Raw genomic sequence first — 56594 nt, 5'->3', positions numbered from 1 at the left:
CCGACGGCAGCGAGTCCGGGTACCAGTAGGAGGCGTACGGCTGAACTGGGTTACCTTGCCCAGGAGTTGATGCGAAAGCGGGGAGTGCTGGGGCGAGGGCGGCTGCCGCGCCGGCTAGGACCACGGCGCGTCTGGTGGGGTGCGGGTTCACGGGGTGCCTCCTGGCGGGAGCGTTACCGGACCTGGTCGGGGGTGACGACTTCGGTGATGCCGCGCGCGGCGAGGTGCGCCTCGTCGTCGGCCCGTGGTGCGAGGACGGTGGTGGGGCGGGCGCCGTCGGCGGTGAGCCGGAAGAACGCCTCGAAGACGGCGCCGCCGGGGGCGCACACGGAGCGGGCGGCCGGGTCATCGGGTACGGCGAGGGCGGTCGTGCGGGGTGCGGGGGCGTAGCCGCGTACGCCGTCACGGAATGCGGCGGCGGTGCGGGCGAGGACCTGGGCGGTGTCCTTGGGGCGCCGGTCGTTGGTCAACAGGCCGAGCCCGTATTCGAGTTCGGGAAAGTCGGCCAGGTCGCGCGAGACGTCGTGGGAGCACCACCAGGTGATGCCCCACAGGTCGGGGCAGTCCAGGGCGTTCTCGACCGTCGCCTCGGTGAAGGCGGCGGCGTGCACGGGCGGCACCAGCGGGGCGGGGGCGCCGACCTCCTGGAGCCAGACCGGGCGGTGCGGGTCGTCCGCCCATGCCTTGGACAGCTCGACGAGATAGGCGGCGTGGTGCTCGGTCGGTACGGAGATCCGGCCGTGCCGTTGCGCGGTGCCGTTGAAGACCCAGGAGTGCACGGCGGTCAGCGCGCCGCGCCGGGCCGCCTGGGCCGGGGTGAACGGCATGTCGTCCTGGTACCAGCACGCGTCGTACTCGGCATGCAGATGGAGCTTCCCGGGCGCGCCCTCCTCGCAGGTCGCCAGCATCCTCTCCAGCCAGGCGTCGACCTCGGCCTGGGTGGCCCGGTCGGGATCGGGGTGCGGGCCCGCCGAGAACTGATTGACCTCGTTGCCCAGCGTCATGCCGATGAAGTTGGGCCGGTCGGCGAGGGCGGCGGCCAGGGTGCGCAGGTAGGCGGCCTGCCCGTCGGCGACCTCGGGGTCGGTGAACAGGTTGCGGCGGTGCCAGGTGCGGGTCCAGGCGGGCAGGAAGTCGAAGCTCGACAGATGCCCTTGCAGTCCGTCGACGTTGACGTCCAGGCCGCGTTCGGCGGCGGCGTCCGCGAGGTCGACGAGGTGCTCGACCGCGCGGGCCCTGATCAGGGTGCGGTTGGGCTGGAAGTAGGGCCAGAGCGGGAAGACCCGTACGTGGTCGAGGCCGAGCGCGGCGATGGAGTCGAGGTCGGCCCGCACCGCGTCCGGGTCGTAGTCGAGCCAGTGGTGGAACCAGCCTTGGCTGGGCGTGTAGTTGACGCCGAAGCGCGGGGCTGCCATGAGGTGAGCTCCAAGTCGGTCGTGCGGTAGGGGAGTTGAGGTGGTCAGCCCTTGACCGCGCCCTCGCCGACGCCGCGGAAGAAGAACCGCTGGAGGCAGGCGAACATCACGATCAGCGGGGCGACGGCGATGATGGTGCCCGCCGCGACGACGCGCTGGTTGTTGGAGAACGTGCCCTGCAGGAAGTTCAGGCCGACGGTCAGCGTGAAGTGGTCGGAGTCGGAGAGCACGATCAGCGGCCACAGGAAGTCGTCCCAGGCGCCCATGAAGGAGAAGATCGCGACGACCGCGAGCGTTCCCTTCACGGCGGGCAGCGCGATCCGGGTGAAGCGCTGCCACACGTTGGCGCCGTCGACGATGGCCGCCTCTTCGATCTCGTACGGGATGTTGTCGAAGGCGTTGCGCATGAGCAGCACGTTCATCGCGCCGATGCAGCCGGGCAGCACCACGGCGACCAGGGTGTTGTTGAGTTCGAGCGAGCGCATGGTCGCGAACTGGGCCAGCATGATCGCTTCCATCGGCACCAGGAGTGCCAGGACGAAGACGATTCCGGCGGCGCCGCGGCCCTTGAAGCGCAGCCGGGAGAGCGCGTACCCGGCCATCGCGGCGCCGACCACGTTGGTCAGGACGTTGCTGAGCGCCACCTTCACGGAGTTCAGGATGAAGTCCCAGACCGGGATGATGTCCGCGACGCCCCGGTAGCTGGCGAAGGTGGGGTGCTCGGGCAGCAGCCGGGGCGGCGAGGTGTAGATGTCCTCGGTGGTGCCCTTGAGCGAGGTGGACAGCTGCCACAGGAACGGCCCGATCATGATCAGCAGCACGATGACGAGGGCCGCGTACCGCAGGGCCTTGCGCCAACGGGGGGCGCGGGTGCGGCGGGGTCCGGCGGGGATGCGGGAATCGGCGGACGCGGGGGCGTGGGCGGCGGCGGCCATCAGTGAGTGTCCTTCCGGTCGGCCATCAGTCCTTGTCCTTCCGGTCGGCCCGCAGTACGAGGAGCATCAGGACCAGGGTCAGCAGGAAGAGCACGATCGACATGGCGGAGGCATAGCCGGTGCGGCCCTGGAGTCCGGTGCCGGCCCGCTGGATGAGCATGACGAGGGTGGTGTCGGCGCCGCCGGGCCCGCCGGTCGGCCCCGCGATCATGAAGACCTCGGTGAAGACCTTGAAGGCGGAGACCGAGGAGAGGGCGCCGACCAGAACCATCGTGGAGCGCACGGACGGCATGGTGATGGAGAGGAAGCGGCGGATCGGCCCGGCCCCGTCGACCTCGGCGGCCTCGTGCAGCTCCTTTGGCACGTTCGCGAGCGCGGCCAAGTAAATGATCATGTAGTAGCCGAGACCCTTCCACACGGTCAGGGCCATGGAACTGAGCAGCAGCAGCCACTCGTTGGACAGGAACGGCACCGGGTCGACGCCGACCATGTGCAGGACGCCGTTGATGAAGCCGCGGTCGTCCAGCATCCACACCCACATCAGGGCGACGACCACGACGGACGCCACGACCGGCGTGTAGTACGCGGACCGGAAGAAGGCGATGCCGGGGATGTGCCGCTGCACGAGGAGTGCGAGCAGCAGCGGCAGGAAGACCAGGCAGGGCACGACCAGGACCACGTACAGCGCGCTGTTGCGCAGGGCGACCCAGAACTGGTCGTCGTGGACGAGCGCGGTGAAGTTGTCGAAGCCGACGAAGCTGCCGGTGGTCAGGGTGCGGGCGTCGGTGAATGACTTCCACACCGTGGCGAGGAACGGGTAGAGGTTGAAGGCGAGGGTGATCAGGAGTCCGGGCGCCAGGAACAGCCAGGGGCTGAAGGCCTTGTGCGTACGGGCCGTGGTGCGGCCCGTACGCCGGCCGGGGGCGGCGGTGCGCGGGCGGCCCGCGGCCCCCTGCGCGGCGACGGTGGTGGTCGAGGTGCTCATGGCTTGCACCGCCGGGTCGGTGTGGAGGTGCTCGTCGCCGGCACCGAGGAGTGGCTCATGTCTCGGTCCACCGGGTCACTTCTGCTGGATCAGCTTGGTCATCTGGTTCGCCGCGCTGTCCAGGGCCTCCTTCGGGGACTCCTTGCCCTGGAGGCACTTGGCGATCTCGTTGCGCAGGATCGTCTTCATCTCGTCGCTGAACAGCACCGGCGTGTAGTTGACGGCGGTCGGCAGCATCTTGGCCGAGGCGACCCGGATCTTGCCCTCCTCCGTACTGTCGGCCTTGGTCCAGTACTCCTTGTCGAGCGAGCCCTTGGTGCTGGGGAAGACGGCGACCTTGTGGCCGAAGTCCTCCTGGTTCTTCTGGTCGGTGACGAAGTGCGCGAAGGCGAGGGCGGTCGCGGCGTTCTTGCTCTGCGAGTTGACGGAGAGACCCTGCAGGTACATGTTCTGCTTGCCGGTGTTGGTCGGTACGTCGGTGATGCCGAGGCTGCCGTAGAGCGTCGGGGCGTTCTTCTTGAAGGTCTCCAGGTCGTGGGCGCTGCCCGGGTTCATGGCGATCTCCTGCTGGAGGAACTTCTGCCCGGCCGTCTCGGCGGTGAGCGTCAGGGCCTGCTTGTGCAGCCCGCCCTCCTTGAACATCTCCTGATACTTGGTCAGGAATTCGACGCCCTTGGCATCGTTGAAGGTGAACTTCGTCCCGTCCTTGCTCATGATGTCGACGCCGTACCGTCCGAAGTCCTCGACCGTCGGCGGCTGCGCGAGGGTGGCCTTGCCCTTCTTCGCCAACTGGGCTGCATCCGCAAAGAGTTCGTCAAAGGTCTTCGGCGCCTTGTCCGGGTCGAGGCCGGCGTCCTTGAACATGGTCTTGTTGTAGAAGAGCGGGCCGGTGTTGAGGTACCAGGGGAAGGCGTACGAGCCGTCGAGGCCGGGCATGTCGAAGCCCTGCCAGGCTCCGTCCAGGTATTCGGGCCTGAACTTGGCGGCGACCTTGTCCTTGTCCAGGTTGAGCAGGGTGCCTGCCTTGGCGAGCGGATAGGCGAGGTCCGGAGAGAGGTTCACGACATCGGGGAGGGTGCCGGCGGTGGCGTCGGCACTCAGCTTGTCGGCGTAGTTGTCGGCGGGCTGGTCCACCCACTTCACCTTGGTGCCGGGGTTCGCCTTCTCGAAGTCCTTGATGACGCCTTCGAAGTAGTCCTTGAAGTTGGCGCGGAGGTTCCAGGTCTGGAACTTGATCTCGCCCTCGACCTTCCCGTCGGTGGCCGAACCCTTGCCGCTCCCGCCGCCCCCGCATGCGGTGAGCACGGTGAGCGAGAGGGCCGCGCCGAGCCCGACGGCCGTCCGGATCGCGACACTGCGATGAATGGACATGAGTGGCTGACTCCTTCGCCTCGTCCCGATGACGTTGCCGCACACCATGCAGCGTGAATTAATTGGCCGTCAATGGCGAATAAGTGAGCCGAATTACTAAACATACAGGTCAGCGAGGCTAAAAAGGACTAAAGTCCCGAATATTTGACGCCTACTAACACGGTTTAGTGGCGATCAACTAAACCGTGTTACTTACGCGTTGCTGCGGCTACCATCGGCCCATGAGCGAGATCGAAAGCGATGCGCCGCCGCCCCGCCGTCCGACCATGAAAGACGTGGCCAGAGAGGCCGGTGTCTCCACCAGCGCGGTCTCGTTCGCGCTCAACAACCGGCCCGGGGTGTCCGATGCGACCCGCCGCCGGGTCATACGGGTCGCGGACCGGCTCGGCTGGCGGCCGAGCTCCGCCGCGCGTGCGCTCTCCGGCGAGAACGCGGGCGCGATCGGGCTGGTCCTGGCCCGCCCGGCGGACAGCCTGGGCGGGGAGTCGTTCTTCCTCCAGCTCGTCTCGGGCATCCAGGCGAGCCTCGCCCCGCGCGACCAGCCGCTGGTGTTCCAGATGGTGGAGGACGTCCAGGCGGAGTGCGAGCTGTACCGGCGCTGGTGGGCGGAGGGGCGGGTCGACGGGGTGATCGTGGTCGACCCCCGGGTGTCGGATCCCCGCCCCGAGACCCTGGCGGTCCTCGGCCTGCCCGCCGTGGTCATCGGCGGCATGGAGGCCCCCGGCAACCCGGACGCGCCCCAACTCCCGCGCCGGGCAAGGCTTTCCAACATCTGGGCCGACGACTCGGGCGCGATGGACCTGATCGTCCGCCACCTGTACGCACTGGGCCACCGCCGCATCGGCCACATCGCGGGTACGCCGGGCTTCGCCCATACGGCACGCAGGATCGCGTCGCTGCGGGCGGCCGGGCGACGGCTCGGCCTGGAGCAGGCGGTGTCGGTGACGACGGACTTCACGGACCGTCAAGGGGCGAAGGCGGCGCGGCGGCTGTTCTCGGCCCCAGCCCCACCCACCGCGCTCATCTGCGACAACGAGGTGATGGCGGTGGCGGCGGTCAGCGTCGCGGCCGAGCGGGGCCTGCACATCCCGCGGGACGTGTCGGTGGTGTCCTGGGAGGACTCGGTGATCTGCCACACGCTGCATCCCCAACTCACGGCGCTGGTCCGCAAGGCGGACGAGTTCGGACACCGCGCGGCGGGGGAACTGCTGGCCCTGCTGGACGGGGGAGCCCCCCGCCAGCTTCAGGATCCGTTGCCGCGGTTGCAGCCACGGGAGAGTACGGGCGCGCCTCCCGCGTAGGGGTTGGAGCCGGCCCCGATGGCCCCCGCTCGGCACGGGCGCCGAGGCCGTGGGGCTCCGCCCCTCAGTCCCGCACCAGACGCCGGTCCCACGGATGCCCCAACTCCGCATGCTGGTAGGCCAGTTCGATCCAGCGCGCGGCCAGCTCCCGGCTGTCCGCCGCGACGACCTCCACGGCCAGCAGCTTGATCAGCGCGCACTCGGCGCACGCCCGGGGATCGACCGCCCCCGGTCGCGGCCGCGTGAACTCCGCGAGCTCCCCGGCGTCCAGATTCAGCCCGGCGCCCGCGCCGTGCGGGTGGCCGCGGATGATGCGGGTCGCCTGGCGCACGGCGACAGGATTCCCCGTCATGTGCGCACCGGCCCGCGCGCCGCTGGCCGCCTGGCAGATGTCACACCCGGGCACGGGCAGCTCCCCGGGCTCCAACCGCCGTTGCAGTCCGCCCAGTACGGCCCTGAGCACGTCTGGACTGGGCACCTCGTGCGCACCCCGGTTCCCGAACATCAACGACTCCCCTCCGTAGCGCAACGACTACCGACAGGAGCGAGCGTGGCCTAGAGTGAAGCAGTCTTCAACTTGCGTGGCTTGCTCGGAGAGTTGGGAGCACCGATGGTGAATCGCAGGGAGTTGGACCCCGATCAGTCACCCGGCGCCCGCTTCGGCCAGCGCCTACGCGCCTTGCGGGACGCACGCGGCTGGACCCAGGACGAGCTGGGCGAGCACATGGGGTTCTCCGGGACGCACATTTCCGCAGTCGAAACTAATCGGCGTCCGCCAACTCCCCGCTTCGCGGCAAGTGCTGACAAGGCGCTGGGCACCGGTGATCAGCTCGAACGGCAGGGCCGGGCCGTGTGGCACACCGCGATTTTGGAAGGGTTTCCGGAGTACGTCGCCCAAGAGGTGCGCGCGGCGGAAATGCGCCTCTTCGAGCTGGGAATCATCCCGGGGCTGCTCCAGACACCCGAGTACGCAGCCGCCATCACCACGGGTGCCGTGCGGCGCGGGGCGATCACAGAACATCAGGCCGAGGAACGGCTGTCGCTCCTGGCTCGGCGGCAGGCGTCCCTGAATCGGACTCCCGCTCCCCTGGTGTACGTGGTGCTCGACGAAAGCTGCGTACGGCGCACGGTGGGTGGACCTCGCATCATGAAGGCTCAGCTGGACAGGCTCATCGACTTCGCCGAACTGCCCTCGACGGTATTGCAGGTGGCCCCTTACGACCTTGGCGAACGGCGCGCCTTCGACCTGCCCGTAACGCTGCTGACCCTTCCGGACCGTGCCCATATCGCGTACGCGGAGTCCGCTCAACAGGGCCGTCTGGAACGCGATATGCGGTTCGTGCAGCCCCTGTTGACGGCCTACCATCAGCTACAGGCCGAAGCACTGTCGCAGGCGGCATCCGTGGCCGTAATCGAAGAGGCACGAAAGGGCACACCGTGACGACGACCGACACCCCTCACTGGTTCACATCCTCTTACAGCAGCAACGGCGGCCAGTGCGTCGAGGTCGCCGCCAACCTCGCCGGCTCGCACGGCGTGGTCCCCGTCCGGGACAGCAAGAACCCGGACGGCCCGATACTCACCCTCTCCGCGGCGGCCTTCACCGCGCTCATAGAGTTCGCCAGGCGCGCCAACGCCTAGCCGCGCCTGCTCGCGCCGAAGCCCCGCCTCTCCGGTCCTTCGGAGTGGCGGGGCCTTTTTGCGGCTAGGACGCCAACCCGCCGAGGGCGTGTGGGAGTTCGCCCGTGTGCAGCACCCCCAGCCGCTGCGTAGCCCGCGTCAGCGCGACATACAGGTCGCTCACCCCGTACTCCCCCGGCTCGACCACAAGCACCGCGTCGAACTCCAGGCCCTTCGCCTGACGCGGGTCCAGCAGGACGACCTCCCGAGTCAGGTCGGGGGCGGCCCCCGAGGCCGCGTCGGGCAGCGCCGCCAGGAGCGGGCCGTGCAGGGAGCCCGGCGCGATCACCGCGAGCCGGCCCGAACCCCGCCACGCCGCCACCGATTCCGCCACCGCCGGGGCGAGGGCGGCGGGGGCCACGGCCCGGGTCCAGGGCCGTACCCCCGTGGACCGCACCGAGCTCGGCGGCACGAAGGACGGGTCCGCCGCCCGGCACACCTCGGCGGCCACCGCCATGATCTCCGCCGGTGTGCGGTAGTTGACCCCGAGTCGGACGTGCTCCCAGTTCCCCTCCGCGACGTACGGCGAGAGGATCCGCTCCCACGAGCCCACCCCCGCGGCTTCCGCGGTCTGCGCGGGGTCGCCGACCAGCGTCATCGAACGGGTCGGGCAGCGTCGCATCAGCAGCCGCCAGGCCATCGCCGACAGTTCCTGCGCCTCGTCGACGATGATGTGGCCGAACGCCCACGTGCGGTCCGCCGCGGCCCGCTCGGCCGCGCTGCGGTGGTCGGCCTCCTCGTGCCGCTCCGCCATCCGCTCGGCGTCGATGATGTTGTGCGCCGCGAGCACCTCGGACTCCTCGTCCTCGAACTCGTACGACTCCGAGCCCGCCGAGAGGTCGAGCACGCCCTGCGCGTAGGCGATCCGCTCCTGGCGTTCGGCCTCCGCGGCGGCCCGCGCCGCGCTGTCGTCCTCGCCCAGGATTTCGGCCGCCTCGTCGAGCAGCGGCACATCACCCGGTGTCCACTCGCCGCCCTCCCGCCGGATCAACTTGGCGTCCGCGTCAGGGAGATGGGACGGATCGGAGAGGAAGTCCGCCACGAAATCCTGCGGCGTCAGCTTCGGCCACAGCTCCTCTATCGCCGCGTGCACCTCGCCGCTCGTCGCGATCTCCTTGCCCATCTGGGCCGCGTCGTCCGGGCCGAGCAGGTTCGGGCCGCCGAACGGGTCCGCGCCGATGCGCTCGACCAGTTGCGCCGTGAGCGCGTCGATGATGTGGAACGCGAAGTGCGGCCGCGCCAGGTTGTGCGGAAGCCCGCTCTCGCGCGCCCGCCACCTGGCGTCCTCTGCCATCGCCCGGTCGAGCTGGAGCGTGCCGTACCCGTCGTGCGGGATCTCGATGGCCCACTCGGGCACGGTCTGGCGGTCGCGCACGGCCGCCGCGAGCACCTCGGCCATGGCTGCGCGGCCCTTGACCTCGGCCGCCTCCGGGGTGTCGGTGCCGGTCGCGTGGACGCCGGGGAACAGCTCGGACATCGTCGACAGGAGCACCCCGGTCTCGCCGAGCGAGGGCAGCACGTCGCCGATGTAGCCGAGGAAGGCGGGGTTGGGCCCGACGATGAGCACCGCCCGCCGGGCGAGCAACTCCCGGTATTCGTACAGGAGATACGCCGCCCGGTGCAGCGCGACCACGGTCTTGCCGGTGCCGGGCCCGCCCTCGACGACGAGCACCCCGCGGTGCGGGGCCCGGATGATGCGGTCCTGCTCGGCCTGGATGGTCTGCACGATGTCGTGCATGCGGCCGGTGCGGGCGGCGTCAAGGGCGGCCAGCAGCACCTCGTCGGCGTTGGCGCCCTCGTGCCCGGTGCGCTCCGCGTCCGTCAGGTCCAGGAGTTCGTCGTGGAGCGCGGTGACGGTGCGGCCCTCGGTGGTGATGTGCCGTCTGCGCCGCAATCCCATCGGGGAATGGCCCGTGGCGAGATAGAACGGGCGAGCCACATCGGCCCGCCAGTCGATCACCAGCGGAGTGCGTTCCCGGTCATTCCTGCGGATTCCGATACGCCCGACGTGATGCGCCGTACCGTCCTGGAAATCCAGCCTCCCGAAGCACAGCCCGTTCTCGCCCGCGTTGAGCGCGCCGAGCAGCCCGGACTGCTCGGCGACCATCACATCCCGTTCGAGCCGGGCCTGAAGACCGGTGCCGACCTGCGACAACGCCGACTGCACCGCGACCTCGGCCTGATCCCGCAGATCGTCGAGGCGGGCGTAGAGGTCGGTGATGAATTGCTGTTCCTTCCGAAATTCCTCGGTTGACAATTCCACTCCTGACGCGATACAGTGCTTCCATAAGGCTTTTTCGTGACTTCGTTATGCGAAATCGCGAAACACCTAATATACGCAAGGGAATGCCCCGGATGTCAATTCATCCGGGGCATTTTCTTTGCCGCGATCCGCGTCGGGCAACGCCGTCCGATCGGCGTCAGATCACGTCTTCGAGCTCCTGCAACAGCCGCCGCTTGGGCCGCGCGCCCACCATCGACTTCACGGGTTCCCCGTCGACGAAGACCATGAGCGTGGGCATCGACAGGACGCCGTACTTCGTCGTCGTCTCCGGGTTCGTGTCCACATCGAGCTGGACGATCTTCAACCGGGCCGCCTCCTCCACCGCCAGCGCACTCAGCACGGGGGCGATCTGCCGGCACGGCGGACACCAGTCGGCGGTGAACTCCACCAGAACCGGAAGCGCGGCCCCCATCACCGCGCCGGCGAAGGTCTCGTCCGTGACCTCGTCCACGCCTGCCGCCTTGATCATCGCGTCATCCCCTCACTCCTCGGTCCCCCGGTCGCTTCCGGGCTCAACTCGCAGCGGGGTTCCGGACCGCCCGGAATCTCCGCCGCCGCCATCACCTCGGCCCGCGCCAGCTCCGCGCCGACCTGCGCGCGTACGGCACCGAGCTCGCCGATCAGCGCGTCGAGCTCGGCCAGCTTGCGGCGGTACACCGCGAGCGACGCCGGACAGGTGTCCCCCGCCGGATGTCCGGCCCGCAGGCAGTCCACGAACGGGCGGGTCTCCTCCAGCTCGAACCCGAAGTCCTGCAGGGTTCTGATCTGCTGGAGCAACCGCAGGTCAGCCTCGTCGTACGACCGGTAGCCGTTGTCGGTGCGCCGCGCGGCGAGCAGGCCGCGCGACTCGTAGTACCGAAGCGTGCGGGTCGTCGTGCCCGCCCGTGCCGCAAGTTCGCCGATGCGCATGACCAAGAACGTAAGCCTTTACGTCGGCGTCAAGGCAAGAAGCCCGGAGCGGCTCAGTCCCGTACCGGTGGCAGCAGCGGTTTTCCCTCGCGCCCGCCCACCGGTGACGACAGGACGATCGACGTGGTCGTGCGGCCGAGGGCCGAGGTCTGCTCCAGGATCTCCTCCAGGTGGATCGTGTCGGCGACGGCCACCTTGATGATCCAGCAGTCCTCGCCGACCACGTGGTGCACCTCGATGACCTCCGGCCGCCCCATCAGCTCCAGGGTCCTGGGGTGCTTGAGGTTGTAGCCGCCGTGCGGGCTGACCCGGATGAAGGCCTGGATGCCATAGCCGAGTCGGGCCGGGTCGACCCGCGCCCCGTACCCGGTGATCGCCCCGCTCGCCTCCAGCCTGCGCAGCCGCTCGGTGACCGCGGCCGGGCTCAGCCGGACCCGCCGGCCCAGTTCGCTGAGCTTGATCCGGCCCTCCCGCTGGACGACTTCGAGGAGCTGCCGGTCGACCTGATCGAAGCCCCCTGACGAATCGTTGGCGACGGCGCGCGAATGCCGTGGTTCTTTCGGTACGGCCGCGAGATCTCCCACGTTTCCCCCTTCAGTGCCGGGGCCGTCAACGTAACACTGGTACCCGGGAAAACCGCAGGTGGGAAGGGGATCGAGGACATGCGCGAGGTATTGGTCATCGGGGGCAACCGCTACTTCGGGAAGCGGCTCATCGCCCGGCTGCTCGCCGCTGGTGACCGGGTGACGGTCCTGAACCGGGGCTCGGCGCCACCCCCACCGGGCGCACTCCAGCTGATCGCCGACCGCGATGACGAGGCGTCCCTTGCGGCCGCGCTCGGCGGGCGCACCTTCGACGTGGTGGTCGACCAGGTCTGCTACACCCCGCGCCAGGCGGCGATCGCCCGCCGTGTCTTCACCGGCCGCACCGCGCGCTATGTCATGACGTCGACGGTCGAGGTGTACGAGTACGAGGACTCCGCCGGGCTGGTCGGCGAGGATGTCCTGGACCCCGCCACGGTCATCGTGACGCCCCAACTTCCCTGGCAGGAACCGGAGTTCGTCGCGGGGCACTACGGCGAGGGCAAGCGGCAGGCCGAGGCGGTGTTCGCCGCGGGCCCCGACTTCCCGTACGTCGCGGTGCGGGTGGCGCATGTTCTGGGCGGGGCCGACGACTTCACCGGGCGGCTCGCCCACTACGCGGACCGGATCCGCAGCGGCGAGCCGGTCGCGGTGCCGGCGACCAACCATCCGGCGACGTACATCGACGTCGAGGAGATCGCGGAGTTCCTGTTCTGGGTGACCCGGCAGGACTTCACCGGGCCCGTGAACGCCGCCTCGCACGGGCCGCTGACCACCGAGGACATCGTGGCGGCGGTCGCGGGCGCGCTGGGCGCCGACCACCGGGCCGTGCGTTACCAGCCGGTGGAGGTCGGCGCGGTCTCGCCGTTCTCCTTCGCCCGCTCGTACGGGATGGACACCGCCCGCGCCGAGTCGCTCGGCTTCACTTTTTCGCACACCGAGAGCTGGCTGCCGCGCGCGGTGGCCGAGACCATGGGGGTCAACTGACATGCGGACACGCACACTTGGACCGTACGAGGTCGGCGCGGTCGGCTACGGCGCGATGCCGCTGTCGATCGAGGGGCGGCCCGACGAGGCGCGAGCCGTCGCCACCGTGCACGCCGCGCTCGACGCGGGCGTCACGCTCATCGACACCGCCGACTCCTACTACGCGCCCGGTGGCGAGCCGGGCCACAACGAGCTCCTCGTCGCCCGCGCCCTCGCCTCGTACGGCGGCGCCACCGACCACGTGCTGGTCGCGACCAAGGGCGGCCGGGGCCGCACCGACGACGGCGGCTGGACGGTGAAGGGCGACCCGGGCCATCTGCGGCGGGCCGCCGAGGGCTCGCTGAAGCGGCTCGGCGTCGAGGCGATCGGCCTCTACCAGCTGCACAAGCCGGACCCGGACGTCCCGTTCGCCGAATCCCTGGGCGCGCTGCGGGAGTTGGCGGAGGAAGGCAAGGTCCGTACGGTCGGGATCTCCAACGCGGACACCGGCCGGATCCGCGAGGCCGAGGCGGTTCTGGGCGATCTGCTCGTCTCCGTACAGAACCGCTACTCGCCCGCCGTACGCGACGGCGAGCCCGAGCTGCGGCTCTGCGCCGAGCTCGGGCTCGCGTATCTGCCGTGGAGCCCGCTGGGCGGGATCTCGCGCAGCGCCCTTGACGGTCCGGGTGGTCCGGAAGCCCGGTCCGCCTTCCATACGGTGGCCGAAGCGCGGGGCGTCAGTCCTCAACAGGTGGCACTGGCTTGGCTGCTGGCGCTGTCGCCGACACTGATCCCGATCCCGGGGGCCAGCCGCCCCGAGTCGATACGGGATTCGGCGGGGGCGGCCGACCTCGTACTGACCGGGGAGGAGCTGGCCCTGCTGCCCTGAGTCACACCGATACGGGCTCGCGCTCCGAGCCGTCCGAAGCCTGCTCCTGCTGCGCGTCGCCCTTGTCGCGGCGCGGCAGCAGGACGGCGACCAGGACGGTTCCCACGCCCAGGATCACCGCGCCGATGAGGCTGGTGTGGGCGACCGCGTCGGAGAAGGCGGAGCCGACCGCGTGGCTCATCTGCTGTGCGCCGGCGCCGAGCTGCTCGGCCTGGGCCTTCAGCTGGGCGGCCTGCTGCGGGGTGCTGGCGTGCAGGGCCTGGGCGCCGAGCTGCTTGGCCTGTTCGCCGATGCCCTGGGCGACGGCGTATCCGGCGCCGACCGAGTCCTGCGCGGTGGCGAGCGCGGAGGCGGGCAGCTTGGAGCCGGCGGTCGCGTCGGCGAGGTGCGAGGAGTACGAGCTCGCGAGCACCGAGCCGAGGATGGCGATGCCCAGCGAGCCGCCGAGTTCGAGCGAGGTGTCGTTGACGGCGCCGCCGACCCCGAGCTCGGCCTCCGGGAACGCGCCCATGATCGCGTCGGTGCAGGGCGACAGGGCGAGCCCGATGGCCACGCCGAGGATGATCAGCGGGGCGAGGAGGTCGCCGTACCCGGAACCGGCGTCGACCCGGGTGAGCAGCGCGAGCGCGACGGTTCCGGCGACCATGCCGGCGGTGACCGTGACCTTCATGCCGAGCCGCGGGGTGAGGAACCCGGTGAGCGCGGAGCCCACGAAGACCGCGCCGGCCAGCGGCAGCATGCGGATGCCGGTCTCGAGCGGGGTGTAGCCGAGCACGAACTGGAGGTGCTGGGTGAGGTAGTAGAAGGCGCCGAACACCGCGAGGAAGAAGAGCGCGACGGCGAGCAGCGAGCCGGAGAACATGCGGTGCGCGAAGCGGCGTACGTCCAGGACGGGCCGCGGGTGGCGCAGCTCCCACAGCACGAAGAGCACGAAGCCGAGCCCGGCGATGACGGCGCCGGATATCGCCTTGGCGTCCCAGCCGAAGTGCGGGCCCTGAATGATCATGTAGACGAGCGCGCCGACGGAGACGACGGAGAGCAGCCCGCCGACGTAGTCGATGCGGTCGTGGTGGGCGGCCTTCGACGGCGGTACGAGGACGAACGCGCCCACGACCGCGAGCAGCGCGATCGGCACGTTGATCAGGAACGTCGAGGCCCAGCCGTGGTTCTCCAGAAGCGCCCCGGCGACCAGCGGACCGGCGGCGATGGCAATACCGGCGGTCGCGGTCCACAGCAGAATCGCCTTGGCGCGCTCCGCGCGCGGGAACGTCGAGGCGAGCAGCGACAGGGTGGCCGGCATGATCAGCGCGGCGCCGACACCCATGACGGCGCGGGACGCGATGACGCCGGTGGAGCTGTCGACGAGCGAACCGGCCACGGACGCGCCCGCGAAGACGAGCAGACCCAGCACGAGCGCGCCGCGCCGGCTGTACTTGTCGCCGATCGCGCCGAGCAGCAGCATCAGCGCGGCGTACGGGACGGTGTAGCCGTCGATGACCCACTGGAGGTCGGAGCTGCTGAGCCCGAGGTCCTTGGTCATGTCGGGCGCGGCCACGGTGAGGGCGGTGTTCGCCATCACGATGATCAGCAGGCTGAGGCAGAGCACGAGCAGCGCCCACCAGCGCCGCCGGTAGGGCGCCCCCATCTTCTCGACGGGCTCCTTGATGACGAGACCCACGACGTCTCACCCTTCCTCGGTCTTGCTTCCCCGGGAGGTCTGGTGTCCCTCCCGGGCCCCACAGGGGCAGATCCAATTGCACATCACTGTGCAACTACACACTGGTGTGCAATTTACGCCGCTGCACGCCGCTGTGCAAAATGGGGGCGTGACCACTACCCCTGCCGCCCCCTCGGGGGGCCGCGCCGACGTGAACCGCCGCCGCATCATGGAGGTGGCCTTCGCCGAGCTGGTCCGTGACCCGGACGCGTCCATGGACCAGATCGCCCGGGCGGCCGGTGTCGTGCGGCGCACGGTGTACGGGCACTTCCCCAGCCGGGACGCGCTGATCGCGGCGCTGGTCGACGAGGCGGCGGAGACCGTCGCGGACGCGCACCGCGAGGGGCGCGAAGGCGTCACCGACCCGGCCGAGGCGCTCGCGCGGGCCACCCTCGCGGTGTGGGCGATCGCCGACCGCTACCGGCTCCTGGTGGCCCTCGCCCAGCGCAGCGTCACGATGGCGGGCATCAAGCAGCGCCTGGCCCCGGTGCGCAAGGAGTGCGTGGACCTGCTCCAACTGGGCCTGCGTGAAGGCGTGTTCACCTCGCCCCTCCCTCCGGCCGCCCTTGCCTATGTGCACGAGCAGTCCCTGTTCGGCCTGATGGAGGCGGTCAACGAGGGCGCCCTGCCCGCCTCGGACGCGGGCCGCTCGGCGGCGACGACCCTGCTGCTCTCGGCGGGGGTCCCGGCGGGACGCACGGCGGAAGTAGTGGCGGCGGCGCTCACGCGGTGACCAGGCCCCCGCCAAGGAGCCCCGGCCCGCGAAGGGCATGAGGCCGCAGGCGTTTTCCGGCCGCGGCATCGATGGCGACGGGGACGAGCGGCCGCGCCGCTCCACCGTCTTTCAGGCTCCAGTGAATCTGTAGCGCCCGCGTAGCCCGTGAGGCCAGAGTGACGGCAGGTCAATTGCCGCTCCCCTCACGGAGGTTCAGAATGCGCCGTCGTACCACTCTGAGCATGACCGCCGCCGCGGCGCTCGCGCTCGCCGCCCTGGCCGCCGCCCCGGCCCAGGCCGCCCCGGCCGACAAGGCGCAGGTGCTCGCCTCCTTCACCCAGACCAGCGCGACCAGCTCGAACGCCTTCCAGGACGCCCGCAACGACCAGTCCCGCTGGTCCGCGTACGGCTTCGACTGGTCGACGGACTACTGCTCGGACTCCCCCGACAACCCCTTCGGCTTCCCTTTTAAGCTGTCATGTGCACGCCATGACTTCGGCTACCGCAACTACAAGGCGGCGGGCCAGTTCTCCGCCAACAAGGCCCGCCTGGACAGCGCCCTGTACGAGGACCTGAAGCGCGTCTGCACCGCGTACAGCGGCGCGAAGAAGACGTCGTGCAACGCGACGGCGTGGACGTACTACGAAGCAGTGAAAAACCTCGGCAGCTGATCCCCTCTCGCTTTCCGCACCCCCACCCCGTCCGGGTCGCCTCATGGCGGCCCGGACGTCTGGCGTTCGGCCCGCCGTCGCCGCCCTTCGGAGCACGCGGCTGCCGGGGCTCGGGGAGCAGGGCTTCCCGTCCGGTCCGGCCCACGGAAGCAGTCGCCCTAACGTAGAGGGCGGCAAGGCCACCGACACGTGAAGCGCAGTCATCCATAGGAGAAAGCCATGGGCATCGGCAAGTGGGTCAGCACCTCGATGCCGTATCTGGCTCCGCAGGACACCTCCGCGGCCGACGCCTGGCGCAGCGAGGCCGCGGCCCGCGGCGGCACCGGGCGGCAGCGCATCGTCCGGGCCGGGGAGGTGGCCGCGCCGGGCGAGGTCGCGGACGTCTTCGGTCTGGCATGGGGGGCCGCGGTCGTGGTGCGGCGCCGGGTGATGTACATCGACGAGATGCCCTGCGAGTCGACCGACACCTATTACCCCGTGGAGATCGCCCGGGGTACACGCCTGGCCGAGGTCGGCAAGATTCCCGGCGGCGCCGTGACGCTGCTGCGCGAGCTCGGCCACCGGGGCGTCCGGGTGCGCGAGGACGTCTCCGCAGAACTGCCCGACAGCGAGGCACGCGAGGCTCTCCGGCTGGGCCCCGCCGAACCGGTTCTGCGGATCGCCCGCACCACCATGGACTCGTACGACCGGACGATCCAGTTCGACCTGATGACGATGCCCGCCCGGTTGCAGCGCCTGCGCTACGAGAGCCGGATCGGCTGACCACGGTCCCGGCCGACCCCGACGCGTGCGACTCCCACCCCCGACCGGCACCATGACCCCGTGACACACGCACCCCAGGACGAGCCCGAGCACCACCCCGAGCACCGGCCGCTGCCCGCCTGGCTGCGGGTTACCCAGGGGGAGACCCGGTGGGCCTCGACCCTTGCCGTGCTCACCGCCGTCGGACTGCAATGGGCGCTGCCCGAGCGGCTGAGCATCCATCCCGAATGGCTCCTGCCCGCCCTGGAGATCGCGCTCATGGTCGCGCTGATCGCGGGCAACCCCGTACGCATCGAGCGCGCCTCGCGGCTCTACCGGCTGGCCGGGCTCGTGCTGATCGCGTGTATCAGTGCCGCCAACGGGTGGTCCGCGGTGCGGCTCGTCGTCGGGCTCGTGCGGGGGCAGGAAGGCGCCGATGCCGCCGCCCTGCTGGTGACGGGCGGCGGCATCTGGCTGACCAATGTGATCGTGTTCGCGCTCTGGTACTGGGAGTGGGACCGGGGCGGCCCGGTCGCCCGGATGCAGGCGACCCGCACCTTCCCCGACTTCCTGTTCCCGCAGATGCAGAGCCCCGAACTGGCCCCGCCCCACTGGGAGCCGGCCTTCCCGGACTACCTGTACCTGTCGTTCACGAACGCCACCGCGTTCAGCCCGACCGACGTCATGCCGCTCAACCGGTGGGCAAAGATGCTGATGATGGTGCAGTCGGCTGTCTCGCTGCTGACCGTTGTGCTTGTTGTCGCTCGCGCCGTGAACATTCTCAAATAGGCGCGACCATTCTCAAGCAGGCGGGCGCCCTTCTCAACCGGCCACCGGCGACGGCGACTTACCCTCCTCGCGTTGCTCCGGCACCGCCTCCTCCCCCGCCGCCAGCATCCGCTCGTCGAACGGCAGCCGGCCCGCCAGGACCTCCGCGACCCGGGTCCTGTCGATCTCCTTCGTCCACGTGCCGACAAGGACGCACGCCACCGCGTTGCCCGCGAAGTTGGTCAGCGCCCGCGCCTCGCTCATGAAGCGGTCGATGCCGACGATCAGGCCGACGCCGTCGACCAGTTCGGGGCGGTGCGACTGGAGGCCGCCCGCCAGCGTGGCGAGGCCCGCGCCCGTGACGCCCGCCGCGCCCTTCGAGGCGATGATCATGAAGAGGAGCAGCGAGATCTGCTCGCTCGCACCCAGCGGCTTGCCCATCGCGTTCGCGATGAACAGCGAGGACATCGTCAGATAGATCGCGGTGCCGTCCAGGTTGAACGAGTAGCCCGTCGGCACCGTGATGCCGGCCACCGAGCGGCTGACCCCGAGGTGCTCCATCTTCGCGATGAGCCGCGGCAGCGCCGACTCCGAGGAGGACGTGGACAGGATCAGCAGGAACTCCCTGGCCAGGTACTTCAGGAGGCTGAAGATGTTCACGCCGGTCATCAGCTTCAGGATCGCGCCGAGGACCAAGAACACGAACAGCGCGCACGTGATGTAGAAGCCGATCATGATGACCGCCAGGGCCTTCAGGGCGTCCAGGCCGGTCTCGCCGACCACTCCCGCGATCGCGCCGAACGCGCCGATGGGCGCGACCCACATGATCATCGCCAGGATGCGGAAGACGAGGCGCTGGATGTGTTCGACGCCGCGCAGCACCGGCCGGCCCGCCGAGCCGAGCGCCTGGAGGGCGAAGCCCGCGAGCAGGGCGATCAGGAGGGTCTGGAGGACCTGGCCCTCGGTGAACGCGGACACCATCGTCTTGGGGATGATGCCGAGCAGGAAGTCCGCCGTCGACTCGCCGGCGCCCGCGGCCTGCTTGGCTCCCGCGTGCCGCGCCGCCTCGGTCAGGTGCAGACCGGAGCCGGGCTCCAGGATGTTGCCGACCAGGAGGCCGATGGCGAGTGCCACCGTCGACATGACCAGGAAGTAGCCGAGGGCGAGGCCGCCCACCGCGCCCACCTTGGCCGCCTTCCGTACCGAGCCGACGCCGAGCACGATCGTGCAGAAGATGATGGGCGAGATCATCATCTTGATCAGGTTCACGAACCCGGTGCCGATCGGCTTCAGCTCGACGGCGACCCCCGGCGCCGCGAAGCCCACGACGATGCCGAGCACTACCGCGCCGATCACGGCCAGGTAGAGATAGTGGGTGCGCTCCCGGCGCGCGGGCGGCTCTGCCACGGGGTCCACGGGGTCCTCCTCGGTTGCGGCTGCGGCCATGTCCCGACGGCCGATTCAGCGATCCCCGCGACTATCCAGCACACTGTGACGCCGGTCACCCTTACGTGCATTTCGTTCATACAGATCCAGCCAGCACACTTACCGGATGCGTCTCCCCGGACCCCGCTCCCTCGCCGGCCAGCTCTTCGCCATGCAGGTGGTCCTGGTCGCCGCGATCGTGACGGGGTGCGCGCTCTTCTCGTACGTCACCGACCGGCACCAGGCCGAGGAGACCGCGCGGCGCCAGGCGGTCGCGACCGCGACCGCCGTCGCCGCGTCCCCCGCGGTGGTCGAGGCGGCCCGCACCAAGAACCCCACGCCCGCCCTCCAGCCGTACGCTCAGACGCTGCGCACCACGACCGGCGTGGACTTCGTCGTGGTCATGGCCCCGGACGGAACCCGCTGGACGCATCCCGTACCGGGCGAGATCGGCAAGAAGTACCTCGGCGACACCGCTCCCGCGCTGCGCGGGAAGACGTTCACCGAGACGCACATGGGGGTGCTCGGGCTTTCCGTACGGGTCGTGGCGCCGGTCCGCGACCAAAATGATCATGGCCGGATCACCGCGCTCGTCAGCGCGGGCATCACCGTCGACCGGATCAGCGAGCAGGTGCAGAAGCAACTGGTGGCGCTGGTCGTCATGGCGGGCGGCGCGCTCGCGCTCGGCGGCCTCGGCACGTACGTGATCAACGCACGCCTGCGCCGCCACACGCACGGCATGAACGCCGCCGAACTGAGCCGCATGCACGACTACCACCAGGCCACCCTGCACGCCGTACGCGAGGGGCTGCTCATGCTCGACGGCGAGCGGCGGATCGCGCTGATCAACGACGGCGGGCGCGAACTGCTCGGGCTCGGCGAGGACGCCGTGGGCCGCCCGGTGGCCGGGCTCGGCCTGCCCGCATCGCTCGCCGGGGCGCTGCTCGCCTCCGGGCCGAGGGTGGACGAGGTCCACATGACAGCCGACCGGATCGTGGTCCTGAACACCCAGCCGGTGTCCTCCGCAGGGCGGCGCGGCACCGTGGTGACCCTGCGCGACCACACCGAACTCCAGGCGCTTTCAGGCGAGTTGGACTCCGAGCGCGGTTTCACCCAGGCCCTGCGGGCGCAGGCCCACGAGGCCGCGAACCGGCTGCACACGGTGGTCTCGCTCATCGAGCTGGGCCGCGTCGAAGACGCCGTCGAGTTCGCGACCGCCGAGCTGGAGCTCGCCCAGGCGCTCACCGACCAGGTGGTCACGGCGGTCGGCGAGCCGGTCCTGGCGGCGCTGCTGCTCGGCAAGGCGGCGCAGGCCAACGAGCACGGCGTGGAGCTGGTCCTCGCCGAGGGCAGCGCCATCGGCGACGGCCTCTTGCCTGCCACGCTGCCCGCCCGCGACCTGGTCACCGTCCTCGGCAACCTGATCGACAACGCGGTGGACGCGGCACAGGGCAGCGCCGTCGCCGAGGTCGCCGTCACGCTCACCACCGAGGACGGGCAGCTCCTGGTGCGCGTCGCGGACAGTGGGCCCGGCATCGATCCGGCCGCCGCCGAAGCCGTGTTCGAGCGGGGGTGGTCGACCAAGAGCCCGGGGCGCGGCCTCGGCCTCGCGCTGGTCCGGCTCGCGGCGGCCCGGCACGGCGGCACCATCACGCTGGCCCAAGGTCCTTACGGGGGAGCCGAGTTCACCGTACGGCTGCCCCTGGAGCAGGGAGTGCGCGCATGATCAGAGTGCTGGTCGTCGAGGACGATCCCGTCGCCGCCGAGGCGCACCGGCTCTACGTCGGCCGGGTGCCCGGCTTCACCGCGGTCGCGGTGGCACACTCCCGGGCCGAGGCGCTGCGCGCCCTGGAGCGGACCGAGGTGGACCTGCTGCTGCTCGATCTGTACCTGCCGGACGGCCACGGCCTCCAGCTCGTACGGTCGCTCAGGGCGGCCGGGCACAGCGCCGATGTCGTCGCGGTGACCTCGGCCCGGGATCTGGCGATGGTGCGCGAGGGCGTCTCGCTCGGGGTCGTCCAGTACGTACTGAAGCCGTTCACGTTCCCCACGCTGCGCGACCGGCTCGTGCGGTACGCCGAGTTCCGGGCGACGGCCGGGGAGGCGAGCGGGCAGGAGGAGGTCGACCGGGCGCTCGCCGCGCTGCGCGCCCCGCAGCCCTCAGCACTCCCCAAGGGCCTGAGCGCGCCCACCCTCCAGGCCGTCACGCGGACCCTGCGCGAGGCGCCGGAGGGAGTGACGGCGGCGGAGACCGGTCTCGCGGTCGGCATCTCGCGGATCACCGCACGCCGCTATCTGGAGCATCTGGTCACCACCGGCCGCGCCGAGCGCACCCCGCAGTACGGCCAGATCGGGCGCCCCGAGCTGCAGTACCGCTGGCTCAACTCCTCGACCGGCCAAGGCGGTTGACAAGGTTGTCAGCCGGACGCGGGCGCGGGGTTGACCCTGCCACCGGGCGCCCTTACGTTCACCGGGCAGCCAAGTGCGGCCGTGGCCACGGCCGCACGCCTGGCCAGAGGAGGTCGTGCCCGTGCGCCCCACCGCCCCCGCCACAGACTCCGTATCCAGAACCCGACACCGGCTCTCCCTGATCCTCGCCGCCGCCCTCGCCGCCGGAGCGCTCGCCGGTTGCGGCGGCGGCTCGGGCAGCGACGCGAACACCGTGCAGATCGCGTACAACCGCTCCACCGACAACAAGATCCGCTTCAAGGACGCGTTCCTGGAGGACGTCAAGAAGCAGTTCGAGCGGGAGCACCCCGGCAAGAAGGTCAAGCTGGTGCCGATCCAGGCCGCCGACAACGACTACGCGGCCAAGGTCCAGCAGATGATGCGCTCCCCGAAGACCGCCCCGGACCTGGTGTACGAGGACACGTTCCGCATCAACTCCGACATCGGCGCGGGCTATCTGCGCCCGCTGGACGACTACCTGTCCCAGTGGGACATGTGGGGCCAGTTCGTCGACACCGCGAAGGCCTCGGCCCGGGCCGAGGACGGCAAGACATACGGGGTGCCGGACGGCACGGACACCCGGGGCCTGTGGTTCAACAAGCAGATCTTCGCGAAGGCGGGCCTGCCCGCGAACTGGCAGCCCAAGAACTGGACGGAGGTCCTCGACGCCGCGCGCGCGGTGAAGCAGAAGGCCCCCGGCGTCATCCCGCTCAACGTCTACACGGGCAAGGCGGCCAGTGAGGCGGCGGCCATGCAGGGCTTCGAGATGCTCCTGTACGGGACCGGCGAGAACCCGCTGTACGACCCGGCCGGCAAGAAGTGGGTGTCGGGCTCGCAGGGCTTCAAGGACGCCCTCGGCTTCGTACGGACGGTGTACTCGGAGAAGCTCGGCCCGGATCCCTCGGACGCCCTCGACCCCAATGTGGGCACGCACCTGGCGACGGACTGGATGCCGAACGGCAAGCTGGCGATCGCGCTCGACGGCTCCTGGCTGGGCCAGAACTGGATCAACAAGGGCCCCAAGGAGTGGCCGGCCTGGTCGACCGTTCTGGGCCAGGCGCCGATGCCGACCCAGAACGGCCAGGCACCGGGCAAGGTCTCCATGTCGGGCGGCTGGACCTGGGCGATCCCGGCGAAGGCGGGCAACCCCGCCCTCGCCTTCGACTTCGTCAAGACGATGCAGACGAAGGAGAACGCGGTGAAGTGGGACGTCGCGGACGCGCAGATCGCGGTCCGCAAGGACGTCGCGGCAGACCCGACCTACCTGAACTCCATGCCGGGAATCACCTTCTTCACGAGCCTGGTCCCCTTCACGCACTACCGGCCCGCGCTGTCCGTCTATCCGCAGGTGTCGACAGCGATCGGCGAGGCGATGGAGTCGGTGACGACCGGCGGCTCGGCTTCCGTGGCCGCGAAGGCGTACGACGACCAGCTCAAGTCGACGGCCCGGTGAGCCGGTTGAGCGCCTCGGCAGCGACGGGCAGGCGGCGAAAGCGTGCGGTGCGCTGGCTGCCGATCGCGCCCGCGACCCTGCTCCTGCTGCTGTTCCTGGCGGGGCCGATCGGCTACTGCGTGTACATCGCGTTCACGGACATGCGGCTGACCGGCTCATCGGCCGTCGACTTCGTCGGCTTCGCGAACTTCCGGCGGGCGTTCGCCGACCCCGCGTTCCGCAACGCGGTCTGGCTCACCCTCGTCTTCACCGTCCTGTCCTCGCTGGTCGGCCAGAACACCCTCGGCCTGGCGCTCGCCGCGCTGATGCGGCGGGCCTCGCGCCCGGTGCGGACAGTGACCGGGGCGCTGGTGATCACGGCCTGGGTGCTGCCGGAGATCGTGGCGGCCTTCCTCCTCTACGCCTTCTTCCGGCGCGAGGGCACCCTGAACGCGATCCTCGACCGGCTCCACCTGCCCGCCCAGAACTGGCTTTTCACGCTGCCCGTGCTCGCGGTGTCGTTCGCGAACGTGTGGCGTGGCACCGCGTTCTCGATGCTGATCTACTCGGCCGCGCTCGCCGAGATCCCGAAGGACATCGAGGAGGCCGCCGAGGTCGACGGGGCGAGCGGGGCGCGCCGGTTCTGGCACATCACGCTGCCGATGATCCGCCGCTCGATCGGCACCAACCTCATGCTCAACACGCTCCAGACGCTTTCCGTGTTCGGCCTGATCTGGGCGATGACGCGCGGCGGCCCGGGCGACCGAAGCCAGACGCTGCCCGTGTTCATGTACGACCAGGCGTTCCTGAAGAGCCTGATCGGCTACGGCACGGCGGTCGCCCTGCTCCTGCTCCTGGTGGGCTCGCTGTTCTCGGTGGTCTATCTGCGGCTGATGAAGGTGGACGTGTGAGGGCGGGGGTTGATGAGGGCGGGGCCGATGAAGGTGGACGTACGAGGGCGGGCCGGTCGCGCCGGCGCACCCGGCAGCGGCTCGCCGCGGACGCGGCCCTGCTCGCGCTGGCGGCGGCCTTCGCGGTGCCGCTGCTCTGGCTGCTGCTCGCCTCCGTCGACACCCAGGCCGATCTGCGCGTACGGGTCCCGGGCTCGGCCACCCTGGACAACTTCTCAGCCATCCTGACCCCGGACATCACCTTCACACCGATGCTCAACAGCCTTCTGCTGTGCGGGAGTTCCACCCTGCTCACGGTCGCGTGCGCGGCGCTCGCGGCGTACCCGCTCTCGCGCTACCGCTCGCGGCTTGCCCGCCCGTACCTCCTGACCATCCTGTTCACGACGTGTCTGCCGATCACGGCGATCATGGTTCCGGTGTACGGGCTCTTCGTGCAGGTGAACCTCATCGACACGATGTACGGCACGGCGCTCTTCCTCGCCACCTCCCAGCTCCCGTTCGCCATCTGGCTGATGAAGAACTTCATGGACGGGGTGCCGATCACTCTGGAGGAGGCCGCCTGGACGGACGGGGCGTCGATGCCGCAGACGCTGGTGCGGGTGGTGCTGCCGCTGATGGGTCCCGGCGTGACCGTCGTGACGATCTACACCTTCATCATGCTGTGGGGGAACTTCTTCGTCCCCTTCATGCTGCTGCTCTCCCCCGACCGGCTGCCGGCCTCGGTCTCCATCTTCACGTTCTTCGGGAACTACGGCTCGGTGGTCTACGGCCAGCTCGCCGCCTTCTCGATCCTGTACTCGACGCCGGTGCTCCTGATGTACGTCCTGATCGCGCGGCGGCTCGGAGGAGGTTTCGCGCTGGCCGGTGCGGTGAAGGGTTAGCGTTGCCGAGCACACGCTTACCGAACCCTTAAGTAACCCGGACGCCACCAAAACCGTACTTTCCTACAATTCACCTTCTTTGGTGGAACACACCGTAGGCAGATGTCACTTACCGTCCTACGGTGTGCGCGTGCACCCCACCCCACCCTTCAATGCCCTCGCGGCCCGCCGACTGCGGGAAGCCCTGGGCATGGCCCCCGGCCACGTCGCCTACGGCATGCGCGCCCAGTACGGCCTCGTGATCTCCCCGGACACCGTGATGGCGTGGGAACGGGGGCTCGCGGCGCCCGAGGCACGGGAGCTGACCGCGCTCGCCGGCGTCCTGTGGTGCTCCCCCGGCGACCTCATGTCGGCCGCCTCGACCCTGCGCGAGCACCGCCTGGCGCGCGGGCTTTCCATCGACGACATGGCTCGCCGCGTCGGGCTCGACGCCGCGGCGTACCGGCGCATGGAGGACGCGGGGCGCTGGCGCGGCAACGAACGCCAGTCCGCGGCGCTTGCCGATCTGCTCCAGCTGCCCCTGCGCGACTACGTGACGGCCACCGGCCAGAACGCGGACCTCTCGGAGCTCCTGCGCAGCGCCGTCACCACGCGCTGGCAGGCCTACGTCAAGCCGACGGCGAAGCTGCTCCCGCTCTCCAAGCAGCATCTTGAGCAGGTGCTTGGCACGCTGCACACGGAGTACCAGGAAAAGATGGTGGGCACGCTGAACTGGGGCTCGGACAACGACACGGGCGACGCGGGCCGAGCCTTCCTCGACCGCATCGTGGACCGCTTCTGGGAACTCGCCCACAACTGAGGGGCCGGTCGCGCAGTTCCCCCGGGCCCTTGGGCCCCCAGGATTGAGGCCCCAGGTCCCCCGCCCGAGCGGGCTCAGAAGACCGACTCCGCCTCGTACATGCGGTTGTCCGGGACCGTCTTGAGGGTGGTCACGGCGTGGGCCAGCGGCGCCATGACGATGTCCGTGCCGCGCAGCGCGGTCATGTTGCCGAAGTCGCCGCGGTGCACGGCCTCCACCGCGTGCCAGCCGAACCGCGTCGCGAGTACACGGTCGTACGCGGTCGGCACGCCGCCGCGCTGGACGTGGCCCAGGATGACCGGGCGGGCCTCCTTGCCCAGGCGCCGCTCCAGTTCGACGGCGAGCCGGTTGCCGATGCCGGCGAAGCGCTCGTGGCCGTACTGGTCGATCGCGCCCTTCTCGTACGGCATCGAGCCCTCGGCGGGGTGCGCGCCCTCGGCAACGCAGATGACGGCGAACTTCTTGCCGCGCGCGAAGCGCTCCTCGACCATTTTGACCAGGTCGTCGACCTCGAAGAGCCGCTCGGGCAGGCAGATGCCGTGGGCGCCGCCTGCCATGCCGGACTCCAGGGCGATCCAGCCCGCGTGCCGGCCCATGACCTCGACGACCATGACGCGCTGGTGGGATTCGGCGGTGGTCTTGAGGCGGTCGATGGCCTCGGTCGCCACGCCCACGGCGGTGTCGAAGCCGAAGGTGCGGTCTGTGGCGGAGATGTCGTTGTCGATGGTCTTCGGCACGCCGACGACGGGCATCCCCGCGTCGGACAGCATCCGGGCCGCGGTCAGTGTGCCCTCGCCGCCGATCGGGATGAGCGCGTCGATGCCGTAACGCTTCGCCAACTCGGCGCAGTTCTCGGACGCTTCACGCAGCCGGTCGCGCTCCAGGCGGGCCGAGCCGAGGATGGTGCCGCCGCGGGCCAGGATGCCGCTCACCGCGTTGAGGTCGAGCGGGCGGAAGTGACCGTCGAGCAGACCCTTGAACCCGTCCTCGAAACCGATGACTTCGTCGCCGTGGCCGACCACGGCTCGGTGCACGACCGACCGGATCACTGCGTTCAGGCCGGGGCAGTCGCCGCCTGCGGTGAGAACTCCGATGCGCATCGTGGTGAATCTCCTGCTTCGCTGGTCCAGGGACGTCACGCCCGAATCCCCCGTAACGTGAGCAATTCAGATTGTCCCACGCACCCTGGGCCACCCGCCCATCCAGCTACTCCGACCATGATGGACCGGGGGGTCTTCGGACCCTCCCGCCAGGCCTTTCGTCCGGCGGGCGCCCTATCCATCCGCAGAGGTATTGTCAAGGGGGCAAGACCGCCCTATATGGACAATTTCCTGCAACGCAGAACAGGAGAGCACGCGTGACGCGCAGCGTGTACGTGACCGGGATCGACCGGGGAGACGGCCGCCAGGTCATCGAGCTGGGAGTCATGGAGCTCCTGACCCGTCAGGTGGACCGGGTGGGCGTCTTCCGCCCCCTGGTGCACGACGGACCGGACCGCCTGTTCGACCTGCTCCGCGCCCGCTACCGGCTGGCGCAGGACGCGGCCACGGTGTACGGCATGGACTACCACGAGGCGTCCGCGCTCCAGGCGGAGCAGGGTACCGACGAACTCGTCTCGCGGCTCGTCGACCGCTTCCACAAGGTGGCCCGCGACTACGAGGTCGTCCTGGTCCTCGGCACCGACTTCGCCGACACCCAGCTCCCCGACGAGCTGGCGCTCAACGCCCGGCTCGCCAACGAGTTCGGCGCCTCGGTGATACCGGTGGTCGGCGGCAAGGGCCAGACCGCCGAGTCCGTACGGGCCGAGGCGCGCAACGCGCACCGGGCCTACGACGGGCTCGGCTGCGACGTGCTCGCGATGGTGGTGAACCGGGTCGCCCCGGCCGACCGTCACGAGATCGAGGAGCGCCTGAAGGCCCGCCTTCCCGTGCCCTGCTACGTGCTGCCGGACGAGCCCGCCCTCTCCGCGCCGACCGTCGCCCAGATCGCGGCGGCCCTGGACGGCACGGTGCTGCTCGGCGACGACTCGGGGCTCGCGCGCGACGCCCTCGACTTCGTCTTCGGCGGTGCCATGCTGCCGAACTTCCTGAACGCGCTGACCCCGGGCTGCCTGGTCGTGACCCCGGGCGACCGCGCGGACCTGGTCGTCGGCTCGCTGGCCGCGCACAGCGCCGGTACTCCGCCCATCGCGGGCATCCTCCTCACCCTCGACGAGCGGCCCGGCGAGGCGATCCTGACGCTCGCCGACCGGCTCGCGCCGGGCACCCCGGTGGTCGCGGTCAGCCACGGATCCTTCCCCACCGCGCAGGAACTCTTCGCCCTGGAAGGGAAGTTGAACGCGGCGACCCCCCGCAAGGCGGAGACCGCGCTCGGCCTCTTCGAGCGGCACGTGGACACCGCCGACCTCCTTCGCCGGGTCTCGGTGGCCCGCAGCGGCCGGGTCACCCCGATGATGTTCGAGCACGAGCTCCTGGAGCAGGCCCGCTCGAACCGCCGCCGGGTCGTGCTGCCCGAGGGCAGCGAGGACCGGGTGCTGCGCGCGGCCGACGTACTCCTTCGCCGGGACGTGTGCGAGCTGACGCTGCTCGGCGACGTCGAGGCGATCCGCAAGAAGGCCGCCGACCTCGGCATCGACGTCGTCAAGTGCCAGATCATCGACCCGCAGACCTCCGAGCTTCGCCAGCGCTTCGCCGAGCGCTACGCCCAGCTGCGCGCCCACAAGGGCGTCACCGTGGAGCTGGCGTACGACGTGGTCGCGGACGTGAACTACTTCGGCACGCTGATGGTCCAGGAGGGCCTGGCCGACGGCATGGTGTCGGGCTCGGTGCACTCCACCGCCGCGACCATCCGCCCCGCCTTCGAGATCATCAAGACCAAGCCGGACGCCTCGATCGTCTCGTCCGTCTTCTTCATGTGCCTCGCCGACAAGGTGCTCGTGTACGGCGACTGCGCGGTCAACCCCGACCCGAACGCCGAGCAGCTCGCGGACATCGCGGTGCAGGCTGCCGCCACCGCGCAGCAGTTCGGTGTGGACCCGCGGATCGCGATGCTGTCGTACTCGACGGGCACCTCGGGCTCGGGCGCCGACGTGGACAAGGTGCGTGAGGCCACCAAGCTGGTGCGCGAGGCCCAGCCCGAGCTGAAGATCGAGGGCCCGATCCAGTACGACGCGGCCGTGGAGCCGTCGGTCGCCGCGACCAAGCTGCCGGAGTCGGAGGTGGCCGGGCAGGCCACCGTGCTGATCTTCCCGGACCTCAACACCGGCAACAACACCTACAAGGCCGTGCAGCGCTCGGCCGGCGCCGTGGCCGTGGGCCCGGTGCTCCAGGGTCTGCGCAAGCCGGTCAACGACCTGTCGCGCGGCGCCCTCGTCCAGGACATCGTCAACACCGTCGCCATCACGGCCATCCAGGCCCAGGCGCAGGGGCAGGAGGCCTCCGCATGACCACCGCCAACCAGGGCACCCGCGTCCTCGTCCTCAACTCCGGGTCCTCGTCGGTGAAGTACCAGCTCCTCGACATGACCGACGCCTCGCGCCTGGCCGTCGGCCTGGTCGAGCGGATCGGCGAGCAGACCTCGCGGCTGAAGCACACCCCGCTGGCGACCGGGGGCGCGGCCCGCGAGCAGAACGGCCCGATCGCCGACCACGCGGCCGCGCTCAAGGCGGTCGCCGCGGAGCTGACGGCGGACGGACTGGGCCTGGATTCCCCGGAGTTGGCGGCCATCGGCCACCGGGTCGTGCACGGCGGCCTGAAGTTCAGCGCGCCGACCGTGATCACGAACGAGGTGCTCGCGGAGATCGAGCGCCTGGTGCCGGTCGCCCCGCTGCACAACCCGGCGAACATCACCGGCATCCGCACCGCCCAGGCGCTCCGTCCGGACCTGCCGCAGGTCGCCGTCTTCGACACCGCCTTCCACACGACGATGCCGGAGTCGGCGGCCCGGTACGCGATAGACGTGGCGACGGCGGACGAGCACCGCATCCGCCGCTACGGCTTCCACGGCACCTCGCACGCGTATGTGTCGCGCGAGACGGCGAAGCTGCTCGGCAAGGCGCCCGAGGACGTGAACGTGATCGTGCTGCATCTGGGCAACGGCGCCTCCGCGTCCGCGGTCCGCGGCGGCCGGTGCGTCGACACCTCGATGGGGCTCACCCCCCTCGAAGGCCTGGTCATGGGCACCCGGTCCGGTGACATCGACCCGGCGGTCACCTTCCATCTCGTGCGCAATGCCGGAATGTCGGTGGACGACGTCGATGCGCTGCTCAACAAGAAGAGCGGCCTGGTGGGGCTGTGCGGCGACAATGACATGCGGGAGATCCGCCGCCGCTGCGACGAAGGCGACGAGAAGGCGCAACTCGCCTTCGACATCTACATTCACCGCCTGAAGAAGTACATAGGTGCCTATTACGCCGTGCTCGGCAAGGTCGACGCGATCGCGTTCACGGCGGGGGTCGGCGAGAACGCCGCCCCGGTCCGCGAGGCCGCGATCACCGGCCTGGAGGAGCTGGGCCTGGCGGTGGACGGCGAACTCAACGCCGTACGCTCCGAAAGCCCGCGGCTGATCTCCCCCGAGTACGCCCGGGTCGCGGTGGCCGTGGTGCCGACGGACGAGGAGCTGGAAATCGCCCAGCAGACGTATGCCCTGGTGACGCCGGCGCTGAATTCCTGACCGGATTTCCGGTTTGCCTGGACGACACCTGAGCGTCATCCCGCCCATTTGTACATTCCACCAGACGGAATATTCCCTAGCGAAACAAACCGATAGGATCCGCCTTATGCGCCGTTCCAAAATCGTCTGCACCCTGGGCCCCGCCGTCGACTCTCATGAGCAGCTCGTCGCTCTGATCGAGGCCGGCATGAGCGTGGCCCGCTTCAACTTCAGCCACGGCTCCCAGGCCGAGCACCAGGCCCGTTACGACCGGGTCCGCAAGGCCGCCGAGGAGACGGGCCGCGCGGTGGGCGTGCTCGCCGACCTCCAGGGCCCCAAGATCCGCCTTGCGAAGTTCGCCGAGGGGCCGGTCGAATTGGTCCGGGGTGACGAGTTCACCATCACCGCCGAGGACGTCCCGGGCGACAAGTCGATCTGCGGCACCACCTACAAGGGCCTGCCGGGCGACGTCGCCAAGGGCGACCCGATTCTGATCAACGACGGCAACGTCGAACTCAAGGTCGTCGCGGTCGACGGCCCCCGGGTGAAGACCATCGTCATCGAGGGCGGTGTCATCTCCGACCACAAGGGCATCAACCTGCCCGGTGCGGCGGTCAACGTCCCGGCGCTGTCCGAGAAGGACATCGAGGACCTCCGGTTCGCCCTGCGGATGGGCTGCGACCTGGTCGCGCTCTCCTTCGTGCGCGACGCCGACGACGTCAAGGACGTCCACAAGGTCATGGACGAGGTCGGCCGCCGCGTGCCGGTCATCGCCAAGGTCGAGAAGCCGCAGGCCGTCGCCAACATGGAGGGCGTCGTCGCCGCCTTCGACGGTGTGATGGTGGCCCGTGGCGACCTCGCGGTCGAGTACCCCCTGGAGAAGGTCCCGATGGTGCAGAAGCGCCTCGTGGAGCTCTGCCGCCGCAACGCCAAGCCGGTGATCGTCGCGACCCAGATGATGGAGTCGATGATCACCAACTCGCGGCCGACCCGCGCCGAGGCGTCCGACGTCGCCAACGCGATCCTGGACGGCGCGGACGCGGTCATGCTGTCCGCCGAGTCCTCGGTGGGCGCGTACCCGATCGAGACGGTCAAGACGATGTCGAAGATCGTCGAGGCGGCCGAGGAGGAGCTCCTGTCCAAGGGGCTCCAGCCGCTGGTGCCGGGCAAGAAGCCGCGCACGCAGGGCGGTTCGGTGGCCCGCGCCGCCTGCGAGATCGCGGACTTCCTCAACGGCAAGGCGCTGGTCGCGTTCACCAAGTCCGGCGACACCGCCCGCCGTCTGTCCCGCTATCGCGCGGCCCAGCCGATCCTGGCCTTCACCACGGACGCCAGCACCCGCAACCAACTGGCGCTGAGCTGGGGCGTCGAGTCCTTCGTCGTCCCGCACGTGGACAACACCGACGCGATGGTCGACCTGGTCGACGCCGAGCTGCTCAAGCTCAACCGCCACAACGAGGGCGACACCATGGTCATCACGGCCGGTTCGCCCCCCGGCATCCCCGGCACCACCAACATGGTCCGGGTGCACCACCTCGGCGGCGGCGAGAAGGAATAGCCGTCGGCCGTACGTCCTTGGAGGGCGGCATCCCGTTGCGTACGGGTGCCGCCCTCCGGCGCATCCGGGGACCGGACGGGATGGCACGCTTGTCCGTTCCATGAACAAGGCGTGGCAAATTCCACGGGCGGACGAATCAATTCCGTGACACCTCCTGGGGTACGTTCACATTCATGCGTCTTCCCATATCGCCGCAGGTCCGACGCGCACTCGTGGCGCTCACCGCCACCGCGGTCACCGCGGGCACCGCCGTCGGCCCGGCCGTGGCGAGCGGGCACCCCGCGAAGCCGCCCAAGTCGGCGACGCCGGGGGCGCCCGGCGGCGAGGCGAAGAAGGAGCCGCCGGCCGGCATGTCACAGGCGGGCGGCGCGCAGTTGGGCAAGCCGGGCGATCAACTGGGCGCGGGCGCACCGGCCTTGCCCCCGGGGCTCTCCGCGCTGTCCTGGGTCGTGGCGGACGCCGACACCGGCCAAGTCCTCGCGGCACGGAACGCGCACTGGCCGCTCCCCCCGGCCAGCACCCTGAAGATGCTCTTCGCGGACACCGTGCTGCCCGGCGTGCCGCACGACGCGAGCCGCAAGGTCAGCGACGAGGACCTCAAGGGCATGGGGGACGGAAGCAGCGCGGTCGGCATCGTGCCCGGCCAGACGTACAAGGTGCCCGATCTGTGGCGCGGGGTGTTCCTGCGCTCGGGCAACGACGCGGTGCACGTGCTCGCGGCGATGAACGGCGGCATCGACAAGACCGTCGCCGACATGCAGAAGAAGGCCGAGAGCCTCGGCGCCAAGGACACCCACGTACTGAGCCCGGACGGCTACGACGCGCCCGGCCAGGTGTCCTCCGCCTACGACCTGGCCCTGTTCCTGCGCTCGGGCCTGAAGAACAAGGACTTCAAGGAGTACTGCGGCACGGCCTCGGCCGACTTCCCCGGCGGCCCCAACACCAAGGGCAAGCCGTTCGGGATCTCCAACACCAACCGCCTGCTGTCCGGCATCGAGGGCGTCTCCAAGTATCCCGGTCTGATCGGCGGCAAGAACGGCTACACCACGAACGCGGGCAACACCCTGGCCGAGGCGGCCCAGCGGGACGGCCACACGCTGGTGGTGACGGTGATGAACCCGCGGGAGAACAAGCGCGACGAGGTCTACACCGAGATGCGCCAGCTCCTGGACTGGGGTTTCACCGCGGTCGGCAAGGCCACCCCGGTCGGCACCCTCGACCCGGCAGCACCGCCCGCCTCCGGCGACGGCAAGGCGGGGGCCGCGACGGGCGCCGCGGCCGGCTCGTCCGACTCGGGCCTGGGCACGCTCGGCTGGACCGGCATCGGCGCGGCGGTGGTCGTGGCGGGCGGCGCGGGCGTCCTCGCGCTGACCCGCCGCAAGAAGGCGAAGCCTCGGACCGACGCGGTGAGCTGAGCCGGGGTCAAGGCGCCCGGCGTCCAGTCGATGACGTCGGCGGGGCCGTATACGGGCGGGCGTCGGGGCCGATGCCGTCGAGGAAACCGAGGTCCTGTCCGATGGCGACGACGGCCGACTCGTCCGCCCCGCCGGGCCTGCGGAGCCCCCTCTTTGCGGCACCACAGCCGCGGCCCGCACCCCCGAGGGGAATGCGGGCCACGGCTCGACTGCGGCTCCCGGATCGGTACTTGGGATCTACGTCGGGTTGCCCTTCGTGACGTAGTTGTGGAGGCCGGGGACGGTCAGGGTGCCGCCGAACTGACCTGCCTGACGGACCGTCACATTGGTGAAGATGGCGAACGGGACGTTCAGCGGCGGCGGGGTGGCCGGGCTGAAGGTGACCGGGATGAGGCCGAAGAGGTTGCCCTTCAGCTCCTCCGTGTACATCGTCACCGTGCCGTTGCGGATCGTCGACTGCGAGCCGGATCGGGCCACGACGTGGGCGGTGGTGGGCGAGCCGTCCACCACCGGCCCGTACACCTGCTGGTCGAGGTTGTCGATGTCCACGGACGAGGCCGTGAACTTGAGGACCTTCTTGGTGGTGTCGCCGGCCTTGACCTCGACGATGCCCTCGTAGTTCAGACCGCTCAGGGTGAGCTTCGAGCTCTTGAGGATCCAGGGCTGCGTGGGCAGCGTCGGGACGCCGCTGTCCTGCTTGGCCGCGGCGAGCGCCTTCGGGTCGGCGGTCGGGCACGGGAAGGCGGGCTTGGCACCGTCGGGGATGGCGGTGTCCTTCTTGGGGTCCAACCCCTTTGCCGCGTCCGGGAGTTCGGCGACCTTCTGGCCTGCCTCGTCGGCCGCCTTCTTGATCGCGTCCGCCGTCTTGTCGACCGGCTTGGTCCCGGTGGTGGCGGGCTTGGACGCCTTCGTCGACGGCTTGGGCGCGGCCGTGCTCGCCGAGGGCTTCGGCGCGGGGGCCGCCGTCGACGTGCTCTGCGTGGGCTGTGGGCTCGGCGTGTCGTGGATGCCGAACAGACCCTTGAGCGCGTCACCCAGACCCAGCGGGTCCAGCGGGTTGGTCGTCTTTGCGGGCTGCGGGGTCTCGGCGGCCTTCGCCGGAGCGTCGGCCGTGGACGGCTTGTCCGCGGGTTGGGCCGGCTTCAGGAGCTTGTCGACGGTGTCCGAGGCCGAACCCGATGCCGTCGGCGTGGGCGTCTTCGGCTTCGACGCCTTGCCGTCCGGCTCCGACCCGTCCGGCTTCGACGATGCCGATGGGCTCGGCGACGCCTTGCCCGACGCGCTGCCGGACGGGCTCGGCGAGCCCGAGGGGCTGTCCGAGCGGGTCACACAGGGGCCGGGGGCGAACGGGATGTCCGTCTTGTCGTCGGCCATCGCGAGCTTGGGCGTGAGGCTCATGCCGACCAGGACGGCCGTGGGCATGGCGGCGAGCGCCATCGCCTTGCCCGCGGGCATCTGCCACTTGGTCAGGAGCGACTTCCTCGGGGCCGCGTGGCGCGGCCCTCTTCTTTCCCGCGGGTCGCCGCCTCCGGTCGAGTCCAGCTGCGTCTCGTCACCCCGCACTGTTCCTCCCGCCGTTGGCGTCAACTGTCGTACCGGTTGCGGCGGTTCCCGGCTGTGCTTCACGCGGGCCGGGCACGGTCTCGTCGCCCTCGGAGGGCGCGGGGCCCTCGGGCGCCGGACCGGCGGCCGGCGCGGCCCGCCCCTTGGCCTTGCTGGGCACCCACGCCACGGAGAGCGCGCCGCCGAGCATCGCGAGCAGGAAGCCGATGACAAAGCCGCCGATATTGGCCACGGGCAGGGAGATCAGCGCGAGCAGGATGGCCGCGACACCCGCGAACGTCCGCACCACACTGTGGAACCACATGGTCAGACCGAGCGTCACCAGCAGCACGCCGATGATCAGCGAGCCCGCTCCGGCGGTCGTGGACATGGCCAGCGTGACGTTGCCGAGGTGCATGTTGGCGTACGGGAAGTACGCGATGGGCACGCCGCCCGCCATCGTGAACAGGCCCGCCCAGAACGGGCGGCTGCCTCGCCAGGCCCGGAAACGGAGCCGCCAGTATCGGAAGTCGCGGGAACCCGTGGTCTCGGCGCTCATGGAAAACAGCTCCCTGGAACCGCTGTTGCTGTGAAAAAGGAGAGGGTCCCGGCGGCCGGGGAATGCGTGGGGCACCCCCGGCCGTCAGGCGGGGTGCTTAGTAGCACTCCTTGCTGCCCTGGTAGAGCCGCAGGCTGAGACCGCTGAGCTTGAAGGTGCCGGCGGTCGTCGCCCACGCCTTCTGCTTGACGTTCGACAGCGTCGCGACTTCCGCGCGCTGCGCGAATCCGTACGGGTTCACCTGGGGCTTGGCGTTCGGCTGGATGCCCGTCTTGTTGCTCGGGTCTCCGGCGGCCACGCCGATGTCGATGTTCTTGAACTCGGCGTCGGTGTCGAGCTCGGCGACATCGAGGTAGAGGTTCGTCGCCTCGACGGGCTTGTCGGCCTGCGTACCGGCGTTCAGCTGCAGCGTGATGCTGCCGAAGAACGGCACGTCCGGGGTCACGACCGACTGGCACATGTTGCTGATCGTCGCGTCACTGAAGCCGGACACCACGACGGGGTGTGCGGCGTCCTTGCCCTTCAGGTCCTTGCCGGTCGCGATCGATCCGTACTGGATCAGGTTGTGACCGACGAGCTTGTCCGCCCGGACCTTGAACTCCTGGCCGGACACGCTGAACGACGCGGCGAGCGCACCCTGTGCCAGGCCGACGCCTATCGCGGCCGTGGCGGCCACGCTCGGCACCATGACCAGCGCGAACCGCTTCCATCTGGTCCCGCCACGTACTTGGGACTCCATGACTTTCCTCCTTCTCGGACGTACATCTCCGGGACGGACCCTCAGGGGCTGTCACGGGATGGGAGAAGTGCTACGTCCTCGGGAAGGGGAGCGCACGGGAGGTCGACCGCGTACGACTCGCGCACTTCGTCCGACACCGGCGATCACCCCCGAGCGACAACCACTGGCCACGCGTTCGCGCAACCTGCTGGACAGGCCCTGCCGGAGAGCAGAGACCCCCCTGTCCACGTCCGGTGCCACTGCCACCGGACGGCCCGGTGGGGACCCAATTGGGCGGCAGCGCCGAGTGGCTGTCGGGCTGGTGCGTTATTGGACCGAGCGTGGCCGATCGTGGTGCATTCGGGGCCGGGGCACAAGGGGGATCGTTACTAGCCAGTAACGGCCCGATAACCGAAGCGCGACCGGTCGGCATCGGCCGGGCACGCAGGGTGCCGCCGAGCGACCGGACAGAAGAGGAAATCGCCGCTGAAATGCGGACGTAACAAGCGGTTCAACTTACTGCAAGTAACAGCGGCCGCGTTTACCAAGTTTTGGTAAAGCGCGGCCGCCTCTTGTCTCTCTGTCGCCAAATCGTCGGTCGCGTACCGCGACTCGGCACTCATTCGGTGACAGGTCGGTGAACGCCCGGAGGCGTCCACCGGTGGATCAGAAGAGGACCCTCGCCAGCGCGGTTCGCGCCGCCGAGACGCGCGGGTCGTCCCCGCCGATCACCTCGAAGAGCTCCAGGAGCCGGACCCGGGCCGCGTCGCGGTCGTCACCGAACGTGCGCCGCACGGTCTCGACGAGCCGCCCGAAAGCGTCCTCGACATGACCGCCGACCAGATCGAGGTCGGCCGCCGCGATCTGCGCCGCCACATCGGCGGGCTTCTCGGCGGCGTCCTTGCGGACCTGCTGCGGGTCGAGCGACTGCACCCGCCGGAGCAGTTCGGCCTGCGCCAGGCCGAGCTTGGCCTCCGGGTTGCCCGGGTCGTCGCTCAGGACGTTGCGGTACGCCTGGACCGCGCCGGCCAGATCGCCCGAGTCGAGGGCCCTCACGGCGGCTTCGAGCAGCGCGTCGTACGGGCCCGCGGGGGCCGCGGCCGCGGCCGAGGGGGCCGCCGCCGCGTTCGGGTCGACCTCGATGCCGGTCAGGCCGAACCGCTCCTCGGCGACCTGCACCAGCTGGTCGAGGGTCTCGCGGATCTGCGCCTCGGGGGCCGCGCCCTGGAAGAGGGGCAGCGCCTGGCCCGCGACGACCGCGAAGACGGCCGGGATCCCCTGGATCCCGAACTGCTGCATCAGCATCTGGTTGGCGTCGACGTCGATCTTGGCAAGGAGGAAGCGGCCGTTGTATTCGACGGCGAGACGCTCCAACAGCGGGCCGAGCTGCTTGCAGGGCTCGCACCACTCGGCCCAGAAGTCGATGACGACCGGCACCTCGGAGGAGCGCGTCAGGACATCGCGTTCGAAGGAGGCCTCGTCGACATCGATGACGAGGGCGGACGGCGCGACCGCCGGGACCCCGCCCTGGCGGGCTGCCTCGGCTCGCGCCTGCTCCGCCTTGCTCTTGGCCTCACCGGCCGCCTTCACCGCGGCGAGGTCGACGACGCCGCTCATGGACATGTTCCTAGGCTGCATGCGTACATCCTCCCCCTTCCGCGACGGTGCGTGGTCATCCGGTGGCAGGATCCGGGGCCCATCCGTTGCCTCCCGCCGGATTGCGAGGCTCACGGACGGACCGCGGATCATTCCTGATGGCACCTGGGTCCCCACCCCGGCGCCGTGTGACATGTGGTTGTCGCGGAAGGCCGCTCATGGCTTTCGCTACGAGCCGTAGCGTAACTGGTGCGGCCCCGGCGCGCGGGGTGATCTCGCGCACACCGCATGCCCTCTGGCGTGATTGCTACCGGCCGGTATGGTCGCCGTCATGCCTTCTTCATCCCGAGCCGCGAGACCGTCCTGTACGGGTCGTACGGGTCGGCCTCGCAGCGCCGAGGCCGATGCCGCGATCCTGCTGGCGGCCCGGGAGGCGCTGGTCGACCTCGGCTGGTCCAAGTTCACGATGGGGGACGTGGCGACGCGGGCCGGGGTCGCCAAGACGACGCTCTACCGCCGCTGGGCGGGCAAGAACGAGCTCGTGGTGGACGCGGTCGCGGTCCTCTTCGACGAGCTCGAACTCCCGGACCTGGGCAGCCTGGTGGCCGATGTGGAGGGCGTCGTCCTCCAGTTCGCGGCCCTGCTTGAGCGCCCCGAGACGAAGACCGCGCTGATGGCGGTGGTGGCCGAATCCACCCGGGACGACGCGCTGCGCGGGCGGATCCGCTCGGCCATCGTGGACCGCCAGAAGCGGCTGGTTCTGGTCGGCCGCGAACGCGCCCAGGCCCGCGGCGAACTCCCCTACGAGGCCGACCCGGCCGTCTCCGCCCGCCACACCGACCTCATCTTCGACGTGGTGGCAGGCGCGGTCGTGCACCGCGCACTGGTCAGCGCGGAACCGGTGGACGAGGAGTGGGCCCGCGACTTCACCCTGCTGATCTGCTCGGGGCTTGCCGCGACGGCCTGAAGGCCGCTGGACCCGGCCCGGACTCAGACCTGGTAACGCGTCGGCGCGAACAGGGCGAGGTTTTCCTCGACCCAGGCCGACGTCCGCTTCAGGCCTTCCTCCAGGCTCACTTCCGGCTCCCAGCCCGCCCACTCGCGGGCCCGCGTGTTGTCGGAAAGCAGTCGTTCCACCTCGCTGCCCGACGGGCGCAGGCGCGCCGGGTCGACGACGACCGAGGCCTCGCGGCCCGACGCGGCGATGAGCGCCTCGGCGAGGTCGCCGATCGCTGTCTCGCGGCCCGTGCCCAGGTTCACGACCTCGCCGAGCGCCCGGTCGCACTCGGCGACCGCGAGGAAGCCCCGCGCGGTGTCGGTGACGTACGTGAAGTCGCGGGTCGGGGTGAGCGAGCCGAGCTTGATCTCCCGTACGCCCGCGTGCAGTTGGGCCAGGATGGTCGGGATCACGGCGCGGGCCGACTGGCGCGGGCCGTAGGTGTTGAAGGGGCGCACCACGGTCACCGGGAGCTCGAAGGCGTGCCAGTGCGAGAGCGCCATCATGTCGGCGCCGATCTTGGACGCGGAGTACGGCGACTGCGGCTGGAGCGGGTGCTGCTCGCTGATCGGGGCGGTCAGGGCGGTGCCGTACACCTCGCTGGTGGAGGTGTGGACGAGGCGGCGCACGGAGTGGCGGCGACAGGCCTCGGCGATGTTCTCGGTGCCGACGACGTTCGTCTGGACGTAGGCGCCCGGGGAGTCGTAGCTGTACGGGATGCCGATGAGGGCGGCGAGGTGGAAGACGGTGTCGCAGCCGGCGACCGCGTCCGAGACCCGGCCCGCGTCGCGGACGTCCCCGGAGAGCATCTCCACCTGGGGGTGGCCGATGAGGTGGGCGAGGAAGCCCTTCTCGGCGTACGGCTTGTAGTGCACGAACGCCCGCACGTTCGCGCCGAGTCCGACGAGCAGGTCGACCAGCGTCGAGCCGATGAAGCCCTCGGCGCCGGTGACGAGGACGGTGCGGTTCTGCCACGTGTTCACAGTGCTCGTGTTCACAGTGCTCATGCTGCGTACTCCCTGGTGTACGAGGTGGGGTAGGAGGCGAGTTCGAGGACCTTGGCGGCCAGGAGGTCGGCGGCCCGGGCGTGGTTGCCGGGGTCGGCGGCGCCGCCCATCGCAGCGAGCCGGACCGGGTCGGCCAGGAGCGGTTCGATGAGGCCGGCCAGGCGGAACGCGGTGGTCTCGGCGTCCGGCACGAGCAGGCCCGCGCCCGCGTCGGAGAGGACCCGCGCGTTGTGGGTCTGGTGGTCGCCGGGCGCGTGCGGGTAGGGCACGAGGACGGCGGGCACCCCGGTCGCGGCGAGTTCGGCGACGGTCGCCGAACCGGCCCGGCACACGACGAGGTCGGCGGCCGCGTACGCGAGGTCCATCCGGTCGAGGTAGGGCACCGCCCGCGCGCCCGGAAGGGCTGCCAACTGCCGCTGGGCGTCCTCCAGTTGGGCGGGTCCCGTCTTGATGAGGAGGTGGACGTCGGCCCGCTCCCGCCAGCGTTCGGCGAGGCCGATCGCCGCCGCGGTGAGCCGGGCCGCGCCGAGGCTGCCGCCGTTGACGAGGACGAGGCGCGCCCCGGGCGGCACCCCGAGCTCCCGCCGGGCCTCGGTGCGCAGCGCCGTGCGGTCGAGCGAGGCGAGCGAGGCGGCGATGGGCATGCCGGTGGTGATGGCGTCCTGGCCGCCCGCGAGGTGGGCGCGGCTGCGGTCGAAGGCGACCGCGATGTTGGAGGTGAGCCGGGCCGCGAACTGGTTGGCCCGGCCCGGCACCGCGTTGGACTCGTGGATGAGGCTGGGCAGCCCGGCCATCTTCGCGCCGACGATGACCGGCGCGCTCGGGTAGCCGCCCATGCCGACGGCGACCTGGGCGCGCTGGGCCTTGAGGATGGCCCGGCACTGCGCGCCCGACTTCAGCAGCGCGGCCGGCAGCAGATACCGCTTGGCGCCGAGCGAGGGGTCGAAGGGGATCATGTCGACGGTGTGCAGGTGGTGGCCGGCGCCCGGGATGAGCTTGCCCTCCAGGCCCCGGGTCGTGCCGACGAAGGAGATCACCGCGTCGGGGACGGCCCGCCGCAGTGCCTCGGCGAGTGCGAGTCCGGGGTAGATGTGCCCGCCGGTCCCGCCCGCCCCGATCACTACTGACAATGGTGTGCGCATGGGACATGAGGTTCACGGGGCGCCTTAAGAGGGTTCTAAGAGCGCTCTTTGGCAGGCTTTGCCCATGAGCACCACGCGCGCGGTCAGGATTCTCGTCGTCGACGACGAGCCGGAGGTACGGGCGGCCGTCGAGGACGGTCTCGCGGTGGAGGGGTACGAGGTGAAGGGCGCCCCGGACGGCCTCGCGGCGCTCTCCGAGGTGGCCGCCTGGCGGCCGGACGCGATCGTCCTGGACGTGATGATGCCGGTCCTCGACGGCCTCGGGGTGTGCCGCCAGCTGCGCGCGATGGGCGACCGCACCCCGGTCCTGGTCCTGACCGCCCTCGACTCGGTGAGCGAGCGGGTGGACGGCCTGGAGGCGGGCGCGGACGACTACCTGGTCAAGCCCTTCGCCCTGGACGAACTCATCGCCCGCGTACGGGCGTTGCTGCGCCGGGCGGCGCCGGATCCCGCCGAGCAGCAGGAGCTGAGGTACGCGGATCTGGTGGTGGATCCGGTCGCGCACACCGCCCGCCGGGGCGAGCGCCCGATCGACTTCACGCGTACCGAGTTCGCCCTGATGGAACTCCTGATGCGCAACCCGGGGCAGGTCCTTCCGAGGGAGCTCATCCACGAACTGGTCTGGGGCCGCGACTTCGGCCCCGACTCCAACTCCCTTGCCGTGTACGTGGGTTATCTGCGGCGCAAGCTGGAGGCGGCGGGCGAGCCGCGCCTGGTCCACACGGTGCACGGCATCGGCTACCGCCTGGACGCGTCATGAGCTCCCGGCGGCGTCTGGGCGCCCGCTGGCGCCGCCACCGCCCGCTGCGCACCCGGCTCGCGGTGGCCGCCTCGGCCGCGGTCGCGCTGGTCGCGGTCGGGGTGTGCACGGCCGCGTTCTTCGTGCTCCGCTTCGAGCTGTACCACCAGCTCGATCTGAACCTGACCCAGTCGGCGACCCTGGCCATCCAGCAGAACCGGGGTGCGGCCCCGGGCGTGCTCGCCGGGGAGTGCCGCTTCCTGTCCGCCCCGGCCTGCGCGCAGGTCGTCCCCGGGGACCCGGCGAAGGACCCCTCCCGCCCCTACCTCCTGCCGGTGAGCCCGCCCGTGCGCGAGGTCGCCACCGGTGAGCGCAGGCCGTACTCCACCAACATCACGCTGCCCGACGGCGAGCCCGCGCGCATGCTGACGACCCCCTTCGGGGGCACCAAGGCCCTTCAGGTGGCGCTGCGTTCGGACACGGTACGCAAGGGGGTGAGCTCGGCGGCGTGGCTGCTGAGCGGGGTGGGCGCGGCGGGCGTGCTGCTCGCGGCCGCGCTCGGCTACTGGGTGTCCCGCACGGGTCTGGCCCCCGTGGCCCGGCTCACCGCGACGGCCGAACGCATCGCCACCACCCGCGATCCGAGCCACCGCATCGAGCTGCCGCCCGGTCCGCCGGACAAGGAGGACGAGGTGACCCGGCTCGCGGCGTCCTTCAACACGATGCTGGGCGAGCTGGAGCAGTCGGTGACGGCCCAGCGCCGCCTGGTCGCGGACGCGTCCCACGAGCTGCGCACGCCCCTGACCGCTCTCCGCACGAACGCCGAGCTCCTCGCCCGGGCCGACCGCCTGACCCCGGCCCAGCGCGACCGGGCCTCGGCCGCCCTCGGCCGCCAGATCCGCGAGGTGTCCGTCCTGGTCAACGACCTGATCGACCTGGCCAGGGACGAGGAGCCCACGCCGCTCCTGGAGGAGGTCCGGTTGGCCCCGCTGCTCGCGCACACGGTGGATACCGCCCGGACTCACTGGCCGACGACGCCCTTCGAACTGGACCTGTCCGACGCGTCGGCGACGCTGCCGGGGGTGCCGGCCCGGCTCGCCCGCCTGATCTCCAACCTTCTGGACAACGCGGCGAAGTTCAGTCCGCCGGGGGCGCCGGTGGAAGTGGTGCTGCTGGCGGGCGAGTTGACGGTACGGGACCACGGGCCGGGTGTCGCGCCGGCCGACCTCCCTCATGTCTTCGACCGGTTCTACCGGGCGGAGCAGGCGCGGGCGTTGCCGGGGTCGGGGCTCGGCCTGGCGATGGCTCGCCAGATCGCCCGAGCACATGGCGCCGACCTGACGGCGCATCATGCCCCGGGCGGCGGGGCCCTGTTCCGCCTGACACTCCCGGCAGGCCCAGCCGCGCCCGCCTAACCGCTGGGCCTCCGCCCCAGACCCCGGCCCGGGCGGGCTAGAAGCCCGGGGGCTCCGTGTACGTGCCCCACTCGTCGCGGAGGACGCCGCAAATCTCCCCCAGGGTCGCCTCCGCCCGCACCGCCTCCAGCATCGGCACGATCATGTTGGACCCGTCGCGGGCCGCGGCCAGCATCGCGTCCAGGGCGGCCCGCACCGCCCCGTCGTCGCGGCGCGACTTGCGGTCGGCCAGGACCCGTACCTGCTCGCGCTCCACCTCATGGCTGACCCGCAGAATCTCCAGGTCACCGGTGACCGAACCGTGGTGGCAGTTCACGCCCACCACCCGCTTGTCGCCCTTCTCCAGGGACTGCTGGTAGCGGAAGGCGGACTCCGCGATCTCCCCGGTGAACCAGCCGTCCTCGATGCCGCGCAGGATGCCGGAGGTGATCGGGCCGATCGGGTGCTGCCCGTCGGGATGTGCGCGCAGGCCCCGCTCCCTTGTCTGCTCGAAGATCTTCTCCGCGTCCGCCTCAATGCGGTCGGTGAGCTGCTCCACGTACCAGGAGCCGCCCAGCGGGTCGGCGACGTTCGCGACGCCGGTCTCCTCCATCAGCACCTGCTGCGTGCGCAGCGCGATCTCGGCGGCCTGCTCGCTGGGCAGCGCGAGGGTCTCGTCGAGGGCGTTGGTGTGCAGCGAGTTGGTGCCGCCGAGCACGGCCGCGAGGGCCTCCACGGCGGTGCGTACGACGTTGTTGTACGGCTGCTGCGCGGTCAGCGAGACCCCTGCGGTCTGGGTGTGGAAGCGCAGCCACTGCGCCTTGTCCGACCGGGCGCCGTACACCTCCTTCATCCAGCGGGCCCAGATGCGGCGCGCCGCACGGAACTTGGCGATCTCCTCGAAGAAGTCCACGTGCGCGTCGAAGAAGAAGGACAGGCCCGGGGCGAAGACGTCCACGTCCAGGCCTCGGCTGAGGCCCAGTTCCACGTAGCCGAAGCCGTCCGCCAGGGTGTACGCCAGCTCCTGCGCGGCCGTCGCACCCGCCTCGCGGATGTGGTAGCCGGAGACCGAGAGCGGCTTGTACGCGGGAATGCCCTGCGCACAGTGCTCCATGAGGTCGCCGATGAGGCGCAGATGGGGCTCGGGCTGGAAGAGCCACTCCTTCTGCGCGATGTACTCCTTGAAGATGTCGGTCTGGAGCGTGCCGTTGAGTACGCCCGGGTCGACCCCCTGCCGCTCGGCGGCGACGAGATACATGCAGAAGACGGGGACGGCGGGCCCGCTGATCGTCATGGAGGTCGTGACGTCGCCGAGCGGGATGTCCTTGAACAGGACCTCCATGTCGGCGGCCGAGTCGATGGCGACGCCGCAGTGGCCGACCTCGCCGAGCGAGCGGGGGTCGTCGGAGTCGCGGCCCATGAGGGTCGGCATGTCGAAGGCGACGCTCAGCCCGCCGCCGCCGGCGGCCAGGATCATCTTGTAGCGCTCATTGGTCTGCTCGGCGTTGCCGAACCCGGCGAACTGCCGGATCGTCCACGTACGCCCCCGGTATCCGGTCGGGTACAGGCCACGGGTGAAGGGGTACTCCCCGGGCCAGCCGATCCGCTCGAACCCCTCGTAAGTGTCACCGGGCCGGGGCCCGTACACCGGGTCCACGGGGTCCCCGGAGAGCGTGGTGAAGTCCGCGTCGCGCTTGCGGGCCTTGTCGTAACGGGCCTGCCAGCGACGGCGGCCTTCTTCGATGGCGTCAGCGTCCATGACTCAAATTTACTTGGACGTCCTAGTAAATGTCGATGGCCGACCGCCGCGCAGTTGCTCACGCGGCGGGACCGGACTCTGCCGTCAGGCGCGGGCGCCCGCGGGGACGCCGTCCGCGACCTTGGACTCCAACTCCTTGGAGACCTTGCGCTCGACGAAGAAGGCGGCGGTGGGGATCGTGCCGGCGATCAGCACCCACAGCTGCTTGCCGACCGGCCACTTCGCCTTGGAGCCCAGATCGAAGGCGAAGACGAGGTAGATCACGTACAGCCAGCCGTGGGCGATGCCGACGACCTTCGTGAAGTCCGCGGCGCCGTTCATGTCGAGGATGTACTTGGCGATCACACCGAGGGTCAGCAGGACCAGTAGCACGCCGGTGACGTACGCCATCACTCGGTAGCGGGTCAGCACGCTCTTTTTCATGCGGTCGAGCGTAACCGGACACACGGGGCGATCTTCCCCCGGGTCCCACACCCCGGGACTCCGCCCCAGACCCCCAACAGGACCGACGCCGGTCAGCATGGACACACCCAGCCCGGCCGGCGTCCAGGGCGCGGGCTACTCCTCGAAGTCGTTGGCCGCCACCCGCAGGGGGCGCAGCATCGCGAAGATCTCCCCGCACTCCTCCGCGTCGTAGACGCCGAGGCCGAACTCCATCGCCATCAGGTCGCGCGTGGCCTGTTCCACCACCTCGCGGCCCTTGTCCGTGATCGACGCAAGCGTTCCCCGGCCGTCGTTCGGGTTGGGGCGCTTGTCCACGAGGCCCGACTTCACGAGGCGGTCCACCGTGTTGGTGACCGAGGTCGGGTGGACCATCAGGCGCTCGCCGATTTTCGACATCGGCAGCTCCCCCTGCTTGGAGAAGGTCAGCAGCACCAGCGCCTCGTACCGCGCGAAGGTCAGCCCGTAGGGCTTCACCACCGCGTCGACCTCCGCGAGCAGGATCTGGTGCGCCCGCATGATCGAGGTGATCGCCCCCATCGAGGGCACGGGTCCCCAGCGCTGCTGCCAGAGTTCGTCGGCTCGGGCGATGGGATCGAAGGGAAGGCTGAGCGGCTTGGGCACCCGTCGACCTTACCCACTGGTCACATGCCGGTCAGCCCCGTCTCGAAGTTCGGTACCGGGCCGCCCGGCATGGCGGTCCCCCACGCGCAGTGTCCGCCATGTCACTATTGTCCGGTTACGTGTAGATCATACGGATTGTGCAGCCGCGCAGACCGTCCCGCCCAGACCCTTGCCACCCCCAGAGGGGCCTGATGTCCCGGTACAGAGCTCTCCCGTACAGAATCCTCCTCACCGCGGTCCTGCTCACCGCCGGCGTCGGCTGCTCCTCCGGCGACGGCGCCGAGGCTCCCGCGCCCCAGGCCCGCGCCGAGGCCGAGGCCGCCCCCGCGCCCGCGCCGGGCTCTCCCTTCTGGGTGGACCCGGAGAGCGACGCGGCCCGGCAGATGAAGATCTGGCAGGCGCAGGGGCGCACCTCCGACGCCCAGGTGCTCCGGCGGATCGCGGAGCGGCCGGTGGCCACCTGGCCCTCGGGGGACAACCCGAAGCCCGGCATCCGCAAGGCCGTCGAGGGCGCGGCCAAGGAGAAGCGGACGGCACTGTTCGTGGCGTACAACATTCCGCACCGCGACTGCGGCAAGTACTCGGCGGGCGGGGCGAACGGGGTCGACGGGTATCGCGCCTGGTACGGGATGTTCGCCGAGGCCATCGGCGACGCCCCGGCGGTCGTCGTCCTGGAGCCGGACGCGGTCGCCCACATGGTCGACGGGTGTACGACGCCCGACCATCACGCCGAGCGGTATCAGCTTCTCAACGAGGCCGTCGAGCATCTGAAGAGGCTGCCCAACACCAAGGTCTATCTCGATGCCGGGAATCCCGCGTGGATCCCGGATCCCTACACCCTCATCGAGCCGCTGCGGCGGGCCGGCATCGACAAGGCCGACGGGTTCGCGCTGAACGTCTCCAACTTCCAGACCGACGCGACGGTACGGGCGTACGGGGTGAAGGTGTCCCAGGCGCTGGGCGGCAAGCACTTCGTCATGGACACCAGCCGCAACGGCGTGGGGCCCCTGCCCGGCGACCGCGACCAGGCCTGGTGCAATCCCCCGGGCCGGTCACTGGGAACCCCGCCGTCGGTCAGCACCGGGGATCGGCTCGTCGACGCGTTCCTGTGGATCAAGCGGCCGGGCGACTCGGACGGGCCCTGCCGTGGCGGCCCGTCCGCCGGGACCTGGTGGCCGGAGTACGCCCTCGGGCTCGCCAAACGCGCCCGATTCTGACGGCACGTCAGGTATGGGGCTCTCAGTCCACCCGGAGCCACTTCGCCTCGGACGGCGTGCCCTCCTGGTCGGTCACGAAGACCATGTACCAGCCGGGCGGGACCAGCGCACGGTCCTTCGGGACGGTGATCGTGACCGAGGTCCTGTCCTTGGTCAGGCCCAGTTCGATCGAGCGCTGCTCCACGTCCGTGGTGTGGGTGACCGCGCTCGGCCGCATCAGCCGGGCCTTGGCCACGCGCTCGGGGTGGTCCGTCCTGAAGGTCGCCCGGCCGTCGCCCGCCGCGGCCTCGGGGCCGTCACCGAGGGCGGGGCGCTTGTTCTTGTCGCGGTAGAGGTAGGGCGGGGTGTAGACCTCCATGCGCTGCTCGAACTTGCCGAGCTTGGTGTTGTCCTTGTCGCCGAAGAGCGAGTCGGAGCCGAAGGTGGCGACCCGGCCGTCGGGCAGCAGCAGCGCCTCGGAGTGGTAGTTGCGGCCGATGACGGGGTCGGCCGCCTCCCGGAAGACGTTCGCCCTGGGGTCGTAGAACTGGGCCCTGAAGATGTTGGAGCCGCCCCGGCCGCGGTAGTCCGAGGAGCCGCCGGTGGTGAACACCGAGTCGTCTGGCATGATCACGCTGTTCAGGTAGCGGGTGCCCTGCGGGAGTTCGGGCCCGGACTTGAAGAGGGGGTTCTGCTGCTTGAGGTCCACCACGGCGGTGCGCGGCGTCGCCTTCTTGGACTCGCCGACCCCGCCGCCGCCGAGCAGCATGAAGCGCTGGTCCTGCGCGGGGGGCAGCAGGAGTGAACTGGCCGTCTCCAGCTGGTCGCCGGCGTTCAGGCCGCCGATCTTGGTGAAGGTGTTCTTCTCGACGTCCCACAGGCCCGGCTCGCGGCCCTTGTCGGCGGGCCCGTACCCGGCGTTGGCGCCCGAGTAGAAGAGCTTGCCGCTCTTGGTCAGGAACAGCGAGGGGTAGGTCGGGAAGTAGCGGAAGGGGCCCTTGGACCACTGCTTGGTCTTCGGGTCGTAGATCTCGTTGTCGCCAGCGAGGATGGCGCCCACGTCGTCGAGCCCGGAGACGGCGAGCACCCGGCCGTCCTGGAGCGTGGTGAGCGTCGGGTACCAGCGGGCCTCCTTCATCGGGGCGACCGGGATGTACTTCTCGGCCTTGGGGTCGAATTCGTACGCCGCCCTGATCCCCTGGAAGTCCTGCTTGTCCAGGGTGATCTTCTCGGCGAGCCCGTACACGTTGTCGGCGTCCTTGCCGGACAGGCCCTCGATCTCGTACTGCGCCCGGTCGGTGGAGACCGACTGGGGGCCCTCGGCCACGGCCTCGACGAAGACCCTCGCCTCGCCGGCGGTGGTCTTGGTCTTCTGGGGCTTCGCCTGCCCGGTGTCGTAGTACGAGAGCTCGACCTCGCGCTTGGCGCGCGGCACCGTGACGGTGAACTTCGACAGGTACTCGACTCCCGACGGGGAGCGGAACTTGGTGCCCTTCTTGACGGTGACGGCCTTGTCCGGGCTTTCGTTCTTGACCCGCATGCCGCCGCCGGCCCGCTTGACCTCGCCGTCCAGGAGCTCGTAGCGGGCGGTTCCGCCGGCCACCAGGAGCTTGCCGTCGGGGAGTTGGGCGTGGCCGCCGCAGAAGAAGTCCTCGGGGGTGGGGATCTTCTTGAAGGAATTGTCCTTCGGGTTCCAGAGCACGGTGTCGAAGGTGCCCGCGTCGAAGTGGTCCTGCTTGTTGCCCGACCCCGCGATGATCAGCACCTTGCCGGTGTGCAGCAGCGCCGCGTGGATGGCGTTGGTGCGGTACTCCTTGGGGATGTCGACGCCGTGCCAGGCGCCGTACCGCGCCATGTAATCGGGCTGGGCGATCTCCCACGCGTGGTACTGCTCGGTGGCGAAGGAGAGCGCGGCAGGGGCGTTGAGACCGGCGAGGAGCACGATGGCGCCCCCGCCGAGCAGCGTCTTCTTCGTCCGCTTCGAGGACCGGTGGGCCATGGCTCAGTTCCCCCCGGTCGTCGTGACCACGGCGGGTTCCCCCTCGCTCGTGGCCTTCTTCTGCCGGGTGGCGACCTCGGCCGCGCTGCGGGCCGCCGCGCGCTCGCGCCGCATCGTCCAGACCCAGATCGTCGCCGGGGCCAGCGCGATGCACAGGGCGAGCAGCGCCCAGGTGCGCATGGCGGCATGGGTGTGGTGGTAGTGCGCGGAGGCGATCAGTGAGCAGGCGAGGACGGCCGCCCAGAACAGGTGGATGCGGAAGGTCCACAGCCGGTCGGGGCTGGCCTGGCCGCCCTTGGGGGTGACGACGAACCGGCCGCGGGTGCGCAGGACGGCCGAACCGAGCGACTTGAGGTAGATGGGCGCCGAGAGCGCGGACATGCCCATCCCGGCGAGCCCGCCCGAGCCCTCGGGTTCGTGGGGCGAGACGTTGTGCCGCCGGTTCCAGAGGTAGAGCCCGATCTGGAGGGCCGCCGCGTCGCTGTAGAGCATCAGCCAGACCGAGGCGGTGACCTGGGTGCCGGACGCCCCGAACCACAGGAAGAGCACGCAACTGACGATGCCCAGAAGCCAGTTGACGGCCGTCATCGGGTAGTAGACCAGCATCAGGGTGTACGAGAGCAGCCGGCCGGGCGGCATGCTGAAGGGCGCCTTCCAGTACTGCTTGAACAGCGTCTCGTAGGTGCCGCGCGACCAGCGCATCTGCTGGGTGAAGAAGTCGGTCCAGGAGGCCGGGCCCTCGCCGACGGCCAGCACGTCCGGGGTGTACACGGAGCACCAGTGGCGGCCGGTCCTCGGGTTCTTGTGCCGGTGCAGTTCGAAGCCGGTGGCCATGTCCTCGGTGATCGAGTCGTACAGGCCGCCGATCTGCCGCAGGGCCGCGATCCGTACGACGTTGTTGGTGCCGACGAACATGGGCGCCCGGTAGCGGTTGCCGGCCCGCTGGATCAGTGCGTGGAAGAGGAACTGCTGGGATTCGGCGGCCTTGGTGACCGGTGAGGTGTAGTTCCCGTACACCTGCGGTCCGACGACGAAGGCGACGTCGGGGTCGCGGAAGTAACCCATCATCCGCTCCAGGAAGTTGGGGAGCGGGGCGTGGTCGGTGTCGACGGAGGCGAAGAAGTCGTAGCCGCGACCGTGCATCGCGATCCACGCGTTGTAGTTGCCGTGCTTGGTACGGGCCTTGTGGGCGCCCTTCTTGCGGTTCCACTCGGGGACGCCCTTGCGGGAGAAGTGGCGCACCCCCAGTTCGGCGCACAGGGCCCTGGCCTGTTCGTCGTCGCCCTCGTCCAGGAGCCAGATGTCGAGCGGGCCGGTGTGCGTGAGCCGGACGGCCGCCTCCAGGGTGTTACGCACCATGGATATGGGTTCCTTGCCGGGCACGTACGTGGTGAGGAAGGCGACGCGGGTGCCGTATTCGGCGGTGACGGGGACGGGGTCGCGGGCGACCATCGTGGCGTGGGCGACGGAGGCGACGTTGGTGACCATGAAGATCTCGATCAGGCCGATCGAGACGAGCATCGCGATGTCGAGGGTCACGAGCCAGCGGTCGCCGCCCTCGCGCTCGACCCAGTGGGTGGGCCAGACGAGGTAGACGAGCAGCAGGCCGGTGAATATCGGCGCCAGGGTCATCAGCAGGACGGCGCGTATACGGTGCGGCTCCCGGGAGAGCAGGCTGCGGTATTGCACCCGGTAGGGCTTGGCGCCCGGCTCCGTGAGCGGTCCGGCCAGTCGGCTGTGGGTGTCGTAGTCGTAGCCCTCCGGGCGCACGGTGCCCTCCAGCTGATCGTCGAGCAGGGTTTCGAACTGGGTTGATATCCCCACAAAAGTGGAGAATGCCCGGCGTGTCGACTGGAGTACTCCGAGTGAGCGGTCCTGGATTGAACGGCCTTCGCGCACGGTAGGTGCGGCCCGGGATGCGCGAGAGCCCCCGGCCGTGGTGGCCGGGGGCTCGTCGCCGAAGAGGCGGTTACTCGGACAGGTGGCGCTCCACCGTCTCGACCTTGGACGTCAGGCCGTCCGTGACGCCGGGACGGATGTCCGCCTTGAGCACGAGCGAGACCCGGTTCGATCGGGCCTCGACGGCGGCGACGGCACGCTTGACGACGTCCATGACCTCGTCCCACTCGCCCTCGATGCTGGTGAACATCGCGTCCGTACGGTTGGGCAGGCCGGACTCGCGGACCACGCGCACCGCGTCGGCCACGTACTCCCCCACGTCCTCGCCGACGCCGAGCGGGCTGACCGAGAAGGCGACGATCATGCGTTGACCACGCCTTCCTTGCGGGCCCGGGTCGCGATCACCGCGTCGTCCAGCTCGCGGCGGATCTTGCGCTCGGCGAAGAAGCCGCCGAAGGGCAGCACGGCGAGCACGAAGTAGAGCGCGCCGGTCTTCACCGACCACTTGGTGCGGTTCCAGGCGTCCAGCCAGAAGAGCACGTACAGCGTGAACAGGATGCCGTGGACCATGCCCATGACCATGACCCCGTCGAACGAGGTGGTGCGCTTGAGCACGGAGCACACCAGCAGGATCGGGAACGAGATGGCCTCGGGGAGCGAGATCAGTCGGAGGCGGTGCAGGGCGGAGGCTGTCTTGATGTCCACGTGTGGGGCACCTTCGCTGGGAGGGAGCGGGCGGCAGTGATCGTTTGGCGTGATCTTTGTGAATGCATGCACAAACGATCCCCATTCTGACATCGCGCCCTTGCCCCTGTCGGGGCGGGTCCCCGGCCCGCTAACGTCGGCCCGTGGCAACGTTCCGACTCCAGGGCAGCAAAGTGCTCGCCGTCGACATGACAGGCGACGCCGTCAAAGCGAAGAACGGCTCGATGGTCGCCTACGACGGCCAGATGGCGTTCAAGAAGATGTCCGGCGGCGGTGAGGGTCTGCGTGGCATGGTGACCCGCCGCCTCACCGGAGAACAGATGACCGTGATGGAGGTGAAGGGGCACGGCACGTGCTACTTCGCCGACCGAGCGAGCGAGATCAACCTCGTGAGCCTGACCGGCGACAAACTCTTCGTCGAGGCGAGCAACCTGCTCGCCACCGACGCCGGACTGCGCACCGGCACCACCTTCACCGGCCTGCGCGGCGCGAGCCAGGGCAACGGCCTGTTCACCACGACGATCGAGGGCCACGGCCAGGCCGCGATCATGTCGGACGGACCGGCCGTGGTGCTCAGGGTCAGCGCCCAGTACCCGCTGTCCGTCGACCCGGGGGCGTACATCGCGCACCAGGGCAACCTCCAGCAGCGCTTCCAGTCCGGGGTGACCTTCCGCACCCTGCTCGGCGAGGGCTCCGGCGAGGCCTTCCAGATCCGGTTCGAGGGCGAGGGCCTGGTGTACGTGCAGCCCAGCGAGCGCAACACGATCGGCGGGGACGTCTGATGCCCTTCCGCGAGATCAACTCGAAGATGGTCGAGGCGACGGTGATCCCCGGCCAGAAGATGTTCAGCCAGCGCGGCGCGATGCTCGCCTACAAGGGCGAGGTGTCCTTCACGCCCAACATCCAGGGCGGCCAGGGCGGCATCATGTCGATGATCGGCCGCCGGGTCGCCAACGAGGCGACCCCGCTGATGACGGTCGAGGGCAGCGGCACGGTGATGTTCGGCCACGGCGGCCACCACATCCAGGTCATCAACCTCCAGGGCGACACCCTGTACGTGGAGGCCGACCGCCTGCTCGCCTTCGACGGTTCGCTCCAGCAGGGCACGATGTTCATGGGCTCGCAGGGCGGGGTCATGGGCATGGTGCGCGGCCAGGTGACCGGGCAGGGCCTGTTCACCACCACGCTCAAGGGACACGGGGCGGTCGCGGTGATGGCGCACGGCGGCGTGATCGAGCTTCCCATCACCCCGCAGCGCCCGGTGCACGTCGACCCGCAGGCCTATGTGGCCCACCACGGCGACGTGCGCAACAAGCTCTCGACCGCGCTCGGCTGGCGCGACATGGTGGGCCGGGGCTCCGGCGAGGCCTTCCAGCTCGAACTGTCCGGCAACGGCTCGGTGTACGTGCAGGCCTCGGAGGAGAAGCTGTGACCGCCCCGGTGATCTTCGATCCCTACTCGCTGCCGACCGACGACAACGTCAACAAGTACACCTTCTGCGTGGAGCTCAAATCGAGCCAGTGGTTCCTGCAGAAGGGCAAGATGATCGCCTACTACGGGCAGATCGAGTTCAACGGCATCGGCCACGGCCGGCTCGACCGGCTGCTTCGCACGAGCTTCCACTCGCCGCTGCACGCCAGCGACTGGGTGGTGGCGGACGGCAGCGGCAAGATGCTGCTCGCGGACCGCGCCTTCGACGTGAACAGCTACGACCTGGACGAGGGCAACCTGACGATCCGGTCGGGCAACCTGCTCGCGTACCAGCCCTCGCTCGCGCTCAAGCAGTCGATCGTGCCGGGGTTCCTGACGCTGATCGGCACCGGCAAGTTCGTGGCCGCGTCCAACGGCCCGGTCGTCTTCATGGAGCCGCCGATCCGGGTGGACCCGCAGGCGCTGGTCGGCTGGGCGGACTGCCCTTCGCCCTGCCACCACTACGACCACGGCTACATGACGGGCGTCCTGGGCGGAATCCGGTCACTCACCGGGCTCGGCGGAACGTCCGGCGAGGAGCACCAGTTCGAGTTCGTAGGGGCCGGTACGGTACTGCTCCAGTCCACCGAGGTACTGATGGCGGAGCAGGCGACCGGGCAGGTCACCAACGAGCCCGGGGTGCCGGGCGGCGGCCAGGGCGGGCACGCCCAGCAGGGCGCGGGACCGCGTCTTCCCGGCCAGCTGGGGGACCTCCAGCGTCGCTTCGGCCTGTGAGCGGTAGTCTGCGGAGTGTGACGTCGAACGCCTGAGCCCTTCGGGGCTCGGCGGGGCCGCGCGAGTGGCGCGATCGCATCACGTGCCGGGCGTCACACTCCCACACTTGGTTCAGAATTCAACTTCTTAGGTAGAATCCACATATGGAGACCGAGACGGCCACGAACTGGCTGAGCGACGACGAGCAGTGCGCCTGGCGCACCTATCTGGACGTCAACAGGATGCTGACGTACCAGATGGAAAAGGATCTGCAGCCGTTCGGCCTGACCAACAACGACTACGAGATCCTGGTGAACCTCTCGGAGTCGGCCGACAGGCGGATGCGGATGAGCGACCTCGCGGCCGCCACCCTCCAGTCCAAGAGCCGTCTCTCGCACCAGATCACCCGCATGGAGAACGCGGGCCTGGTCCGGCGCGAGAACTGCGAGTCGGACCGGCGCGGCCTGTTCGCCGTCCTCACCGAGCACGGCACGGAGACCATGGAGAAGGTCGCCCCTCACCACGTGGCCTCCGTACGGCGCCACTTCATCGATCTGCTGTCGGGCGAGGCGCTCGCGGATCTACGCGAGTCACTCGCCCCTGTCGCGGATCACCTGCGGGGCCACCGCGGCAAGATCTGACGCACGGTCAGACCACTGGATCCGGTCGGACCCGGGTTCCGGCCGGAGCTACGCTCCGGTCAGCCCGGCCACCAGTTCGTCGGCCGCCGCGTACGGGTCGAGTTCGCCGTCCACGATGCGCTGCGCCAGCGCGTCCAGGCGGCGGTCGCCGTGCAGGGAGCCGATGCGCTCGCGCAGGGCGGTGACCGCGATGGTCTCGACCTCGCGGGCCGCGCGGGCCCGGCGCCGCTCGGCGAGGACGCCGTGCTCGGCCATCCACGCGTGGTGCTTCTCAAGGGCCTCCACGACCTCGTCGATGCCCTCGCCGCGTGCCGCCACCGTCTTGACGATGGGCGGGCGCCAGTCCCCCGGGCCGCGTGATTCGCCGAGGCCCAGCATGTGGTTGAGCTCGCGGGCCGTCGCGTCCGCGCCGTCCCGGTCCGCCTTGTTGACGACGTACAGGTCGCCGATCTCCAGGATTCCGGCCTTGGCCGCCTGGATGCCGTCGCCCATGCCGGGCGCGAGCAGCACCACCGAGGTGTCGGCCTGCGAGGCGATCTCGACCTCCGACTGGCCGACGCCCACCGTCTCGACCAGGATCACCTCGCAGCCCGCCGCGTCCAGGACCCGGATCGCCTGCGGCGCGGCCCAGGCCAGGCCGCCCAGGTGGCCCCGGGTCGCCATCGAGCGGATGTAGACGCCCGGGTCGGAGGCGTGCTCGGACATCCGCACCCGGTCGCCGAGCAGGGCCCCGCCCGAGAAGGGCGAGGACGGGTCGACGGCGAGCACGCCGACCCGCTTCCCCGCCCTGCGGTACGCGGTGACGAGCGCCGAGGTGGACGTCGACTTGCCGACACCCGGCGAGCCCGTGAGCCCCACGACGTACGCGTTGCCCGCGAGCGGGGCAAGCGCCGCCATGACCTCGCGCAGCTGCGGGGACGCCCCCTCGACCAGCGAGATCAGCCGGGCGACGGCCCTGGGCCGGCCTTCCCGGGCCTGGGCCACCAGTTCGGGGACGTCCACCATTGCCGCTCCGTTCAGTCGCGTACGCACCGCAGGGATCAGGGAGTTGGTTCCGGGGGTTACTTGCCCGGCACGCGAACGATGAGCGCGTCGCCCTGACCGCCGCCGCCGCACAGGGCCGCCGCGCCGACGCCGCCGCCGCGGCGCTTCAGTTCGAGGGCGAGGTGCAGCACGACACGGGCGCCGGACATGCCGATCGGGTGGCCAAGGGCGATGGCGCCACCGTTGACATTCACCTTTTCCGGCGAAACTCCGAGGTCCTTCATTGACTGCACGGCGACCGCCGCGAAGGCCTCGTTGATCTCGATCAGGTCAAGGTCCTCGACCGTGATCCCCTCCTTGCCGACCGCGTGCCGGATCGCGTTCGAGGGCTGCGACTGGAGTGAGTTGTCGGGGCCCGCCACGTTGCCGTGGGCGCCGATCTCGGCGATCCACTCCAGGCCCAGCTCCTCGGCCTTGGCCTTGGACATGACGACGACCGCGGCCGCGCCGTCCGAGATCTGCGAGGAGGTGCCGGCCGTGATCGTGCCGTCCTTGGCGAAGGCGGGGCGCAGCTTGCCGAGGGACTCGACGGTGGTGTCGGCGCGCACGCCCTCGTCCTTGGCGAACAGGACCGGGTCGCCCTTGCGCTGCGGGATCTCGACCGGGGTGATCTCGGCCTCGAAGATGCCGTTCTTCTGGGCGGCCGCGGCGCGCTGGTGCGAGGCCGCGGCGATCGCGTCCTGCTCGGGGCGGGCGATGCCCAGGCGGGTGTTGTGCTTCTCCGTGGACTCGCCCATGGGGATGTTCTCGAACGAGTCGGTCAGACCGTCGTACGCCATCGCGTCGAGCATCTCGATCGCGCCGTACTTGAAGCCCTCGCGGGACTTGGGCAGCAGGTGCGGGGCGTTGGTCATCGACTCCTGGCCACCCGCGACCACGATGTCGAACTCACCGGCGCGGATCAGCTGGTCGGCCAGCGCGATCGCGTCCAGACCCGACAGGCACACCTTGTTGATGGTGA

General features: G+C 70.2%; 55 protein-coding genes (2 of these 55 running past the window's edge). 27 read left to right on the top strand and 28 right to left on the bottom strand.

Features of this window, described 5'->3' with window-relative positions; translation table 11 throughout:
* The 5 genes from IE206_RS19980 to IE206_RS19965 form a co-directional block, all read right to left on the bottom strand.
* A protein-coding gene (locus IE206_RS19980; protein ID WP_226599832.1) for an endo-beta-N-acetylglucosaminidase crosses the window boundary here: on the bottom strand, positions 1-151 show its 5' end (the start). It extends 1853 nt beyond the left edge of the window; only the first 151 of its 2004 coding nucleotides appear in the window; the start codon lies at positions 149-151; its stop codon lies beyond the left edge, outside the window.
* Between the two features lie 22 nt (positions 152-173).
* The gene (locus tag IE206_RS42495; RefSeq protein WP_226599833.1) at positions 174-1415 is read right to left on the bottom strand and encodes a glycoside hydrolase 5 family protein; all 1242 of its coding nucleotides are present in this window, start codon (positions 1413-1415) and stop codon (positions 174-176) included.
* 44 nt (positions 1416-1459) lie between these two features.
* A complete protein-coding gene (locus IE206_RS19975) occupies positions 1460-2350 on the bottom strand; it encodes a carbohydrate ABC transporter permease (RefSeq protein ID WP_189963819.1) in 891 nt (296 codons plus the stop codon).
* 25 nt (positions 2351-2375) lie between these two features.
* The gene (locus IE206_RS19970) at positions 2376-3335 is read right to left on the bottom strand and encodes a carbohydrate ABC transporter permease (RefSeq protein ID WP_189963817.1); all 960 of its coding nucleotides are present in this window, start codon (positions 3333-3335) and stop codon (positions 2376-2378) included.
* A 75-nt stretch (positions 3336-3410) separates the two neighbouring features.
* On the bottom strand, positions 3411-4706 hold the full coding sequence (locus IE206_RS19965; protein WP_189963815.1) for an ABC transporter substrate-binding protein: 1296 nt from the start codon (positions 4704-4706) through the stop codon (positions 3411-3413).
* Between the two features lie 221 nt (positions 4707-4927).
* On the opposite strand from IE206_RS19965, the gene IE206_RS19960 reads away from it, so the two are divergent.
* Complete coding sequence (locus IE206_RS19960) at positions 4928-6007, top strand: LacI family DNA-binding transcriptional regulator (protein WP_226599834.1); 1080 nt, start codon at positions 4928-4930, stop codon at positions 6005-6007.
* A gap of 64 nt (positions 6008-6071) precedes the next feature.
* Here the strand turns inward: IE206_RS19960 and IE206_RS19955 are convergent, their stop codons facing one another.
* Positions 6072-6512, bottom strand: a complete 441-nt coding sequence (locus IE206_RS19955) for a hypothetical protein (RefSeq protein ID WP_189963814.1) — start codon at positions 6510-6512, stop codon at positions 6072-6074.
* Between the two features lie 105 nt (positions 6513-6617).
* Here IE206_RS19955 and IE206_RS19950 point away from each other — a divergent pair, with 105 nt between their 5' ends.
* Positions 6618-7448 carry a helix-turn-helix domain-containing protein gene (locus IE206_RS19950; protein ID WP_189963812.1) on the top strand — a complete coding sequence of 277 codons (831 nt, stop codon included), beginning with the start codon at positions 6618-6620 and terminating at the stop codon, positions 7446-7448.
* Positions 7445-7648 (top strand): DUF397 domain-containing protein, encoded by a 204-nt coding sequence (locus tag IE206_RS19945; RefSeq protein ID WP_189963810.1) that lies wholly within the window; start codon positions 7445-7447, stop codon positions 7646-7648. The genes IE206_RS19950 and IE206_RS19945 overlap by 4 nt, the downstream gene beginning before the upstream one ends.
* 64 nt (positions 7649-7712) lie before the next feature.
* Here IE206_RS19945 and IE206_RS19940 read toward each other — a convergent pair whose 3' ends face one another.
* From IE206_RS19940 to IE206_RS19925, 4 genes are all read right to left on the bottom strand, one after another.
* On the bottom strand, positions 7713-9944 hold the full coding sequence (locus IE206_RS19940) for a HelD family protein (RefSeq protein WP_189963808.1): 2232 nt from the start codon (positions 9942-9944) through the stop codon (positions 7713-7715).
* A gap of 163 nt (positions 9945-10107) precedes the next feature.
* Positions 10108-10440, bottom strand: coding sequence for a thioredoxin family protein (locus IE206_RS19935; protein ID WP_308433938.1), 333 nt, complete (start codon positions 10438-10440; stop codon positions 10108-10110).
* On the bottom strand, positions 10437-10880 hold the full coding sequence (locus IE206_RS19930) for a MerR family transcriptional regulator (protein ID WP_189963806.1): 444 nt from the start codon (positions 10878-10880) through the stop codon (positions 10437-10439). Before IE206_RS19930 ends, IE206_RS19935 begins: the two co-directional genes overlap by 4 nt.
* A 53-nt stretch (positions 10881-10933) precedes the next feature.
* Positions 10934-11464: an Lrp/AsnC family transcriptional regulator gene (locus IE206_RS19925; protein ID WP_189963804.1), complete on the bottom strand. Its 531-nt coding sequence runs from the start codon at positions 11462-11464 to the stop codon at positions 10934-10936.
* 78 nt (positions 11465-11542) lie between these two features.
* Here IE206_RS19925 and IE206_RS19920 point away from each other — a divergent pair, with 78 nt between their 5' ends.
* Together IE206_RS19920 and IE206_RS19915 are read left to right on the top strand one after the other, a co-directional pair.
* A complete protein-coding gene (locus tag IE206_RS19920) occupies positions 11543-12448 on the top strand; it encodes an NAD-dependent epimerase/dehydratase family protein (RefSeq protein ID WP_189963802.1) in 906 nt (301 codons plus the stop codon).
* A 1-nt stretch (position 12449) separates the two neighbouring features.
* A complete protein-coding gene (locus IE206_RS19915) occupies positions 12450-13316 on the top strand; it encodes an aldo/keto reductase (RefSeq protein WP_189963800.1) in 867 nt (288 codons plus the stop codon).
* Between the two features lies 1 nt (position 13317).
* On the opposite strand, the gene IE206_RS19910 is transcribed toward IE206_RS19915, so the two are convergent.
* Positions 13318-14994, bottom strand: coding sequence for an MFS transporter (locus IE206_RS19910; RefSeq protein WP_189963798.1), 1677 nt, complete (start codon positions 14992-14994; stop codon positions 13318-13320).
* Positions 14995-15202: 208 nt separating this feature from the next.
* Here IE206_RS19910 and IE206_RS19905 point away from each other — a divergent pair, with 208 nt between their 5' ends.
* The 4 genes from IE206_RS19905 to IE206_RS19890 all read left to right on the top strand — a co-directional run bounded on the left by IE206_RS19905 (position 15203) and on the right by IE206_RS19890 (position 17949).
* Positions 15203-15766, top strand: coding sequence for a TetR/AcrR family transcriptional regulator (locus tag IE206_RS19905; protein ID WP_189964059.1), 564 nt, complete (start codon positions 15203-15205; stop codon positions 15764-15766).
* 200 nt (positions 15767-15966) lie between these two features.
* On the top strand, positions 15967-16419 hold the full coding sequence (locus IE206_RS19900; protein WP_189963796.1) for a phospholipase: 453 nt from the start codon (positions 15967-15969) through the stop codon (positions 16417-16419).
* 219 nt (positions 16420-16638) lie between these two features.
* The gene (locus IE206_RS19895) at positions 16639-17181 is read left to right on the top strand and encodes a GntR family transcriptional regulator (RefSeq protein WP_189963794.1); all 543 of its coding nucleotides are present in this window, start codon (positions 16639-16641) and stop codon (positions 17179-17181) included.
* A 60-nt stretch (positions 17182-17241) separates the two neighbouring features.
* Positions 17242-17949 carry a DUF1345 domain-containing protein gene (locus IE206_RS19890; protein WP_189963792.1) on the top strand — a complete coding sequence of 236 codons (708 nt, stop codon included), beginning with the start codon at positions 17242-17244 and terminating at the stop codon, positions 17947-17949.
* Positions 17950-17982: 33 nt separating this feature from the next.
* Here IE206_RS19890 and IE206_RS19885 read toward each other — a convergent pair whose 3' ends face one another.
* A complete protein-coding gene (locus IE206_RS19885) occupies positions 17983-19335 on the bottom strand; it encodes a cation:dicarboxylate symporter family transporter (protein WP_226600030.1) in 1353 nt (450 codons plus the stop codon).
* A 145-nt stretch (positions 19336-19480) separates the two neighbouring features.
* Here IE206_RS19885 and IE206_RS19880 point away from each other — a divergent pair, with 145 nt between their 5' ends.
* The 6 genes from IE206_RS19880 to IE206_RS19855 all read left to right on the top strand — a co-directional run bounded on the left by IE206_RS19880 (position 19481) and on the right by IE206_RS19855 (position 25824).
* Entirely contained in the window at positions 19481-21079 is a 1599-nt protein-coding gene (locus tag IE206_RS19880) for a sensor histidine kinase (protein WP_189963788.1), read from the top strand.
* Positions 21076-21762: a response regulator gene (locus tag IE206_RS19875; protein WP_189963785.1), complete on the top strand. Its 687-nt coding sequence runs from the start codon at positions 21076-21078 to the stop codon at positions 21760-21762. Before IE206_RS19880 ends, IE206_RS19875 begins: the two co-directional genes overlap by 4 nt.
* A 121-nt stretch (positions 21763-21883) precedes the next feature.
* Positions 21884-23254 carry an extracellular solute-binding protein gene (locus IE206_RS19870; RefSeq protein ID WP_189963784.1) on the top strand — a complete coding sequence of 457 codons (1371 nt, stop codon included), beginning with the start codon at positions 21884-21886 and terminating at the stop codon, positions 23252-23254.
* On the top strand, positions 23251-24144 hold the full coding sequence (locus IE206_RS19865) for a carbohydrate ABC transporter permease (RefSeq protein ID WP_189963782.1): 894 nt from the start codon (positions 23251-23253) through the stop codon (positions 24142-24144). Before IE206_RS19870 ends, IE206_RS19865 begins: the two co-directional genes overlap by 4 nt.
* Before the next feature lie 98 nt (positions 24145-24242).
* Positions 24243-25025 (top strand): carbohydrate ABC transporter permease, encoded by a 783-nt coding sequence (locus tag IE206_RS19860; protein WP_226600033.1) that lies wholly within the window; start codon positions 24243-24245, stop codon positions 25023-25025.
* Positions 25026-25155: 130 nt separating this feature from the next.
* Complete coding sequence (locus IE206_RS19855) at positions 25156-25824, top strand: helix-turn-helix domain-containing protein (RefSeq protein ID WP_373300948.1); 669 nt, start codon at positions 25156-25158, stop codon at positions 25822-25824.
* Positions 25825-25898: 74 nt separating this feature from the next.
* On the opposite strand, the gene IE206_RS19850 is transcribed toward IE206_RS19855, so the two are convergent.
* Positions 25899-26924 carry an ATP-dependent 6-phosphofructokinase gene (locus IE206_RS19850; protein ID WP_189963778.1) on the bottom strand — a complete coding sequence of 342 codons (1026 nt, stop codon included), beginning with the start codon at positions 26922-26924 and terminating at the stop codon, positions 25899-25901.
* A 257-nt stretch (positions 26925-27181) separates the two neighbouring features.
* Between IE206_RS19850 and pta the strand changes: the two genes are divergently transcribed.
* The 4 genes from pta (at position 27182) to IE206_RS19830 (ending at position 33447) form a co-directional block, all read left to right on the top strand.
* Positions 27182-29269, top strand: coding sequence for a phosphate acetyltransferase (pta, locus tag IE206_RS19845; RefSeq protein ID WP_189963776.1), 2088 nt, complete (start codon positions 27182-27184; stop codon positions 29267-29269).
* A complete protein-coding gene (locus IE206_RS19840; protein WP_189963774.1) occupies positions 29266-30495 on the top strand; it encodes an acetate kinase in 1230 nt (409 codons plus the stop codon). Before pta ends, IE206_RS19840 begins: the two co-directional genes overlap by 4 nt.
* Before the next feature lie 106 nt (positions 30496-30601).
* Positions 30602-32032 carry a pyruvate kinase gene (pyk, locus tag IE206_RS19835; protein ID WP_189963772.1) on the top strand — a complete coding sequence of 477 codons (1431 nt, stop codon included), beginning with the start codon at positions 30602-30604 and terminating at the stop codon, positions 32030-32032.
* Positions 32033-32205: 173 nt separating this feature from the next.
* Complete coding sequence (locus tag IE206_RS19830; protein ID WP_189963770.1) at positions 32206-33447, top strand: D-alanyl-D-alanine carboxypeptidase family protein; 1242 nt, start codon at positions 32206-32208, stop codon at positions 33445-33447.
* A gap of 237 nt (positions 33448-33684) precedes the next feature.
* Here IE206_RS19830 and IE206_RS19825 read toward each other — a convergent pair whose 3' ends face one another.
* The 4 genes from IE206_RS19825 to IE206_RS19810 form a co-directional block, all read right to left on the bottom strand.
* Positions 33685-35010, bottom strand: coding sequence for a hypothetical protein (locus tag IE206_RS19825; protein ID WP_189963768.1), 1326 nt, complete (start codon positions 35008-35010; stop codon positions 33685-33687).
* On the bottom strand, positions 35000-35548 hold the full coding sequence (locus tag IE206_RS19820; RefSeq protein WP_189963766.1) for a DUF6114 domain-containing protein: 549 nt from the start codon (positions 35546-35548) through the stop codon (positions 35000-35002). Before IE206_RS19820 ends, IE206_RS19825 begins: the two co-directional genes overlap by 11 nt.
* A 97-nt stretch (positions 35549-35645) precedes the next feature.
* Complete coding sequence (locus IE206_RS19815) at positions 35646-36287, bottom strand: DUF6230 family protein (RefSeq protein ID WP_189963764.1); 642 nt, start codon at positions 36285-36287, stop codon at positions 35646-35648.
* A 645-nt stretch (positions 36288-36932) separates the two neighbouring features.
* Positions 36933-37904 (bottom strand): tetratricopeptide repeat protein, encoded by a 972-nt coding sequence (locus IE206_RS19810; protein WP_189963762.1) that lies wholly within the window; start codon positions 37902-37904, stop codon positions 36933-36935.
* A 289-nt stretch (positions 37905-38193) separates the two neighbouring features.
* Here IE206_RS19810 and IE206_RS19805 point away from each other — a divergent pair, with 289 nt between their 5' ends.
* A complete protein-coding gene (locus IE206_RS19805) occupies positions 38194-38829 on the top strand; it encodes a TetR/AcrR family transcriptional regulator (protein WP_226599840.1) in 636 nt (211 codons plus the stop codon).
* 23 nt (positions 38830-38852) lie between these two features.
* Here IE206_RS19805 and IE206_RS19800 read toward each other — a convergent pair whose 3' ends face one another.
* On the bottom strand, positions 38853-39866 hold the full coding sequence (locus tag IE206_RS19800; protein WP_189963758.1) for a GDP-mannose 4,6-dehydratase: 1014 nt from the start codon (positions 39864-39866) through the stop codon (positions 38853-38855).
* A complete protein-coding gene (locus tag IE206_RS19795; RefSeq protein ID WP_189963756.1) occupies positions 39863-41008 on the bottom strand; it encodes a UDP-N-acetylglucosamine--N-acetylmuramyl-(pentapeptide) pyrophosphoryl-undecaprenol N-acetylglucosamine transferase in 1146 nt (381 codons plus the stop codon). Before IE206_RS19795 ends, IE206_RS19800 begins: the two co-directional genes overlap by 4 nt.
* Positions 41009-41072: 64 nt before the next feature.
* On the opposite strand from IE206_RS19795, the gene IE206_RS19790 reads away from it, so the two are divergent.
* Positions 41073-41768, top strand: a complete 696-nt coding sequence (locus IE206_RS19790; RefSeq protein ID WP_189963754.1) for a response regulator transcription factor — start codon at positions 41073-41075, stop codon at positions 41766-41768.
* Entirely contained in the window at positions 41765-43162 is a 1398-nt protein-coding gene (locus IE206_RS19785) for a sensor histidine kinase (RefSeq protein ID WP_189963752.1), read from the top strand. Before IE206_RS19790 ends, IE206_RS19785 begins: the two co-directional genes overlap by 4 nt.
* Positions 43163-43199: 37 nt before the next feature.
* On the opposite strand, the gene icmA is transcribed toward IE206_RS19785, so the two are convergent.
* From icmA to IE206_RS19770, 3 genes are all read right to left on the bottom strand, one after another.
* Positions 43200-44900, bottom strand: coding sequence for a coenzyme B12-dependent isobutyryl-CoA mutase large subunit (gene icmA / locus IE206_RS19780; RefSeq protein ID WP_189963750.1), 1701 nt, complete (start codon positions 44898-44900; stop codon positions 43200-43202).
* An 84-nt stretch (positions 44901-44984) separates the two neighbouring features.
* Entirely contained in the window at positions 44985-45323 is a 339-nt protein-coding gene (locus tag IE206_RS19775; protein WP_189963748.1) for a DUF3817 domain-containing protein, read from the bottom strand.
* Between the two features lie 135 nt (positions 45324-45458).
* Positions 45459-45965 (bottom strand): MarR family winged helix-turn-helix transcriptional regulator, encoded by a 507-nt coding sequence (locus IE206_RS19770; protein WP_189963746.1) that lies wholly within the window; start codon positions 45963-45965, stop codon positions 45459-45461.
* 191 nt (positions 45966-46156) lie between these two features.
* Between IE206_RS19770 and IE206_RS19765 the strand changes: the two genes are divergently transcribed.
* Entirely contained in the window at positions 46157-47182 is a 1026-nt protein-coding gene (locus IE206_RS19765; RefSeq protein ID WP_189963744.1) for a glycoside hydrolase family 6 protein, read from the top strand.
* A gap of 22 nt (positions 47183-47204) precedes the next feature.
* Here IE206_RS19765 and glxA read toward each other — a convergent pair whose 3' ends face one another.
* The 4 genes from glxA to IE206_RS19745 form a co-directional block, all read right to left on the bottom strand.
* The gene (glxA, locus tag IE206_RS19760) at positions 47205-49160 is read right to left on the bottom strand and encodes a radical copper oxidase GlxA (protein WP_189963742.1); all 1956 of its coding nucleotides are present in this window, start codon (positions 49158-49160) and stop codon (positions 47205-47207) included.
* 3 nt (positions 49161-49163) lie between these two features.
* Entirely contained in the window at positions 49164-50930 is a 1767-nt protein-coding gene (locus IE206_RS19755; RefSeq protein WP_189964055.1) for a glycosyltransferase family 2 protein, read from the bottom strand.
* Between the two features lie 199 nt (positions 50931-51129).
* Positions 51130-51423 carry an MTH1187 family thiamine-binding protein gene (locus tag IE206_RS19750; RefSeq protein WP_189963740.1) on the bottom strand — a complete coding sequence of 98 codons (294 nt, stop codon included), beginning with the start codon at positions 51421-51423 and terminating at the stop codon, positions 51130-51132.
* Positions 51420-51764: a DUF3817 domain-containing protein gene (locus IE206_RS19745; RefSeq protein ID WP_189963738.1), complete on the bottom strand. Its 345-nt coding sequence runs from the start codon at positions 51762-51764 to the stop codon at positions 51420-51422. The genes IE206_RS19750 and IE206_RS19745 overlap by 4 nt, the downstream gene beginning before the upstream one ends.
* Before the next feature lie 143 nt (positions 51765-51907).
* Between IE206_RS19745 and IE206_RS19740 the strand changes: the two genes are divergently transcribed.
* The 4 genes from IE206_RS19740 to IE206_RS19725 all read left to right on the top strand — a co-directional run bounded on the left by IE206_RS19740 (position 51908) and on the right by IE206_RS19725 (position 54589).
* The gene (locus IE206_RS19740) at positions 51908-52546 is read left to right on the top strand and encodes an AIM24 family protein (RefSeq protein WP_189963736.1); all 639 of its coding nucleotides are present in this window, start codon (positions 51908-51910) and stop codon (positions 52544-52546) included.
* The gene (locus IE206_RS19735; protein WP_189963734.1) at positions 52546-53196 is read left to right on the top strand and encodes an AIM24 family protein; all 651 of its coding nucleotides are present in this window, start codon (positions 52546-52548) and stop codon (positions 53194-53196) included. The genes IE206_RS19740 and IE206_RS19735 overlap by 1 nt, the downstream gene beginning before the upstream one ends.
* Positions 53193-53969: an AIM24 family protein gene (locus tag IE206_RS19730; RefSeq protein WP_189963732.1), complete on the top strand. Its 777-nt coding sequence runs from the start codon at positions 53193-53195 to the stop codon at positions 53967-53969. The genes IE206_RS19735 and IE206_RS19730 overlap by 4 nt, the downstream gene beginning before the upstream one ends.
* Before the next feature lie 143 nt (positions 53970-54112).
* Positions 54113-54589: a MarR family winged helix-turn-helix transcriptional regulator gene (locus IE206_RS19725; RefSeq protein WP_189963730.1), complete on the top strand. Its 477-nt coding sequence runs from the start codon at positions 54113-54115 to the stop codon at positions 54587-54589.
* A 48-nt stretch (positions 54590-54637) separates the two neighbouring features.
* On the opposite strand, the gene meaB is transcribed toward IE206_RS19725, so the two are convergent.
* Positions 54638-55594 (bottom strand): methylmalonyl Co-A mutase-associated GTPase MeaB, encoded by a 957-nt coding sequence (gene meaB, locus IE206_RS19720; RefSeq protein WP_053727025.1) that lies wholly within the window; start codon positions 55592-55594, stop codon positions 54638-54640.
* Between the two features lie 56 nt (positions 55595-55650).
* On the bottom strand, positions 55651-56594 hold the 3' portion of the coding sequence (locus IE206_RS19715; protein ID WP_189963728.1) for an acetyl-CoA C-acetyltransferase. Its footprint extends 259 nt past the window's final position; only the last 944 of its 1203 coding nucleotides appear in the window; its start codon lies beyond the right edge, outside the window — the gene reads right to left on this strand; the stop codon is at positions 55651-55653.

Origin of the sequence: Streptomyces violascens, from assembly GCF_014649955.1 — a bacterium.
GTDB lineage: Bacteria > Actinomycetota > Actinomycetes > Streptomycetales > Streptomycetaceae > Streptomyces > Streptomyces violascens.
This window is presented reverse-complemented; position numbering and strand designations above follow the sequence as displayed.

Coding starts and splice junctions, on each gene's coding strand:
- IE206_RS42495 (WP_226599833.1), bottom strand. CDS start 1,415: ATGGCAGCCCCGCGCTTCGGCGTCAACTACACGCCCAGCCAAGGCTGG.
- IE206_RS19975 (WP_189963819.1), bottom strand. CDS start 2,350: ATGGCCGCCGCCGCCCACGCCCCCGCGTCCGCCGATTCCCGCATCCCC.
- IE206_RS19970 (WP_189963817.1), bottom strand. CDS start 3,335: ATGAGCACCTCGACCACCACCGTCGCCGCGCAGGGGGCCGCGGGCCGC.
- IE206_RS19965 (WP_189963815.1), bottom strand. CDS start 4,706: ATGTCCATTCATCGCAGTGTCGCGATCCGGACGGCCGTCGGGCTCGGC.
- IE206_RS19960 (WP_226599834.1), top strand. CDS start 4,928: ATGAGCGAGATCGAAAGCGATGCGCCGCCGCCCCGCCGTCCGACCATG.
- IE206_RS19955 (WP_189963814.1), bottom strand. CDS start 6,512: ATGTTCGGGAACCGGGGTGCGCACGAGGTGCCCAGTCCAGACGTGCTC.
- IE206_RS19950 (WP_189963812.1), top strand. CDS start 6,618: ATGGTGAATCGCAGGGAGTTGGACCCCGATCAGTCACCCGGCGCCCGC.
- IE206_RS19935 (WP_308433938.1), bottom strand. CDS start 10,440: ATGATCAAGGCGGCAGGCGTGGACGAGGTCACGGACGAGACCTTCGCC.
- IE206_RS19930 (WP_189963806.1), bottom strand. CDS start 10,880: ATGCGCATCGGCGAACTTGCGGCACGGGCGGGCACGACGACCCGCACG.
- IE206_RS19920 (WP_189963802.1), top strand. CDS start 11,543: ATGCGCGAGGTATTGGTCATCGGGGGCAACCGCTACTTCGGGAAGCGG.
- IE206_RS19915 (WP_189963800.1), top strand. CDS start 12,450: ATGCGGACACGCACACTTGGACCGTACGAGGTCGGCGCGGTCGGCTAC.
- IE206_RS19905 (WP_189964059.1), top strand. CDS start 15,203: ATGGAGGTGGCCTTCGCCGAGCTGGTCCGTGACCCGGACGCGTCCATG.
- IE206_RS19900 (WP_189963796.1), top strand. CDS start 15,967: ATGCGCCGTCGTACCACTCTGAGCATGACCGCCGCCGCGGCGCTCGCG.
- IE206_RS19895 (WP_189963794.1), top strand. CDS start 16,639: ATGGGCATCGGCAAGTGGGTCAGCACCTCGATGCCGTATCTGGCTCCG.
- IE206_RS19880 (WP_189963788.1), top strand. CDS start 19,481: ATGCGTCTCCCCGGACCCCGCTCCCTCGCCGGCCAGCTCTTCGCCATG.
- IE206_RS19875 (WP_189963785.1), top strand. CDS start 21,076: ATGATCAGAGTGCTGGTCGTCGAGGACGATCCCGTCGCCGCCGAGGCG.
- IE206_RS19850 (WP_189963778.1), bottom strand. CDS start 26,924: ATGCGCATCGGAGTTCTCACCGCAGGCGGCGACTGCCCCGGCCTGAAC.
- IE206_RS19840 (WP_189963774.1), top strand. CDS start 29,266: ATGACCACCGCCAACCAGGGCACCCGCGTCCTCGTCCTCAACTCCGGG.
- pyk (WP_189963772.1), top strand. CDS start 30,602: ATGCGCCGTTCCAAAATCGTCTGCACCCTGGGCCCCGCCGTCGACTCT.
- IE206_RS19830 (WP_189963770.1), top strand. CDS start 32,206: ATGCGTCTTCCCATATCGCCGCAGGTCCGACGCGCACTCGTGGCGCTC.
- IE206_RS19820 (WP_189963766.1), bottom strand. CDS start 35,548: ATGAGCGCCGAGACCACGGGTTCCCGCGACTTCCGATACTGGCGGCTC.
- IE206_RS19815 (WP_189963764.1), bottom strand. CDS start 36,287: ATGGAGTCCCAAGTACGTGGCGGGACCAGATGGAAGCGGTTCGCGCTG.
- IE206_RS19810 (WP_189963762.1), bottom strand. CDS start 37,904: ATGCAGCCTAGGAACATGTCCATGAGCGGCGTCGTCGACCTCGCCGCG.
- IE206_RS19805 (WP_226599840.1), top strand. CDS start 38,194: ATGCCTTCTTCATCCCGAGCCGCGAGACCGTCCTGTACGGGTCGTACG.
- IE206_RS19800 (WP_189963758.1), bottom strand. CDS start 39,866: ATGAGCACTGTGAACACGAGCACTGTGAACACGTGGCAGAACCGCACC.
- IE206_RS19795 (WP_189963756.1), bottom strand. CDS start 41,008: ATGCGCACACCATTGTCAGTAGTGATCGGGGCGGGCGGGACCGGCGGG.
- IE206_RS19790 (WP_189963754.1), top strand. CDS start 41,073: ATGAGCACCACGCGCGCGGTCAGGATTCTCGTCGTCGACGACGAGCCG.
- IE206_RS19785 (WP_189963752.1), top strand. CDS start 41,765: ATGAGCTCCCGGCGGCGTCTGGGCGCCCGCTGGCGCCGCCACCGCCCG.
- icmA (WP_189963750.1), bottom strand. CDS start 44,900: ATGGACGCTGACGCCATCGAAGAAGGCCGCCGTCGCTGGCAGGCCCGT.
- IE206_RS19775 (WP_189963748.1), bottom strand. CDS start 45,323: ATGAAAAAGAGCGTGCTGACCCGCTACCGAGTGATGGCGTACGTCACC.
- IE206_RS19765 (WP_189963744.1), top strand. CDS start 46,157: ATGTCCCGGTACAGAGCTCTCCCGTACAGAATCCTCCTCACCGCGGTC.
- glxA (WP_189963742.1), bottom strand. CDS start 49,160: ATGGCCCACCGGTCCTCGAAGCGGACGAAGAAGACGCTGCTCGGCGGG.
- IE206_RS19750 (WP_189963740.1), bottom strand. CDS start 51,423: ATGATCGTCGCCTTCTCGGTCAGCCCGCTCGGCGTCGGCGAGGACGTG.
- IE206_RS19735 (WP_189963734.1), top strand. CDS start 52,546: ATGCCCTTCCGCGAGATCAACTCGAAGATGGTCGAGGCGACGGTGATC.
- IE206_RS19725 (WP_189963730.1), top strand. CDS start 54,113: ATGGAGACCGAGACGGCCACGAACTGGCTGAGCGACGACGAGCAGTGC.
- meaB (WP_053727025.1), bottom strand. CDS start 55,594: ATGGTGGACGTCCCCGAACTGGTGGCCCAGGCCCGGGAAGGCCGGCCC.